General features: G+C 71.9%; 36 protein-coding genes (1 of these 36 cut by a window edge). 21 read left to right on the top strand and 15 right to left on the bottom strand.

From position 1 onward, the window contains the following. Positions 1-89 precede the first annotated feature (89 nt). Positions 90-872, bottom strand: coding sequence for a hypothetical protein (locus ODJ79_RS28600; RefSeq protein ID WP_263026692.1), 783 nt, complete (start codon positions 870-872; stop codon positions 90-92). 500 nt (positions 873-1,372) lie between these two features. Here ODJ79_RS28600 and ODJ79_RS28595 point away from each other — a divergent pair, with 500 nt between their 5' ends. From ODJ79_RS28595 to ODJ79_RS28585, 3 genes are all read left to right on the top strand, one after another. After that, entirely contained in the window at positions 1,373-4,204 is a 2,832-nt protein-coding gene (locus ODJ79_RS28595) for a S8 family serine peptidase (protein ID WP_263026691.1), read from the top strand. A 218-nt stretch (positions 4,205-4,422) separates the two neighbouring features. Continuing rightward, positions 4,423-5,586: a hypothetical protein gene (locus tag ODJ79_RS28590; RefSeq protein WP_263026690.1), complete on the top strand. Its 1,164-nt coding sequence runs from the start codon at positions 4,423-4,425 to the stop codon at positions 5,584-5,586. A gap of 83 nt (positions 5,587-5,669) precedes the next feature. Then, positions 5,670-6,020, top strand: a complete 351-nt coding sequence (locus ODJ79_RS28585) for a helix-turn-helix domain-containing protein (RefSeq protein WP_263026689.1) — start codon at positions 5,670-5,672, stop codon at positions 6,018-6,020. A 173-nt stretch (positions 6,021-6,193) separates the two neighbouring features. Here the strand turns inward: ODJ79_RS28585 and ODJ79_RS28580 are convergent, their stop codons facing one another. After that, a complete protein-coding gene (locus ODJ79_RS28580) occupies positions 6,194-6,958 on the bottom strand; it encodes a hypothetical protein (protein ID WP_263026688.1) in 765 nt (254 codons plus the stop codon). Between the two features lie 89 nt (positions 6,959-7,047). Further along, positions 7,048-7,950 (bottom strand): LysR family transcriptional regulator, encoded by a 903-nt coding sequence (locus tag ODJ79_RS28575; protein ID WP_263026687.1) that lies wholly within the window; start codon positions 7,948-7,950, stop codon positions 7,048-7,050. A gap of 99 nt (positions 7,951-8,049) precedes the next feature. On the opposite strand from ODJ79_RS28575, the gene ODJ79_RS28570 reads away from it, so the two are divergent. Continuing rightward, positions 8,050-11,436: a bifunctional proline dehydrogenase/L-glutamate gamma-semialdehyde dehydrogenase gene (locus ODJ79_RS28570; RefSeq protein WP_263026686.1), complete on the top strand. Its 3,387-nt coding sequence runs from the start codon at positions 8,050-8,052 to the stop codon at positions 11,434-11,436. 7 nt (positions 11,437-11,443) lie between these two features. On the opposite strand, the gene ODJ79_RS28565 is transcribed toward ODJ79_RS28570, so the two are convergent. From ODJ79_RS28565 to ODJ79_RS28555, 3 genes are read right to left on the bottom strand one after another with little or no spacing between them, the layout of a single operon-like run. Then, positions 11,444-12,385 carry a phosphoglycerate dehydrogenase gene (locus tag ODJ79_RS28565; protein WP_263026685.1) on the bottom strand — a complete coding sequence of 314 codons (942 nt, stop codon included), beginning with the start codon at positions 12,383-12,385 and terminating at the stop codon, positions 11,444-11,446. After that, positions 12,382-13,002 carry an RraA family protein gene (locus ODJ79_RS28560; protein WP_263026684.1) on the bottom strand — a complete coding sequence of 207 codons (621 nt, stop codon included), beginning with the start codon at positions 13,000-13,002 and terminating at the stop codon, positions 12,382-12,384. The genes ODJ79_RS28565 and ODJ79_RS28560 overlap by 4 nt, the downstream gene beginning before the upstream one ends. A 16-nt stretch (positions 13,003-13,018) precedes the next feature. After that, positions 13,019-13,462 carry a hypothetical protein gene (locus tag ODJ79_RS28555; RefSeq protein WP_263026683.1) on the bottom strand — a complete coding sequence of 148 codons (444 nt, stop codon included), beginning with the start codon at positions 13,460-13,462 and terminating at the stop codon, positions 13,019-13,021. Positions 13,463-13,549: 87 nt separating this feature from the next. Between ODJ79_RS28555 and ODJ79_RS28550 the strand changes: the two genes are divergently transcribed. Both ODJ79_RS28550 and ODJ79_RS28545 read left to right on the top strand, forming a co-directional pair. Then, a complete protein-coding gene (locus ODJ79_RS28550) occupies positions 13,550-14,875 on the top strand; it encodes a diacylglycerol/lipid kinase family protein (RefSeq protein ID WP_263026682.1) in 1,326 nt (441 codons plus the stop codon). Next, a complete protein-coding gene (locus ODJ79_RS28545) occupies positions 14,872-15,636 on the top strand; it encodes a metallophosphoesterase family protein (protein ID WP_263026681.1) in 765 nt (254 codons plus the stop codon). The genes ODJ79_RS28550 and ODJ79_RS28545 overlap by 4 nt, the downstream gene beginning before the upstream one ends. Here the strand turns inward: ODJ79_RS28545 and ODJ79_RS28540 are convergent. Continuing rightward, the gene (locus tag ODJ79_RS28540; RefSeq protein ID WP_263026680.1) at positions 15,624-16,940 is read right to left on the bottom strand and encodes a cytochrome P450; all 1,317 of its coding nucleotides are present in this window, start codon (positions 16,938-16,940) and stop codon (positions 15,624-15,626) included. The two genes, ODJ79_RS28545 and ODJ79_RS28540, sit on opposite strands and share 13 nt — an antisense overlap. Positions 16,941-17,035: 95 nt before the next feature. On the opposite strand from ODJ79_RS28540, the gene ODJ79_RS28535 reads away from it, so the two are divergent. After that, positions 17,036-17,638: a TetR/AcrR family transcriptional regulator gene (locus ODJ79_RS28535; protein ID WP_263026679.1), complete on the top strand. Its 603-nt coding sequence runs from the start codon at positions 17,036-17,038 to the stop codon at positions 17,636-17,638. 77 nt (positions 17,639-17,715) lie between these two features. Further along, a complete protein-coding gene (locus tag ODJ79_RS28530; RefSeq protein ID WP_263026678.1) occupies positions 17,716-18,183 on the top strand; it encodes a TspO/MBR family protein in 468 nt (155 codons plus the stop codon). 23 nt (positions 18,184-18,206) lie between these two features. Here the strand turns inward: ODJ79_RS28530 and ODJ79_RS28525 are convergent, their stop codons facing one another. From ODJ79_RS28525 to ODJ79_RS28515, 3 genes are read right to left on the bottom strand one after another with little or no spacing between them, the layout of a single operon-like run. Next, positions 18,207-18,761: a DinB family protein gene (locus ODJ79_RS28525; RefSeq protein WP_263026677.1), complete on the bottom strand. Its 555-nt coding sequence runs from the start codon at positions 18,759-18,761 to the stop codon at positions 18,207-18,209. Positions 18,762-18,784: 23 nt separating this feature from the next. Further along, positions 18,785-19,384, bottom strand: coding sequence for a GNAT family N-acetyltransferase (locus ODJ79_RS28520; RefSeq protein ID WP_263026676.1), 600 nt, complete (start codon positions 19,382-19,384; stop codon positions 18,785-18,787). A 10-nt stretch (positions 19,385-19,394) separates the two neighbouring features. After that, entirely contained in the window at positions 19,395-20,357 is a 963-nt protein-coding gene (locus ODJ79_RS28515) for a LacI family DNA-binding transcriptional regulator (RefSeq protein ID WP_263026675.1), read from the bottom strand. A 198-nt stretch (positions 20,358-20,555) separates the two neighbouring features. Here ODJ79_RS28515 and ODJ79_RS28510 point away from each other — a divergent pair, with 198 nt between their 5' ends. The 3 genes from ODJ79_RS28510 to ODJ79_RS28500 all read left to right on the top strand — a co-directional run bounded on the left by ODJ79_RS28510 (position 20,556) and on the right by ODJ79_RS28500 (position 23,711). Next, positions 20,556-22,427: an adenylyl cyclase gene (locus tag ODJ79_RS28510; RefSeq protein WP_263026674.1), complete on the top strand. Its 1,872-nt coding sequence runs from the start codon at positions 20,556-20,558 to the stop codon at positions 22,425-22,427. A 61-nt stretch (positions 22,428-22,488) separates the two neighbouring features. Then, entirely contained in the window at positions 22,489-22,986 is a 498-nt protein-coding gene (locus ODJ79_RS28505; RefSeq protein WP_263026673.1) for a MarR family winged helix-turn-helix transcriptional regulator, read from the top strand. Between the two features lie 68 nt (positions 22,987-23,054). Continuing rightward, entirely contained in the window at positions 23,055-23,711 is a 657-nt protein-coding gene (locus ODJ79_RS28500) for a putative glycolipid-binding domain-containing protein (RefSeq protein WP_263026672.1), read from the top strand. Between the two features lie 12 nt (positions 23,712-23,723). Here the strand turns inward: ODJ79_RS28500 and rho are convergent, their stop codons facing one another. After that, positions 23,724-24,875: a transcription termination factor Rho gene (rho, locus tag ODJ79_RS28495; protein WP_263026671.1), complete on the bottom strand. Its 1,152-nt coding sequence runs from the start codon at positions 24,873-24,875 to the stop codon at positions 23,724-23,726. 259 nt (positions 24,876-25,134) lie between these two features. Here rho and ODJ79_RS28490 point away from each other — a divergent pair, with 259 nt between their 5' ends. The 3 genes from ODJ79_RS28490 (at position 25,135) to ODJ79_RS28480 (ending at position 28,060) form a co-directional block, all read left to right on the top strand. After that, positions 25,135-25,995, top strand: coding sequence for a hypothetical protein (locus ODJ79_RS28490; protein WP_263026670.1), 861 nt, complete (start codon positions 25,135-25,137; stop codon positions 25,993-25,995). Further along, a complete protein-coding gene (locus tag ODJ79_RS28485) occupies positions 25,992-27,407 on the top strand; it encodes a hypothetical protein (RefSeq protein WP_263026669.1) in 1,416 nt (471 codons plus the stop codon). The genes ODJ79_RS28490 and ODJ79_RS28485 overlap by 4 nt, the downstream gene beginning before the upstream one ends. Before the next feature lie 74 nt (positions 27,408-27,481). Beyond that, positions 27,482-28,060 (top strand): DUF4190 domain-containing protein, encoded by a 579-nt coding sequence (locus ODJ79_RS28480; protein WP_263026668.1) that lies wholly within the window; start codon positions 27,482-27,484, stop codon positions 28,058-28,060. Here ODJ79_RS28480 and ODJ79_RS28475 read toward each other — a convergent pair. Together ODJ79_RS28475 and ODJ79_RS28470 are read right to left on the bottom strand one after the other, a co-directional pair. Continuing rightward, positions 28,047-29,174: a glycosyltransferase gene (locus tag ODJ79_RS28475; RefSeq protein ID WP_263026667.1), complete on the bottom strand. Its 1,128-nt coding sequence runs from the start codon at positions 29,172-29,174 to the stop codon at positions 28,047-28,049. The genes ODJ79_RS28480 and ODJ79_RS28475 overlap by 14 nt on opposite strands. Further along, positions 29,167-30,141 carry a glycosyltransferase family 2 protein gene (locus tag ODJ79_RS28470; protein ID WP_263026666.1) on the bottom strand — a complete coding sequence of 325 codons (975 nt, stop codon included), beginning with the start codon at positions 30,139-30,141 and terminating at the stop codon, positions 29,167-29,169. The genes ODJ79_RS28475 and ODJ79_RS28470 overlap by 8 nt, the downstream gene beginning before the upstream one ends. Before the next feature lie 217 nt (positions 30,142-30,358). Between ODJ79_RS28470 and ODJ79_RS28465 the strand changes: the two genes are divergently transcribed. Beyond that, positions 30,359-31,519 carry an LCP family protein gene (locus tag ODJ79_RS28465; RefSeq protein ID WP_263026665.1) on the top strand — a complete coding sequence of 387 codons (1,161 nt, stop codon included), beginning with the start codon at positions 30,359-30,361 and terminating at the stop codon, positions 31,517-31,519. A gap of 94 nt (positions 31,520-31,613) precedes the next feature. After that, on the top strand, positions 31,614-32,465 hold the full coding sequence (locus ODJ79_RS28460; protein ID WP_263026664.1) for an MEDS domain-containing protein: 852 nt from the start codon (positions 31,614-31,616) through the stop codon (positions 32,463-32,465). 341 nt (positions 32,466-32,806) lie between these two features. On the opposite strand, the gene ODJ79_RS28455 is transcribed toward ODJ79_RS28460, so the two are convergent. Further along, positions 32,807-33,352: a TetR/AcrR family transcriptional regulator gene (locus ODJ79_RS28455; protein ID WP_263026663.1), complete on the bottom strand. Its 546-nt coding sequence runs from the start codon at positions 33,350-33,352 to the stop codon at positions 32,807-32,809. A gap of 46 nt (positions 33,353-33,398) precedes the next feature. On the opposite strand from ODJ79_RS28455, the gene ODJ79_RS28450 reads away from it, so the two are divergent. The 5 genes from ODJ79_RS28450 (at position 33,399) to mmsB (ending at position 40,206) form a co-directional block, all read left to right on the top strand. Further along, positions 33,399-34,241 (top strand): ABC transporter ATP-binding protein, encoded by an 843-nt coding sequence (locus ODJ79_RS28450; protein WP_263026662.1) that lies wholly within the window; start codon positions 33,399-33,401, stop codon positions 34,239-34,241. A gap of 232 nt (positions 34,242-34,473) precedes the next feature. Next, a complete protein-coding gene (locus tag ODJ79_RS28445) occupies positions 34,474-35,892 on the top strand; it encodes a hypothetical protein (protein WP_263026697.1) in 1,419 nt (472 codons plus the stop codon). 404 nt (positions 35,893-36,296) lie between these two features. Further along, a complete protein-coding gene (chvE, locus tag ODJ79_RS28440) occupies positions 36,297-37,424 on the top strand; it encodes a multiple monosaccharide ABC transporter substrate-binding protein (protein WP_263026661.1) in 1,128 nt (375 codons plus the stop codon). Continuing rightward, positions 37,424-38,956: a multiple monosaccharide ABC transporter ATP-binding protein gene (gene mmsA, locus ODJ79_RS28435; RefSeq protein ID WP_263026660.1), complete on the top strand. Its 1,533-nt coding sequence runs from the start codon at positions 37,424-37,426 to the stop codon at positions 38,954-38,956. The genes chvE and mmsA overlap by 1 nt, the downstream gene beginning before the upstream one ends. Then, positions 38,953-40,206, top strand: a complete 1,254-nt coding sequence (mmsB, locus tag ODJ79_RS28430) for a multiple monosaccharide ABC transporter permease (RefSeq protein WP_263026659.1) — start codon at positions 38,953-38,955, stop codon at positions 40,204-40,206. The genes mmsA and mmsB overlap by 4 nt, the downstream gene beginning before the upstream one ends. A gap of 65 nt (positions 40,207-40,271) precedes the next feature. Here the strand turns inward: mmsB and ODJ79_RS28425 are convergent, their stop codons facing one another. Further along, positions 40,272-40,796, bottom strand: partial view of a MerR family transcriptional regulator gene (locus tag ODJ79_RS28425; RefSeq protein ID WP_263026658.1) — the 3' portion only. It continues 54 nt past the right edge of the window; the window shows 525 of its 579 coding nt (coding positions 55-579); the start codon falls outside the window, past its right edge — the gene reads right to left on this strand; its stop codon occupies positions 40,272-40,274.

Below are 40,796 nucleotides of genomic sequence, written 5' to 3'. Positions count from 1 at the left end.
GAGCGTCGTGAGCTGGGCTACGACCATGTCGCTCAACATCTTGCGGTTGGGGTTGCGGTCTCGGCGGGCCGGGCCGGGCCGAGACCACGTCAGGCTCGAAGATGGCGCCGAACGTTTGCTTGTTGGCCACTCTGAGTCAGCCGGCGCAACTCCTCCGGCGTGCCGATCGCGGCACGGCGGTCGGGATGGTCCGCGTACTCCTTGACGACCCACGCCAGGAAGGCCGGGTCGACGGTCGACGGGACGATCGAATCGGGTGGCCACCGCCCGTCGATCTGGGCCAGGTCGCCGTGGCGCAGGAGCAGCGCCACCCGGTCCCCGGGCTGGAAGAGCCGCTCCAGGGCCGTCGGTGGGGGATCTACCGGGGCGACCAACGGCTCGGCCTGCCACGTGATGGTCAGCGACCCGTCGATCCGGCGGACGGTTACGCCGTCACGGTGCACGGCGATGCCTTCGCGGCGCGATTCCGGCCTGCCCAACCCGGTCCCGAGCAGGCCCAGCATCGCCAGCGCCAACGGAATCTGCCGCCGGGGCTCGGTGGCGGGCTCCGCATCGAGGTGGTAGAACGCCACGGCGGCCCAGCCGCCGAGGGCAGCCATGACGGACAGGACGACCAGTATGGGCGGCACGTCGACGGGCGTCAGGAACGCGCCGCCCCGTGCCACCAGGAAGCGCGGACGCCTGCCGGCCACGACGGCGGGCAGGGCGAGCGCGCCGGCGGCCACGAACGTCACCGCCAACAGGGCGACCGCGGCCGGCCACAGCGGGCCGTCACCGGAGGCGACAGTGGCGAGCAGTACGACCACCGCGCCGGCGCCGATCGCGAAGGATCGCGGGCGACGGGCGATCATCGCGTAGAGCCTGATCAACACCGGCCGCATGCTACGGGTTGGTGGGCGGTGCCGCAGCCCGGCTCTGGGGAACGGCGGCATACCCGGGTGCAGGTCCGTGATCCGCTCCCGCACCCCCGACGCGCTGAGCCGGAGCGCTGTCTGGTCTGCAAGACCATTCACAGTGACCGTCGCAAGTGCTCCTTGGCAACCCGGCGAAGCGGTTTGTGCGGCATCCGCACGGCCCCTGAGGGCGAGTAACAAGCCCGCCATCAGCATCAACGAACCCCACCTGCGGATGTCTCCCCTTTGACATACCCCTGAAACGACGATGCAAGAACAGCAAGAACTTGCACTGCAAAAGGGCTCGTCGATACCTTCCGACCGTCCCGAGGGGCGACCGTTCCCGGGGCGACAGGGGGTATCGGATGAGATTCCGGTTTTGGGCGGCGACTATCGGTGTGGTCACCGCCCTGACAGCGGCACCGCCCGCGGCCGCCGCCGGCTTGACGGCAGCCCCGGCGGGGGCAGCGGTGGGACGCGTGGGCCAAGCCGCGCCGACGACCGACGACGGCGGGGCGGCGCAGCGCACGGTGGCGGTGGGCCCGGCGGCCGAGGGCGGGGCGGCGCAGGGCAGAGTGGCGGTGGGCCCGGCGGCCGATGCGGGCGGGGCGGCGCAAGGCAGGGTGGGCGCGGCGGCTGATGCGGGCGGGGCGGCGCAGCGCAAGGTGGCCGCGAAGGTCAGGAAGCAGCTGGCCGGCGGGCGTACCGGTTCGTTCTGGGTGATGCTTCGCCACAACGGTGACGACCTCGCGGCGGGCCGCCGGGCGACGGGCAAGGCCAAGGCGGCGACGGTCTACCGCGACGCCCGCGCCGCGGCCGCTCGGCACCAGGCCGGGCTGCGCACGCTGCTCACCGACCGCAAGGCGCGGTTCCAGGCGTACTGGATCGCCGACACGATGCGGGTCACCGGCGACGCCGGGCTGGTCGCGGTGATCGCCGCCCGGCCGGAGGTCAAACAGGTGCTGCCGGACGATCCGATCAAGCTGCCGGCCACGACCGGCGGCACGGCGCGGGCCGCGGTGGCCAGCGTCGAGTGGAACATCGACCGGATCGGCGCGCCGCGGGTCTGGAGCGAGCGCAACGACACCGGGGCGGGCATTGTCGTCGCCAACGTCGACACGGGGGTTCAGTTCGATCACCCGGCGCTGGCGGCGAACTACCGCGGCCGGAACGACGACGGCAGCCTCAGCCACGACTACAACTGGTACGACCCGTCGCACACGTGCGCCGGCAACCAGCCGTGCGACAACGTCGGCCACGGCAGCCACACGATGGGCACGATGGTCGGCGCGGACGGGATCGGGGTGGCGCCCGGGGCGAGATGGATCGCGGCGAAGGGCTGTGAGAGCAGTTCGTGCTCGGTCGCGTCGCTGCTCGCGGCCGGACAGTGGATCGTCGCCCCGACCGATCGGGACGGGAACAATCCGCTTCCCGAGCGGGCGCCGGACGTCGTGAACAACTCGTGGGGCGGCGCGTCCGGCTTCGACCCCTGGTACTCGCAGGTCGTGGACGCCTGGGTGGCGGCGGGCATCTTCCCCGCGTTCGCCAACGGCAACTCCGGACCGTCCTGCGCGACCGCCAACACGCCCGGCTCGTACACGACGACGTACTCGTCGGGCGCGTTCGACAGCACCAACACGATCGCTTCGTTCTCGAGCCGGGGCAGCGGCCAGGACGGCGCCGTCAAGCCGGACATCGCGGCGCCCGGCGTCGACGTCCGGTCCAGCGTGCCCGACGGTTACGCCGTCTACAGCGGTACCTCGATGGCCTCGCCGCACACTGCCGCCACGGTCGCGCTGATCTGGGCCGCGCAACCGGCCCTGCGGCACGACATCGCGGCCACCCGGGAGATCCTCGACGAGACGGCGATCGACACCGACGACACCAGCTGCGGCGGTACGGCCGCCGACAACAACGTGTACGGCCAGGGCCGGCTCGACGCCTACGCGGCGGTGACGATGGCGGTCAGCCCGAACGGCAGCCTCGCCGGGACGGTCAGCGGCGGAGGCTTTCCGATCGCCGGGGCGACCGTGACGGTGAGCGGCCCGGGGCAGCGGTCGCTGAGCACCGACGCGACCGGTTCGTATCGGTTCGGCCGGCTGATCGCCGGGACCTACCACGTCCGGGTGACGGCCTTCGGGTACGACCCGGTCGACCGGGACGTGACCGTCGACGGCGGCGGCGCGGCCCGGCTCGACGCCACGCTCACCACCAGCGCGTCGGCGGTGGTGACCGGCACGGTGACCAGCGGCGGGGCGGCCCTGCCCGGCACCACGGTCACGCTGTCCGGAACGCCGGTCTCGGTCACGAGCGATCAGAACGGTCACTATCGGCTGGCGGCGCCCCTCGGCGCGTACGAGATCAACGCCCACCCGGCCGGCGGCTGTGCCTCCGCCGCGACCAGGCACCTGGATCTGTCCGCCGACACGACGGTCGACCTGGCGCTTGCCCCGGCGACCGACCATTTCGGCTACACCTGTGGCGGGCCGGCCGACGACTACCGGCCGGGCGACCAGCGACTCTCGCTCGCCGGTGACGACACCGCGACCGCCGTGACGCTCCCGTTCTCCTTCCCGCTCTACGGCGTGGGGCACACGCAGGCGTGGGTGGGCAGCAACGGGCTGATCACTTTCGACGGCGCGTCCACCGCCTTCGTCAACACCGAGCTGCCGGCCGCGACCGATCCGAACGACGCGCTGTATCCGTTCTGGGACGACCTGTACCTCGACGATCAGGCGAGCGTGTGGACGACCGCGACCGCCGACACGTTCGTCGTGGAATGGCGGAACGCACAGTTCTTCGGCTCGTCCACCGAGCGCGTGTCGGTCAGCGCGGTTCTGCACGCCGACGGCGTGGTCACCTACCGCTATCGCGGGCTGAGCGGCGGGCGGGCCACCGGCACGAGCGCCACGATCGGCCTGGAGAATCCCGGCGGAACAGACGGTTTCGCGTACGCGTACCAGACCGCCGCCGTCACCGAGGGCAGCGGCGTCACCTTCCATCCGCCCGCCGACCGCATCGCCGCGACCTTCAACGTGACCTGTCAGACGGTCTGGGGCCAGAACGTCTTCGTCGTCGGCAACATCGCCGAACTGGGCGGGTGGGACCCGTCCCGGGCGATCGCGCTCTCCTCGGCGAACTATCCCGTCTGGACCGGCGGCATCAGCCTGCCGCCCGGCACCGCGGTCGAGTTCAAGTACCTCATCAAGACCGCCGACGGCGCGGTGACCTGGGAATCCGGCTCCAACCGCAGCACCACCACCCCACCGACCGGCCAGTACATCACCCACGACACGTTCGGCGACCACTGACCGGCAACCCTCCGGGGCGGGCACGACGGGCGCGGGCCTGCATCCCCGCGCCCGTTCGTGTCCGGGCCGCGCGCGTCCTGTTCCGGGCCGGCACCGGAGAATGCACAGCTCCGCCGCCCGTCCCGGCGCTGCTCCCGTCCGTAGTGATGAGGGAGGGCAGTTCCCGCGTGGGAGGGGTTGCGATGCCAGGCGATGAGGTCGGCGACACGGCGAGAGACATGGGCGTGCCGCCGGCGGAGGATGGGAGCGCTCGGCGCCCGGACGATGAGACGGCGCAGCGGGCGGTCGGCGGCGGGGGCGGTCCCGCCGCCGAGCGGCTGGCGCAGCGGTTGAGGGACGAGCCGACCGAGGAGATGGACGAACCCACCGGGGAGTGGCCTGCCCCGGGGCCCGATGACTGGGCGGAGGAGGACACCGATCCCACGGGCTTCGCGCCGATCTATGGGCCGCCGAGCGATCCGTTCGTGGACGATGCCGAGGACGTGGAGCCGGGGTGGGGGTCGCCGGGGGTGGACCGGCACGCGGCCACGGGCAGGCGGCGGATTCTCGTCGTGGCGGGAGTGTTCCTGGCGCTCGCCGGCGTGGTCGGGGTGATCTTTCTGGCCGGGCGGTCGGGTGGCGGGGTATCCGGTGCGGCCGGGAGCCGAAACGGCGCCGGCGTCGCGGCCGGCAACCAAGGCCCTGCGCAAGACGACCAGGGCGGCCAGGGCGCCCCGGGCGGTCAGGGCGCGCCGGGCGGTCAGGGCGCGCCGGGCGGTCAAGGTGCGCCGCCCGGCGGTCTCGTCAGTGCGCCGGTGGCCGGGCGGACCTCGGCGACCATCGAGCTGGTGGACGGGGCCGGCGCCGTGCAGGTGCGGGCGGGCGACCTGGGCGGCGACCTCTACCGGATCTCCACACCGCTCGCCGGCGGCGTCACGCCCAAGGTCGTCGACGAAGGCGGGGCGCTTCGGCTCTATCTGCCGTCGGGCGCGCACGGCGGCGCCACGGCCGTGGACATCCTCCTCAGCACGGCGGTGCGGTGGACGGTACGGCTGCACGGCGGCGCCAACAGCACGCGGATCGATCTGAACGGTGCCCAGGTGGATGCGGTCGATTTGGCGGGTGGCGCGAATCGCATCGATTTAGCTCTTCCGGCGCCGAAGGCGGTGACGGTCGTGCGGATGAGCGGTGGGGTCGATCAGTTCCAGGTGCGGCTGGCGAGCGGGACACCGGTGCGGGTGCGGGTGGAAGACGGCGCCGGCCGGGTCACTCTTGCGGGTGACACCCAGACCGGGATCGCGCCGGGGCGGGAGTTCACGGCATTTGGCTGGACCCCCGGTGGGAGCGGGGTTGACCTCACGGCGGCCGCCGGAATGTCGGGTTTGACCGTCAGCCTGGGGTGAACTTCTACGCACCTGCGTACTTGTTCGGGCCATGGGGCGGCAGAAAGATCGAGCTCAGTTGATCGCTGACGAGGGTGAGATCGATGAGCGTGATGACGACGTTGGCGGTGGTCCCGGCCGATCCGGCAGGTGCCGCCACGCCGGCTGAGTTCGCCCGGCGGCTGCGTGCGCTGATGATGGCCCGTCGCCGCTCGCTGGACAGTGTGGCACGGCGCAGCAAGGACGCGGGGACGCCCATTTCGCGTGCCACGGTCCACAATCTGATCACCGGCGGGAGCATGCCGCGGCGCGAGACGCTGCTCGGCTTCCTGCGCGGGTGCGGTGTGCCGCCCCGCGAGCAGATCCGGTGGCTGACCAAGCTGGACGAGGTATACCCCGAGTCCTGCCGCGGCATCGCGCCGCGGAGAGTGCCCGAGCGCCGGCTCAGCGCCTGAGGGAGAGGCGCCCGAGGAAAACGGGGCAAAGGCGCCTGAGGAAAGCGGAGCGAAAGGCGCCCGAGGAAACGAGGAAAGCAGAGAAAAGCGTCGCCCTGCACAGGCAACGGGGCGACGCTCACGAGTGACAAATCCGATCGGCCGCGCCTCGCGCGTACCCGGTCGGATTGGTCTTATTGCTTGGTGAGCGCGTCCACCTTGGCCGTGAGGATCGCGAGGTCCTCGAGGATTTGGGAGAAGGCGCCCTCGGACGGCATCGGATCGCCGCCCATCGTGTTGCCGCGCATGGTCATCGCCCAGACGTCCGCGGTCAGCTCCGACAGGTTTCGCTGATATGTGGAGCCGGCCGTGGTCGTCCCGCCGACGCGGTACGTGGCCATCACCTCCTTCGCGATCGCGCCGAGCTCCGCGGTGATGGCCGCCTTCGTCTGCGCCGCGATCGTGTTGGTGATCCAGGTCTTGTCCGCTGCGGTCAACGCCACGGGAATGTCCTCCAGGTGCCAGGAAGCCGTCGAGGCTTCGAGATTCGTTGCGTACGAGGCGGAGAAGTGCGCGTGCTCGGTGTGCGGCGACGCGCCGGTGTAGGTCTGCTGCACCCACCCGGACGAGGCCGACCAGATCCGTCGGTTGTAGATGATGTAGCGCAGCCGCTTCTCGGCGCCGGATCGGCAGCGAGCGAGCAGGAACTGCACGACCTTCTCCATGGTCAGGTCGCTCTCGCGCAAGTTGTTGTCGACGTCGATCGCGTGGACCTCGTTGATGTGGTCGGCGTCGTGGATCGGCACCCTTCCGGTCTCGTCGGGGTTGTGGTCCGAGACCTCGTTCTGGTGCGCGGTGTCGCCGATCGAGCCGTCCGAGGCGCGATCGCGGGACGGCGCTATCCGGTCGAACTCGGCGAAGAGCGCTTTCAGACAGGGTATGAGCACCCAGTCAGCCATCCGATTGCCTTCCTTCCGGAGGGGACGGGCTGATCGTCACCTCTCATCACGGAGAGCACAACTGCTCTAAAGAAGGTCTTAGGTGACTCTCAGGAGACCCCGGTCGCGGCGGCAGCCTCCAATGTGTCCCGGAACGCCCGCGCGGCCGGCGACGCCGCACCGGCGGTCCGCTGCGCCGTGAAGATCGTGCGCCGGGGGAGTCCGGGCAGGTCAAGGAGGCGGCACGAGGTGTCCCGGCCGGCCCACATGATGTCCGGGATGAGGGCCACCGCGTTGCCGGATTCGACCAGGCGGATGTGCGCCTGGAGGTCGGCGGTCTCGTAGCGGACGTCGGGCTCGAATCCCGCAGTTCGGCACATCTGCTCGGCGAAGTGCCGGGATGCGGCGCCGCGTGGCTCCATCACCCACGGTATCGACCGGGCCTCGTCCAGCGAGCCGACCGGGTGCAGGGCGACCGAGGCGGCGGGCAGGGCGAGCCGGATCGCGTCGGAGGTGAGCGGCCGCCGGTCGAGCCCGGGATGGTGTGGCGCGGCGTGGGCCGGGTACTGCTCGGCGATGACCATGTCGAAGTCGCGGGCCCAGGTCTCGCGCAGTGCCTCCTCGGGTTCCCGCTGCACCATCTCGACCCGTACGTCCGGATAGCGCTCGGCCATGGCGCGCAGCGTGGCCGGCATCAGGGCGAGGGCGGCCGACTGGAAAACGGCGATCCGGACCCGGCCGCTGACCCTGGTCAGCGACGCTTGGAGGGCGGCCTCGGCCCGTTCGAGCGTGTCCAGCACCGCGGCCGCCGACTCGACCAGCACCTCGGCCTGCGGGGTGAGCCGGACCCGGCGGCCGGCCTTGCGGAGCAGGGTCATACCGGTCTCCTTCTCCAGCAGGCTCAGCTGCTGGGAGACCGCGGAGGGAGAGAAGTTCAGCGCCTCGGCGACCGCGGCGAGCGTCCCTCGGATCGCCAACTCGCGCAGGAGCACCAAACGACGGATTTCGAGCATGACGTTCCCACTTCCTGAGCGAACCGTAAGCAGAACTGAAGAGTACTCGTCAAAAACCATCGCTTTTCCTTAACCAGACATGGACGGACACTGAGGCGCATGACCGATCTCGCGATGCCTGCCGACACCGACCTCGCCCAGGAGGCGGTCGCCCTCGTCCGCCGCTGGCTGCACGAGGCGTCTGCGGTGCAGGTGGAGGGCTCGGCCGCGCAGCTCGCCGGGCTGCTGCGCGATCCCAAGGGCCTGCAGTTCGCGGTCGGTTTCGTCGACGGCGTGGTCCGGCCGGAAGACCTCAAGGTCAGCGCCCGTACGCTGGCCGCGCTCGCCCCCGACGTGCCGCGGTTCCTGCCGGCGCCGCTGCGGGCGGCCGTGCGCGTGGGTGGCCGGATGGCCCCGATCATGCCGGGCGTGGTCGTCCCGATCGCCCGCCGCGTCCTGCGGCACATGGTCGGCCACCTGGTCGTGGACGCCACCGACGCCCGCCTGGGCAAGGCGATCGCCCGGATCCGCCGCCGCGACGTGCGGCTCAACGTGAACCTCCTGGGCGAGGCGGTGCTCGGCCGCGGCGAGGCAGGCCGCCGGCTGCGCGAGACCGAGCGCCTGCTCGCCCGCGACGACGTCGACTACGTGTCGATCAAGGTGTCGGCCGCGGTCGAGCCGCACAACCCGTGGGCCTTCGACGAGGCGGTCGACGACATCGTCGAGCGGTTGACGCCGCTGTTCCGGCTGGCCGCCGCCCAGGGCGGCAAGTTCGTCAACCTCGACATGGAGGAGTACAAGGACCTCGACCTCACCATCGCGGTCTTCACCCGCCTGCTCGACATGCCGGACCTGACCGGTCTCGAGGCCGGCATCGTGCTCCAGGCGTACCTGCCGGACGCGCTCGCCGCGATGATCCGCCTGCAGGAGTGGGCGGCCCGGCGTCGCGCCCGCGGCGGCGCCGGCATCAAGGTGCGCCTGGTCAAGGGCGCCAACCTGCCGATGGAGCGGGTCGAGTCGACCGTGCACGGCTGGCCGCTCGCCACCTGGGAGAGCAAACAGGCCACCGACACGAACTACAAGCGGGTCCTCGACTACGCGCTGCGCCCCGAGCACATCGGCAACGTCCGGCTCGGCGTCGCCGGGCACAACCTGTTCGACATCGCGTACGCGTGGCTCCTCGCCGGCCGCCGCGACGTCCGGCCCGGCATCGAGTTCGAGATGCTGCTCGGCATGGCCGAGGGCCAGGCCGAGGTGGTCCGCCGCGAGGTGGGCGGGTTGTTGCTCTACACCCCGGTGGTACGCCCGGAGCAGTTCGACGTGGCGATCGCGTACCTGATCCGCCGCCTCGAGGAGGGGGCCAGCCAGGACAACTTCATGTCGGCGGTCTTCGAGCTCGACTCCGACGAGGGCCTGTTCGCCCGCGAGCGGGAGCGTTTCCTGTCCTCGCTGAACGACCTGGACGACGCGGTCCCGGCGGCGCGCCGGGTGATCGACCGGTTCGCGGCGGTGCCCCAGTCGGTGCCCGGTCACTTCGAGAACACGCCGGACACCGACCCGTCCGTCGCCGCCAACCGCGCCTGGGTGCGGGACATGCTCACCCGCGCGCCCGGATCGAAGCTCGGCATCGCCACGATCGACGCCGCCCGGATCGACGACCCGGCCCGGCTCGACCAGCTCATGACGGAGACCGCTGAGGCGGCCGGCGACTGGCACAGGATGAGCGGTTCGGAGCGCGCCGCGATCCTGCACCGGGCCGGCGAGGCGATCGAGGCCCGGCGCGCCGAGCTGCTCGAGGTGATGGCCGCCGAGACCGGCAAGACCGCCGACCAGGCCGACCCCGAGGTGTCGGAGGCGGCCGACTTCGCGCACTACTACGCGGAGCTCGCCGCCCGGCTCGACGAGGTCGACGGCGCCACCCCGGCGCCGGTCCGGCTCACCCTGGTCACCCCGCCGTGGAACTTCCCCGTCGCGATCCCGGCCGGCTCGATGCTCGCCGCCCTCGCCGCCGGCTCGGCCGTCGTGGTCAAGCCGGCCGGGCAGGCCGAACGCTGCGGCGCGCTGCTCACCGACATCATCCGCCGGGTGCTGCCCGACCCGCGGCTGCTCACCCTCGTGCAGGTCGACGAGAAGGGCCTCGGCCAGGAGCTGATCAGCCACCCGAAGGTCGACCGGGTCATCCTGACCGGCGCGTACGAGACGGCCGAGCTGTTCCGGTCGTTCCGTCCCGACCTGCCGCTGCTCGCCGAGACCAGCGGCAAGAACGCGATCATCGTGACCCCGAGCGCCGACCTCGACCTGGCCGTGAAGGACGTGGTGGCGTCCGCGTTCGGGCACGCCGGTCAGAAGTGCTCGGCCGCGTCCCTGGTGGTCCTGGTCGGGTCGGTGGCGCGGTCCGAGCGGTTCCGCAACCAGCTGCTCGACGCCGCGTCGTCGCTGACCGTCGGCTACCCGGCCGACGCTCGTACCCAGGTCGGCCCGGTGATCGAGCCGGCCCGCGGGAAGCTGCTCAACGGGCTCACCTCGCTGTCGCCGGGGGAGAGCTGGCTGCTCGAGCCGCGGAAGCTGGACGACGAGGGGCGGCTGTGGTCGCCGGGCATCCGGGACGGGGTGCGGCGCGGTTCGGAATACCACCGGACCGAGTACTTCGGGCCGATCCTCGGCATCATGACCGCCGCCGACCTCGACGAGGCGATCGACCTGGTGAACGAGGTCGACTACGGGCTGACCTCGGGGCTGCACTCGCTCGACCCGGCCGAGGTGGGCCGCTGGATCGACCGGGTGCAGGCCGGCAACCTGTACGTGAACCGGGGGATCACCGGGGCGATCGTGCGCCGGCAGCCGTTCGGCGGCTGGAAGCGCTCGGCGGTCGGGCCGGGCACGAAGGCCGGCGGCCCGAACTACCTGGCCGGTCTGACCGGTTGGGAGCCGGCCCCGGCAACGGCGCTCGCGAAGGTCGAATCGGATCGGGTCCGGTCGCTGCTCGCCGCCGCGCGGTCGGTGCTGAGCGACGCGGAGATGGCCGTTGTCGACCGGGCGGCGGGCTCGGACGCCCTCGCCTGGTCCGAGCACTTCGGACAGTCGGACGTCTCGGGCCTGTGGGCCGAGCGGAACGTGCTGCGCTACGTGACCCAGCCGGTCGAGATCCGGCTCGCGGCCGGTGCGCCGGTCGCCGACCTGGTGCGGGTGCTCGCCGCCGGCGTCCTGGCCGGCTCGAAGATGCGGGTCTCGGTCGGAACGGCGCTGCCGGAGTCGCTGGCCGCGGCCATCCCGGCCGAGATCCGGGTGGAGAGTGACCAGGCCTGGGCGGCCGGGTTGAGGTCCGGCCGGGTGCGGCTGATCGGCGGGTCGAGCGCGATCCCGGCCACCCCTGACCTGGCCGTCTGGTCGGGTCCGGTCACCGAGGCCGGGCGGATCGAGCTGCTGCCGTTCCTGCACGAGCAGGCGATCAGCATCACCGCGCACCGCTTCGGCAACCCCGACCGGCTGGCCGCTTCGGTGCTCTGAAGCCGATCTAACCGACCACGTTGCGCAGCGGGCGGCCGGCCCGGAACGCCTCCAGGTTCGACCGGATCAGGTCGGGGGCGCCGAGCGGCCGCCCGCCCGCCGCGTGCGGCGAGACGATGATGTTCGGCTCGTCCCACAGCGGCGAGGACGGCGGCAGCGGCTCGGTCTCGGTGACGTCCAGCGCCGCCCCGCCCAACCGCCCGGACCGGACCGCGTCGAGCAGCGCCGCCTCGTCCAGCGTCGCGCCCCGGCCGACGTTGACCAGCCAGGCGTGCCGGGGGAGCAGCGCGGCGACCGACGCGTTGAACGCGTGCCTGGTCCGCGGGGTGGCCGGCAGGATCATCACCAGCGCGTCCGCCGTGGGCAGCAGCGAGGGGAAGTCAGCCTCGGTCCGCACCGGATAGCCGTGCCGCTCGCCGGCCGCCTGCGCGACGCCGGTGACCCGCGCGCCGAACGCCGTCAGCAGCGGGGCCGTGGCGGCGGCGATGCTGCCGAACCCCCAGACGACCACGTGCGCGTCCCGCAGCGTACGGAAATGGTCGGGGTCTTCGAGGGGTTGGTTTCCGCCGAGCTCACCGGCCCAGCGATGGCCGATCTGGGCCCGCACCATGAGATCGACCCGGCGCGCCGCGGCCAGCAGCAGCGCGAGAGTGTGCTCGGCGACGGTGCGGTCGTGCAGGCCGCGGCCCGAGGTCACCACCACCTCCGGCGCGAAACCGGCGGCGAGCACCGCGTCCGGACCGGCCGCCAGGGTCTGCACCCAGCGCAGCCGCTTCAGCCGGGCGGCGGAATCCCGCAGCTGCGACGACGGGTTGCTCCAGACGACCAGCGCCTCGGCGTCGGTGTGCTCGTCGGCGATCGGTTCGTCCACGGCGTACACCACGGCGGTGACATCCGCGGGCAGCGTGAGACCGGCGAGGTCAACGCTGTCCGGCAGCAGCACCTTCATGATTGCTCGCCCTGCCAGGCGGCGAGCAAACCGTCGATCTTGGTGCGGTGCGCGCGTTCCCAGTCGTCGAGCGTCAGCGCGGCGTCCGCCTGCAGCTTCGCCTCGGCGGCCGCGATCGCCTCCGGCAGGGACTCGGCCGGCACCACGACCACCCCGTCCTCGTCGGCCACCACCAGGTCGCCGGCCCGCACCGGGACGCCGCCGCAGCGGATCGGCACGTTCACCGGCAGCGCCGCGGCCTTCCCACCGGGGATCGGGATCACGCCCAGCCCCCACACCGGGAAGCCCATCTCGCGCACCTCGCCGATGTCCCGGACCAGGCCGTCCAGCACGAACCCGGCGATGCCGCGGCGCTGCGCCACCGCGCACACGTTGCCGCCGGCCAGCGCGTAGTCGACGTCGCCGGACTCCACGACGATCACCGAGCCCGGCTCGGCCCGGTAGATCGCCGCGTGCAGCATCAGGTTGTCGCCGGGCGGGCAGCGCACGGTGAAGGCCGGGCCGGCGATCAGCGGGACCGGTGACCACAGCGGCCGGATCGCGGCGTCCATCACCTGACGGCGATCGAGCACGTCGGCGAAGGTGGTCGTGGGGAGGCCCTGCGGTAGGTCAGCCATGCGGCCAACCTACCGGTCACTTCCGCACTTCGCGCCCGTGCACCAGGAGGGCGTAGATCACCAGGACGTCCAAAGCGATCAGGATGGCCGCCCAGAACGGGAGCGACTCGATGAAGAGCATGCTGGAGAACGCGCTGAGCATGGCGATCACCACGCCGACCAGGCGCGCCCAGAGCATGCCCAGGAAGATCCCGGTGGCCGCGGCGATCGCCGCCACGCCGATCCCGACGTGCAGCCATCCCCAGGCCTGGTAGGACATGTTCAGCGCGAGCGCGTCCGCGCGTACCCGGTAGAAGTGGTTGTCGACGAGGGCCACGATGCCCTCGATGAGGTGGAAGAGCCCGAGGACCATCAGAATGATCCCGCCGAACACGACGACGCCGACCCAGCCGGACATCGGTGGCGCGAAGCCGGTGTCCCGGCCGGCCCGTTCAGTGGCGTAACTGCTCTGCGTGGACATGAGCACATCGTGCGCCGGGCCGGGCGGCGGGCGCGCCATCCGCGGCGGATGATGCCCCCGTGCACCGGCCCGGGTCAGGCTGCGGTGATGGTTGACCTCCCCGCGCCCTCCGACCTCCCCGCGCCCACCGGCCGGCGTTGGCTGGCCCGCCTGGCCTTCCTGACCGCCGCGGCCGCAGTGATACTGATGCTGGCCGGAGCCGGGGTCCGGGCGAGTATCGGGCTTCTCCTGGTCGCCGCCGCCGGCATGGCGGTGATGCTGGCCGCGGCCTGGTGGTTCCTCACCCACCGCGGCTGGTTGCGCTGGGTGGCCGCGGTGGTCGCGGTCGCCGCGCCGGTCACCGTGCTGATCGTGTACGCGCGGGCCTCGCTGTTCTGGGTCGTGGTCGTCTTCGCCCTGCTGTGGGCCGGGATGGTGGTCGCCGCCCGGGCCGCCCTCCGGCACTCGCACCACGGCGGGCCGGTCGAGTACGCCACCCCGCCACCGGCCCGGCCTTTCCTGATCATGAATCCCAAGTCGGGCGGCGGGAAGGTCGTCCGGTTCGACCTGGAGCAGCGCGCCCGCAAGCTGGGCGCCCAGGTCTACCTGCTGGACGGCCCGAACGTGGACGTGGCCGAGGTCGCCCGCCAGGCCGTCCGGGACGGCGCCGACCTGCTCGGGGTGGCCGGCGGGGACGGCACCCAGGCCCTGGTCGCCGCGGTCGCCGCCGAGGCCGGGCTGCCGTTCCTGGTGATCTCGGCGGGCACCCGCAACCACTTCGCCCTCGACCTCGGCCTGGACCGGGAGGACCCGTCGACCTGCCTGGAGGCGCTCGGCAACGGCGTGGAGATCCGGGCCGATCTGGGCCGGGTCGGCGACCGGGTGTTCGTGAACAACGCCTCGTTCGGCGCGTACGCGGCGATCGTGCAGAGCCCCGCGTACCGCGACGACAAGGCCGGCGTCACCCTCGATCTGCTCCCCGATCTGCTGACCGGTCATCAAGGACCGGTGCTGCGCGTCCAGGTGGGCGATGATCTGGCCATGATGGGTCCGCAGGCCGTGCTGGTCAGCAACAACCCGTACGGCCTGGACGACGTCGCCGGTCTGGGCCGGCGCTACCGCCTGGACGGCGGCGACCTCGGCGTGCTGGCCGTGCACGTGCGCGGCGCCGCCGACGCCGCGAGCCTGGTCTTCGGCGGCCGGCCGGGCACCATCACCCGCACCGCCGCCAAGTTCGTCTCGATCGACGCCGACGTCGAGCGCCTGCCGGTCGGCGTGGACGGCGAGGCGCTGTTGCTGCCCACCCCGGTCCGCTGCTCGATCACGCCCGGCGCGTTGCGCGTCCGGGTACCCCGCGATCGTCCCGGCGTGCCGCCGCCGCCGCCCGAGCTCGACTGGTCCCGGCTGCGCCACCTCGCTCTGACCCGGCGGTGAGCGTGCCCCTGGTCATTGCCCACCTCTCCGACCTGCACCTGGGTGCGCACGTGCCGGCCGCCGTCGACGCGCTCGCCGACGACGTGGCCTCGTTCCATCCGGACCTGGTGGTGGTGACCGGCGACAACACCATGCGGGCCCGGCCGCACGAGTTCATGCGGGCCGTGGAGCTGCTGGAGAAGCTGCCCACGCCGCGCCTGGTCGTGCCGGGCAACCACGACCTGCCGCTGATCAGCCCGCTGCGGGTGGCCGCGCCGTACCACCGCTACCGCCGCTGGATCGGCCCGGACGAGTCGGTGGTCCGGGTCGAGGGCGTGACCGCTCTCGGGATCGACAGCATGCCCTGGTGGCGCTGGAAGAGCGGCCGGGTGAGCCATCGGCAGGCGGTCCGGGTGCGGCAGGTGCTGGGTTCCGCTTCCCCCTCGGACGTACGCCTGCTGGCGATGCACCACCCGCCGTTCGCCGGTGGCCTGGAACGGATCGTCGGGCGCGGTCACTTCGTCCGCGCCACGGGACAGGCCGAGGTGGACATCGTCCTCGCCGGTCACACCCACGTGCCGTCGGTCCGCACGTACGGCGAGATGCTGGTGAACGTGGCCGGCACGGCGACCAGTCACCGGGTCCGCGGCGTCCCCCGATCGTGGACCGTGCTGCGCGTCTCGCCCGACGCGATCGAGGTGCACGAGCGGTGCGAGGGCGACCCGGGCGCCTGGTACACCGGCCCGGTCACCCGCCACCCGCGCCGGACTCACACGTCCTGACGGGTCCCGCGGCGGTGGACTATCGCCGTGCCACCCTGGGCGGGCGCGACCGCGATGCCGCGGCTGTGCGGGCGCTCGGGCGCATCCGTGGTCGGCTCGAGGACGAAGTCGCGCAGGATCGTGCGCAGGACGATCCGCATCTCGAGGGAGGCGAACGCGGCGCCGATGCAGCGCCGCACCCCGCCGCCGAACGGGATCCAGCCGTACATGTCGGCCCGCGACCCGGCGAACCGCTCCGGGTCGAACCGCTCCGGATCGGGGAACAGCGCGGGGTCCTCGTGCAGGAGCGCGATGCAGGCGGTGACCACGGTGCCGCGCGGCAGGACCCAGCGGCCGATCGACAGCGATTCGGCGCGCACCTGCCGGGCGGTCAGCTCGACCACCGGCCGGACCCGCTGCACCTCCATCAGCGTCGCGTCGAGCAGGGCGTCGTCCGCGCCGGCCAGCCGCTCCGGCAGGCCCGGCTGGCGGCGCAGTCGCTCGATCGCCCAGGCCAGCGTGGTGGCCGTGGTCTCGTGCCCGGCGGTCAGCAGGGTCAGCAGCTGGTCGGCGATCTGGCTGCGGGTCATCGGCGAGCCGTCGTCGTAGCGGGACTGCACCAGCATCGCGAGGATGTCGTCCCGGTCGCCCAGCGCCGGGTCGCGCTGGGCCCGGTCGATGAGCCCGTCGACGATCTCGTCGTACCGCCGCCGGTAGCGGTCGAAGCGCGCGCCCGGCCCGAAGCCGCCCAGGTCACGCCGCACGATCGGGAGAACGGCCAGGATCGAGCCGATCTTCACGGCCTTGGGCAGCAGGTCGCGCAGCTCGTCCAACTCGGCCCCGTCGGCGCCGAAGACCGCCCGCAGGATGACGTTCAGCGTGATCCGCATGGTCGACGGCATCACCGGGAAGGCCTGGCCCTCCGGCCAGGACGCCGTCTCGCGCTCCGTCTCGCTTTCGATGATCTGCTCGTACGCCCGAAGCCGCCGGCCGTGGAACGGCGGGGTGAGCAGTTTGCGCTGCCGCCGGTGCTCGTCCCCGGTGATCGCGAAGAACGAGCCCGGTCCGAGCACCGAGCCGAGATTCGCATCCGCCGTGTCGGCCAGCTCGGGGCTGGTCTGGAACAGCTCGCGCACCTCGGCCGGGTCGGCCAGCATCACCATCCGGCCCATGGCGAGCGACTGGATGGTGAACGCCGACCCGTACCGCCGCCGCAGCCGGCGCATGGCCTTGCCGCGGGCGGTCGCGAACTGCACGGCCTGCACCAGGCGGGGACTCCTCGGGCCGTCCGGCAGGACCGCGCCGGCCAGGGCTGTCGCTGTCATCGCCAACCTCCTGCGTGGTACGTCCGCGTACCATCTCACGGTACGTTCGCGTACCACGTCGGCACAAGGCCCGGCCACGTATTAGCGTGTGCCAGGTGACGACCACGGACGCCCCGGCCGGCGCCGACACCGCCCACCGCCGCCGGCTGCTCGAGGGCCTGGCCGCGTGCATCCGCCTCCGCGGCTACGCCGACACGACGGTGGCCGACATCGTGCGCGAGGCGCGGACCTCCCGGCGCACGTTCTACGCGCACTTCGCCGACCGGCAGGAGTGCCTGGTCGCCCTGCTCTACGAGAGCAACCAGCGCACGATCACGCACATCTCGGCGGCGGTCGACCCGGGCGCGTCCTGGGAGACGCAGGCCCGCCAGGCGATCGAGGGCTGGATCGCCGCCGTCCAGGCCGATCCGCCGATCTCACTCAGCTGGATCCGCGACGTCCCCGCGCTGGGCGAGGGCCGCGCCCGGCAGTTCCAGCGGGCCACGATGCGCCGCTTCGTCGAGCTGATCCAGCAGCTCACCGACACGCCGCACCTGCGCGCCGCCGGGGTGCGGCCGCCGTCCGAGCAGACCGCGATCATCCTGCTCGGCGGCCTGCGCGAGCTGATCGCCACCGCCGTCGAGGACGACCACGACGTGGCCACGATCGTCGGCGCCGCGGTCGAGGCGACCCAGCTGCTGCTCGGCCCGCGCCCCTGACGCGTCAGGCTTCCGGTCAGGGGTCCGAGGATCATGGCGAAGGGTGTCGACCCCGGCCGTGCGGGTATCGCACCCGTATGCGACTGCCCACGCTGCTCAAGACCTCGGCCGCGGTCACCGCCACCGCGCTCACCGGTTCGCTGGCCACCCGGCCCGACTCGCGCTGGTACCGGAAGCTGGACAAGCCGCCGTGGCAACCACCGCCGGCCGCCTTCCCGGTCGTCTGGACCGCGCTGTACGGACTGCTGGCGGTCGCCGGCGCGCGCGTCCTGGACCGCGCCCAGGGACCGGCCCGCGCCAGGTTCGTGCGCGGCTACGCCACGAACCTGGCCCTCAACGCCGGCTGGACGGTCGTCTTCTTCGGCGCGCGTGCGCCCCGGGCCGCGCTGGCCGAGATCGCGCTGCTCAACGTGTCGAACCTGGCGCTGCTGAACCGGGCCCGCTCGGTCGACCGCGCCGCCGCGGCCGCGATCGCGCCCTACGTCGTGTGGACGGCGTTCGCCACCGCGCTCAACTCCTCGATCGCGGCACGCAACCGCAAGTGACCCACGCTCGGCGTGGGGGAGCGCTATGCGGCCTGCCGGTGCCGGTGCCGGTAGAGGTCGCGGAGGACGCCGATCTCGCCGCCGTGGTGCATGACCTCGCGGTTGATGTGCACGATCAGCGCGGCCATCGGCTCCTTCGCGAAGAAGCCGCCCTTGGGCCCGAGCGGCCGCTCGAGCTCGGCCGGCGACAGCGCGGCGATGTGGTCGTGCCAGTCCCGGTAGCAGGTCTGGAGGAAGGCGATCCCGTCGGCCGCGTTGCCCGGGATCGACGCCGGCCAGTGTCGCAGGTCGAACATGTCCGCGTCGCCGGAGTCGGTGAAGAACGTGCTCGTCCGGATGGACATCGCGGTCGCCACGTGCACGATCCGCCAGGCGAGGGTGGTGAACGGCGCCGGCTGCGGATGCTGCTGGTAGCCGTCGTACGCGAAGCCGCCCCGGCCGTCCGGCCGCACGGTCCAGCAGTCCGGCACCGGCTCCCACAGGTATTCCTCGTCGGTGAGCCCGTCGAGGCGCGGGCGCAGGTGCGCGTCCCAGTAGAACTCCAGCTGCGAGACCAGCAGCGCACCGTAGTCGACCATCGCCCCAGTCTCGCGCACCTGGGTCAGAGGCGGAGCCCGAGGTAGGTGATCGGGCCGGGGTCGGGCACCGGCAGCTGCTCGAAGCCGAGCCGGTCGTAGAAGGCGCGCGCCTGGACGTTCGCCGTCGACATTCCCAGGTGTACGCCGGGCGCGTCCACCGTGCCGGCGAAGCGCTCGATCAGCCGCCGCCCATACCCGCGGCCCTGGTACGGCGGCAGCAGGTCGATGTGCAGGTGGGCCGGGAAGCCGGCCAGGTCGAGCCCGGGTACGAGCATCCGCTCGGGGTGGTAGTGCAGGGCGACCATGTCCTGCTCGGCGGTGCGCGGCGGGGGCGGCGGCACCGGGTACTTGTCGCCGAGGAACGGGATCCACTCGGCGGCGTACCGCTTCACGAAGGTGGCCGTGTCCGCGGTGCCGACGACGTAGCCGACCGCGGCGCCGCCGTCGTCGACCACGAACGCCAGGTCCGGCTCGAGGCGCACGTACGGGGCGGCGAAGATGTCGCCCATCAAGTCGTCGGTCGAGTAGTGGCCGCGTGCGTCCTGGCCGGCGTCGGCGGTGCGCACGCAGATGTCGTAGACGGCCGCGAGGTCGCTGGGCCGGTAGGGACGTATCTCTGGCACGGTTACGAGCCTAGGCGGTGGAATCGGTTCCACCGCAAGACGCACGCAGCTTCGGCCGGCTCGGGAACAGGCGCCGGGCTTCGCCGCCGCGCAGGGCCGCGTCGGCCGCGTACGCCGCGATGCGCTCCACCGGATGGGTGGCGGACGTCAGTCGCGCGGCCGCGGCCAGGGGGCTGTCGTCGAAACCGGTCACCGCGACGTCGCCGGGCACCCGGACGCCGAGCGCCGACAGCGCGTCCAGCACGCCCAGAGCGGTGGCGTCGCTGACCGCGACGATCGCATCGGTGTCCGGCCAGGTACGCAGGATGCGCCGGGCCGCCACCCGGCCGCGGGCGGTGGTGAAATCGCCGGCGACGGTGCGGACCGGCAGACCGGCGTCGGCCACGAAGGTCGCGTACGCGTCCAGCGGTGTCCGCGCGGCCGCGACCCACCTCGGACCCGCCACCATCGCGATCCGCCGGCGCCCGGTGGCATGCAGGTGCCGCAGCAGCGCGCCGATCCCGGCCCCGCTGTCGACGTCGGCCCCGGCCGCCCCGATCGTCGCGGACCGCCCGTGCAGCGCCCGCGGGAGCCGGGCCGGCAGCCGGTGATCGTGTCCGGCCAGCAGCACCGCCGCGACGCTCCGATCGGCGGCCAACTCCGCCAGGTCGGTTTCGCAGTCGAGCGGCAGCCGGCGCAGCGCGACGCCGAGTCCCGCCGTGTCGGCCACCTCCGCGACGGCCGCGGCGGCCCGGGACACGAACGGGTCGCTCAGGATCGATCGGTTCGCGTCACGAATCGCCAGGACGATCCGCGTACCGCGGCCCCGGGCGAACATGCGCGCGACCGGATGGGTGCGGTAGCCGAGCGCGTCGGCCGCCGACCGCACCCGGGCGCGCGCATCGGCCGACGCCGGGCCGGAGCCGGAGAGGACCCGCGACGCGGTGGCGGGGGAAACCCCGGCGCGGCGGGCGACATCGGTGAGCGCGGTCATCGGCCCAGTACACACGAGGGGCCGCGCCCGCCGGTACCGGTTCCGGCGGCCTTTCGGGCAGACCCTGTTCCGGAACCGGGGTGAGATGTCCGATCCCTACGCGATTGCCGAACTCGGTCGCCTTGACATGCGCCGAGGTCTATTGCCATCTGTGCACATCAAATGTTTCCAGCACATGACGGGAAGGACCCCTCCAGCATGACGACACGCGCCGGGCGGCGGGTCCGCCGGCAGTTCGGGCGGCTCTTCGCGATAGGACTGGCGGTGGTCACCGTCGCTACCCTCGGTGGCACGGCCGCACAGGCCGGTACCAGCAACAAGCCGGCCACGCCGGCGTTCGGCAGCAACGTGACGATCTTCGATCCGAGCATGCCGACGGAGCAGATCCAGGCGGCGCTCGACGCGGCCGCCACCAAGCAGACCGACGCCGAGATGAGCACCGATCGGTACGCGTTCTTCTTCAAGCCGGGCACCTACGGCACGGACGCCAAGCCGCTGCAGTTCAAGGTCGGCTACTACACCGAGGTCGCCGGCCTGGGCGCGAGCCCGGACGACGTGGTGATCAACGGCAAGATCGAGGTCTACAACCGGTGCCTGAACGACAACGGCACCAGCAACTGCCTCGCGCTGGTCAACTTCTGGCGCACGCTGTCCAACCTGTCGCTGCACATCAACGGCGCCGGGCAGGACGGCTGCCGCGGTTCGGCCAACTTCTGGGCGGTGTCGCAGGCCGTCTCGCTGCGCCGGCTGGACGTCACCGGCGGCACGTTCTCGCTGATGGACTACTGCACCGCCGGCCCGCAGTACGCCAGCGGCGGCTTCATCGCCGACTCCCGCTTCCCGACCGTGCTCAACGGCTCCCAGCAGCAGTGGCTCACCCGGAACAGCAAGGTGGACAGCTGGACCAACGCGGTCTGGAACCAGGTGTTCGCCGGCGTCCAGGGCGCGCCCGACGACTCGGCGTTCCCGAACCCGCCGTACACCACCCTGCCGACCACGCCGGTCAGCCGGGAGAAGCCGTACCTCTACGTGGACGACAAGGGCAAGTGGAACGTCCGCGTCCCGTCGGCGCAGAAGAACACCAGTGGCGTCTCCTGGGCGAACGGGATCACTCCCGGCCGGTCGGTGTCGCTGAGCGACTTCTTCATCGCGAAGCCGTCCGACCCGGTCTGGCTGATCAACGCACAGCTGCTGCTGGGTAAGAACTTGCTGCTCACGCCCGGCGTCTACAACATCGGGCAGAGCATCAACGTGTTCTGGCCGAACCAGGTCGTGCTCGGCATCGGTCACGCCACGCTCACCGCGGTCAACGGCGCCACCCCGATCAAGGTGGCGGACGTCCCGGGCGCGATCGTCGCGGGCGTCACCATCGACGCCGGCACCACCGAGTCGAAGACCCTGCTGCAGGTCGGCGTCAAGGGCGGCTTCGGCCTCAACTCGGCGAGCAACCCGACCACCCTGTCCGACGTGTACTTCCGGGTCGGCGGCCCGCACGTCGGCAAGACCGACACCGCGCTCGAGATCAACAGCGACAACGTGCTCGTCGACCACACCTGGGTGTGGCGGGCCGACCACGGCGTCGAGGGCTTCACCGGTGGCGACACCGAGCGGTGGAACACCAACACCGGCCGCTACGGCGCCGTGATCAACGGCGACAACGTGACCGCGACCGGCCTGTTCGTCGAGCACTTCCAGAAGTTCAACACGCTCTGGAACGGCGACAACGGCACGACCGTCCTCTACCAGAACGAGCTGCCGTACGACCCGCCGACGCAGGCCGACTGGATGAACGGCACGGAGAACGGCTACCCGGGCTACAAGGTCGGCAACAAGGTCAAGACCCACCATCTGTACGGCGCGGGCGTGTACGTGTTCAACCAGAACAACCCGTCGATCCACACCGAGAACGGCTTCGAGGCACCGAACCGTCCCGGCGTGAAGCTGCACCACATCATGACCGTCAACCTGTCGGCCGGCACCATCGACCACGTCGTCAACGGCGTGGGCGCGGCGGCCGACACGTCCAAGGTGGGCGTTCCGGTCTTCGTGACGGACTACCCGCTGCCCTGATCGTCCGATTGCCACGCCGGAGCCGGTTTGCCGGCTCCGGCGTGGCTGCGATGATGACCTGATGCACGCGATCCGGCCGACCGATCACGAGCCCGCCGTCCAGGCTTTGATGCTGGCGAGCCGGGCCTTTGTCGGCCTGACCGTGCGGGCGCTCGACGCGGTCGAGGCCGAGGTGACCCTCCCGCAGTTCCGCGCGCTCGTGGTGCTGGCCGTTCGCGGCACCCTGCGCAGCGCCGACATCGCCGAGGAACTGCAGGTCAATCCGTCCACCGGCACCCGGATGACCGACCGTCTCGCGGCCAAGGGCCTGGTCGGGCGGGTCCGGTCGACCGACGACCGGCGGGTGGTGCGTTTACGGCTGACCCGGGCCGGGCACGACATCGTCGAGAAGGTGATGGCCCACCGCCGGGCCGAGCTCGAGCGGATCGTCGCCGAGACGGCCGGCGTCTGGCAGCCCGCGGTGACCGAGGCGCTCACGGCGTTCGCCGCCGCGGCCGGCGAGATGCCCGAGCAGGAGTGGTGGCTGGGCTGGCGGCAGCACGAGAACGATCCGGACTAGCAAGCGCCCCGGCAACTTCGTCCCGCCGCAACCTGGCGGCAAAGGTTGCATGGTGCAATGGTTATGAGATGCGCCCCGACATCAAGGCGGTCGAGAAGATGACCACCCGAACGGCTCCCACCCAGCGCCGGGTGGAGGCTCGCACGCACGGCCCACTCGTCTGGCAGCGGACCGCGACGGTCGGCACCGAGCTCGTCCTGCGCGACGGCACGGCGCCCGGCGTAGTCACCGGCTCCGTCGTCGTGGGCGGCCAGCAGCCGTACACGTCGCGCTGGCATGCCGACCTGGACGGCGCGTGGCGGGTGCGCGCGCTGACCATCACCACCGAGGGCAGCGGCTGGCGGCGAAACCTGGCCCTGTCCCGCGCCGGGCACGGGCCCTGGACCTGCGGCGCCGAGGAGTCCGGCGGGATCGACGCGCCCGCGGCCGGCATCGACGACCCGTCCCGGCTGGACGGCGGCGCGGTTCTGCTGCTCGCCGATTCGCCGATCTTCCTGACCTGGGCGATGCGCACGCTGCGGCTCGGTGCCGAGTCGGGCCCAGCGCGGGTGCCGGTGATCCGGGTGCTGATGCCGTGGCTGACCGTGGTCACCGGCGACGCGTCGTTCCACCGGGTCAGCGACACCAAGCTGCGGGTGGCCGGCGACGGTCCGGCGGTCGCCTACGACCTGGACGCCGAGGGCATCGTCACCTACCAGCCCGGCCGCCTGCGGATCGCGCACTGAGCGCGGACGCTCCTACTGGCTCAGGGTGAGGGCCACGCGCCGCAGGAAGTCCGCGTTGCTCGACGTGGTGCGCAACTGATCGAGCAGCTGGCGCATCGCGTCCCGCCGGTCCTGACCGGTCAGCGCGCGCCGCAACTGGGCGACCACGGCCAGCTCGGACCGGCCGACCACGTTCTCGTCGTGCCGGGTGCCGGTGGCGGCGATGTCGATGGCCGGGAAGATGCGCGCCTCGGCGAGCGACCGGTCGAGCTTGAGCTCGGCGTTCCCGGTGCTCTTGAACTCCTCGAAGATCAGCGTGTCCATCGCCGAGCCGTTCTCGACGAGCGCGGTGGCGATGATGGTCAGCGATCCGCCGCCCTCGATGTTGCGGGCCGCGCCGAGGAACCGCTTGGGCGGATGCAGGGCGGAAACATCCAAACCGCCCGACAGCGTACGCCCGCGGCCGGGCGCGACGAGGTTGTAGGCGCGGCCGAGTCGCGTGATCGAGTCGAGCAGGACGACCACGTCCTCGCCCAGCTCCACGCGGCGCTTGGCCTGCTCGATCGCCAGCTCGGCGAGCGCGGTGTGCTCCTGCGGCGGCCGGTCGAAGGTCGCCGCGATCACCTCACCCTTGACCGAGCGCTGCATGTCGGTGACCTCCTCGGGCCGCTCGTCGATCAGCACGACCATGAGGTGGACCTCCGGGTTGTTGCGCTCGATCGCGTTGGCGACCCGCTGCAGCACGGTGGTCTTGCCGGCCATCGGCGGCGCGACGATCAGCGCCCGCTGGCCCTTGCCGACCGGCATGACCAGGTCGATCACCCGGGTCTCGAGCAGTTTCGGGTCGGTCTCCAGGCGCAGCCGCTCCTGCGGGTAGAGCGGGGTCATCTCGTAGAAGTCGGGCCGGTGCCGCTGCGGCGGCCGCCCGTTGACGGCCTCGACCTGCAGGGTGACCGGCTTCCGCGGGTCGCCGTGGGTGCGGGCGAAACCGGTGACCCGGTCGCCGCGGCGCAGCCCGAGCTGGCGGACCTGCTGGCGGCCGACCGGGATGTCGCCGGGGCCCGGCAGATAGCCGTCGGCGCGCAGCCAGGCCCGGTCGTCGACGATGTCGAGGAGCGCGTCGACGGCGACGTCGGCAGCCTCGGTGGTGGGGTTTTTGGGTGTACGGGTAGCAACAGTTGTCATCGAGGGACTCCTCAGAAACCGTGCGTAGCCGAATCGGGCATACGCATGCGGCGTGTGAAATGAGATGTGGCCGGAATCAGATCCTTCGGCCAGGACCAGCGGGGGCTTTCGCCGACATCCGCGGTCCGATGCCGCTAAGATAGCACACCGCTCACCGGCGGCAGCGTTCAACTTCGTGACACGCGGTGTTCCCCGGCGCGTCGCCTCGCCGGTGTGAGATGGGGCCTCGTCGAACTGGGCAGGGAGTCTGAGCCGGGTCGTGCATCACGCCAACCACTACTACGGGCATTCCCACGTCCTGGCCCGGTACTGCGGGCTCGACGACGCCGACCCGCCCCGGCTGCACGGTTACCTCCAGCACGGGTGGAACATCGGCGACGGCCTCGCCCCCGACCACGAGTACGTGCCCGGCGTGCCGAGCTTCCTGTGGTCCGAGCGCACCCGCCGGCGGGCCTGGTCGCTGGGCCGCCGCCGGCTGTACGTGACCGGCGCGCCGTTCGCGTACCTGCTCGCGATGGAACCCATCGATCCTTCGGCGCCGCGTGAGGGCACGATCTGGTACCCCTTCCACGGCTGGGAGGGCCAGCACGTCGAGGGCGACCACGCCGCGCTGACGGCCGAGATCCGGGCGACCGAGACCGGCCCGGTCACGGTCTGCCTGTACTGGCAGGAGTACCGCTCGGCCCGGCTGCGCCGGCAGTACGAGCAGGCCGGCTTCCGGGTCATCTGCCACGGCTACCGCGGTGGCCAGTGGAAGGATCTCGATCCCGCCTTCCTCTACCGGCTGCTCGCCGAGCAGCGCAGACACGCCCGGGTCGCGTCGAACCGGCTGTGCAGCGCGATCTTCTACGGCACGCTCGCCGGCTGCGAGCCCGCCGTCTACGGCGACCCGATGCACCTGCGGAACGAGACGCCGGTGTTCGGCGGCCAGGAGCGCATCCGGCGGGAATGGCCCGGCCTGCACGGCGCCCGGATCGACCCGGCCCTGGCCCGCGCGATCGCGGTCGACGAGCTCGGCGCCGACCGGCTGCTCTCCCCGCCCGAGCTGCGCCGGCTGCTCGGCTGGCCGATGCCCCGCAGCGTCGAGGACGCCGAACTGACCGGAGTGCTGACCCGATGACTCGGCTGATCGGCGGCGAGATGCTGCACTGGTCCGACCTGTCCGGCGCACACGGCCCGGCGCCGCTCGCCGCCGCGCTGGCCGCGCCCCTGCTGCCGGGCGAGCCGGGCCGCACGCTGGTGGCCGGCCCGCACGACCCCGCGCTGCTCCCGGCCGGCGCCACGGTGCTGGTCCGCGGCGTGGCCGACGCCGAGGCCCTCGACGGACCGGGCCGCACCGTGCTGTGCGGGAGCCTGGAGAAGCTCGCCGCCGAGCCGGCCTTCGACACCGTCGTCGCGCTCGACGGGCTCGGCCGGCTCCTCACCCCCGAGGCGCCCGACCTGAGCTGGGAGGAGACGCTCGGGCTGCTGCTCGCCGTGCTCCAGCCCGGTGGGCGGCTGCTGCTCGGCGTGCCGAACGAGTTCGGCCTGGACCGGCTCCTCGCCCTGCCCGCCGAGGCCGCCGACACCGACTGGGTGGCCGCCGACGGCCCGGTCACCCCGGCCGGCCTGCACTCGCGGCTGGCCGCGGCCGGGTGCCCGGTGGTTCGCGAGTACGCCGCCTACCCGGGCGCCCTGCTCGGCGCGGAGGTGCTGGCCGACCCGGGCCTGCGGGGCTTCCTCGGCGCCACGCTGAGCGCCGCCTGGCCGGCCGGCGAGCGGCTCGCCGACCCCGACCGGCTGGTCACCGGGGCCCTCCGGCACGGCCTCGCCGCGCAGCTCGCGCCCGGCTGGATCCTGCTGGCCGGGGACATTCCCGCCGGGCCGGCCGCCGTGCTGCCGTCGGGCCCGATGCGGCTGGACCGCGGCGGGTGGCTGCGGGGCGACGGCACGCCGGTCCCGGCCGGTCGCACCCTGGCGGATCTGGTGCTGGCGGCCTGCGGCCGGCGCTCCCTTCCGGCCGTCCGCGAGTTGCTGACCGCCTGGCAGGGCGGCCCGGCCGCCGGGGTGCCGGCCGGTCAGGTGGTGGTCGACGCCGCCGGGGCATGCCACGGCCTGGCCGCGCCGTCGACCCCGGTGGCGGCGCTGCGCTCGCTGGCCGCCGAGCTGATCGGCGGTGGATACGCCGGCCTGTGGCCGGGCCCGGCCGACGAGGCCGAGCTGACCGCGCTGCTGGCCGGGATGACCGGCCGGGAGCTCGACCCGCGCACCGTGCCGGCGGCCGGCGAGCCGCGCCCGGACGCCGGGTCGATCCGCGAGCTGCGGGTCGAGCGGGACCGGCTGGTGCGGGACCTGGCCGACGCGCGGGCCAAGCACGAGTTCTACGAGCGGACGATCGCGAGCCGGGACGCGGAGCTCAAACGGGTCCGTCAGATGAACGCCCTGCTGTCCGCGACTGTTCCCGGCCGGGCGGCGAACACACTGGTCGGCGGTCTGAAGGCCGGCCGGCGCGCGGTGCGGGCGGTCGTGCAGCGGACCGGCCGATCTTCGTAGCCGTTCGGAGACTGGCCCGGAACGATCACACCCGGCAGCATTGTCCGGTCACCCGGCCCGAGTCTCGGAGAGTCATGTCCCACCCAGCAACACCGCCGTCCCCGGACGATCCCACCGCGAGCCTCGGAGCCAACCAGGACGGTCACACCAACAGCGTCGATCCTCCGCCGGCCGATCCCACCGCGGCGCCCCCGCCGCTCCCACCGGCGATCCCGGCTTACCAGCCGCCCCCGGCTTACCAGCCGCCCCCGGCCTATCAGCCGCCCCCGGCTTACCAGCCGCCCCCGGCTTACCAGCCGCCCCCGATCTATCAGACGCCGCCGGCCTACCCGCCTCAGTTTCCCGGCTATCCGCCGCCGTACATGCCGTTCGGCATGCCCGCCGCGCGGCCGACCTCCAACTGGTCGGTGGCCTCGCTGGTGCTGGGCATCTTCGGACTGCTGATCGGCTGGTGCGTCCTCGGCATCCCGTGCATCCTCGCGGTCGTCTTCGGCCACCTGGGCCTGAACGAGACCAAGGACGGCGCCAAGGCCGGCCGGGGCATGGGGATCGCCGGCCTGGTCCTGGGCTACGTCGGCCTGGCCCTGGCCGTCCTGTGGTTCCTGGATTCCGTCTTCAGCCAGGCGGCCTTCGAGTTCCTCAACGGCCGGTAGAGCGCTGCGCCCCGGCGAGCACCTCGTCGTAGATGTCCTCCAGGCGGGCGGTCTGCTTCATCAGGTCGAACCGCGCCGTCATCAGGGCGCGGGCCTGCTGCCCCAGACGGTCGCGCAGGCTCTCGTCGCCGAGCAGGCGGGACAGGTTGGCGGCCAGGCCCACCCGGTCGCCCTCGGCCGAGAGCAGCCCGGTCTCGCCGTCCACCACCGCCTCCGGGATGCCGCTGTGCTGGGTGGACACCACCGGGAGGCCCAGCGCCGCCGCCTCCATCACCGTGGTGGGCAGGCCCTCGGTGTCGCCGTCCCTGGCCGTGCGGCTCGGTGCGGCCAGCAGCCGGGACGCCAGCAGCACCCGGCGCACCTCGTCCGGGGGCTGCATGCCGAGGAAGGTGGCGTCGACGCCGAGTTCCCGGGCGTACGCACGCATGCCGGGAAGCAACGGCCCGGCGCCGATGAACACCGCCCTCGGGCGCGCGGGCGCCAGGCCGGCGAGGGCGGCCAGCAGGTCGTCGACGCCCTTCTTCTCGACGAAGCGGCCGATGAAGACCACGTCCCACTGCTTCGCGACCGGGTCGGGGGCCGGCGGGATCCGCACACCGGTGTAGTGCACGCGGACCTTGGCGGGGTCGGCGCCCCAGCCGATCGCCTTCGAGCGGATCACCTCGGAGACGGCCAGGACGAGCGCGGCCCGGCCGAAGACCGTGCGCAGGTTGCGGCGGTAGCGGACGCCGTGCGCGCCGGTGCCGGCCGGCTGTCGGGTCACGTCGTGGCCGTGCACGGTGACGATCAGCGGCAGGCGCAGTCGCTTCGCCTCGCCGCTGACCAGCCAGCCGTCGCCGCCGAAGTGGGCGTGCACGAGAGCGGGGGAGACCTCGTCGAGCAGCCGGCGCAGGCGCGGCGAGCCGCCGGTCAGGCGCAGCCGGAGGAAGGCGTTGCGGTCGGCCGGCGACGGGTACGCGATGAGGTCGCTGTCCCGGGAGACCGCCGAGTCGACCTTGGTGGCCCCGACGTAGACCGGCCGCCAGCGGCCGAGCGCGTCGCCCTGGTTGCGCACGAACGTCTCGGAGCCGCCGAGCATGGCGCTGCGCCAGATGGCGACCCGCGGCTCAGGCATCGACCTTTTCCGAATTCTCCGATTTGTCGGCCTTGGCCGAGCGCCCGACGATCAGGTCGCGTACGCGCGCCCGCACGGCCGGCGGCAACGTCCAGATCTGCAGGAACGTCACGTAGTCGAGCGGACCGGGCCGCCCGTGGGTGCGCGCCTCGGCGAGCAGGGACCGGAACACCTTCCCGCTGCGGGTCGGCGCGGCCATCGAGCTGAGCACACTCATCGTGAACGCAGCATAGGCGCGCGGCGTGAACAGCTCCCGGTTGGCCCGCAACCAGGCCAGCTGCTCCTCCCACGGGTTCTGCAGGCTGATCCGGTCCCGGTCCTCGTCCTGATGCCAGACCACGAGCGGCTCGTCGGCGTAGAGCAGCTCGACATCGGGCTCCCGGACCGCCCGCAGCGCCCAGTCCAGCTCCTGCTGGCGGCGCAGCCCCACGGTGAACGGCACCCGGCGCAGCAGCTCGGTCGGCGCCATGATCGTCGAGGTCTGGATGAAGCCGTCGCCGTAGAACAGGCCACGGCGGACGGTGAAGTACTCGCTGAGCGGCTCGCCGGGGGCCGGCAGCCGGCGCGGCATCACGTTGTCGGCACGCGGCGAGCGGCTGATCATCCGGGTGGCGACCACCGGGGACGCCTTCCCGGCGGTGGCGGCCAGCTCGAGCTGCGTTTCGATCTTGTGGGGCAGCCACTCGTCGTCGTCGTCGAGCAGGGCGGTCCAGCGGCCGGTGGCGGCCAGCGCGCCCTGGTTCCGCGCGTTCGGCGCCTTGCCGCGCTCGGCCAGCACCAGCACGCGCAGCCGCGGGTCGGGAACCCGGGCCAGTGCCGCCTCGGTGGCCGGGTCGGGCCCGTCCACCACGACGATCACCTCGAGCGCCCGGTGGGTCTGCGCGAGAGCACTGTGGACGGCGCGGACGGCCAGGTCCGGGCGGTTGAGCGTCGGGATGACGACGCTGACGTCCGGCGGTGTCGACATGGGTGACCTGCTAACGCGAAAGGGGACAGCGAGCCGGTCGGACGATAGGTGCGGCAGGCGGACGGCGGGTTAACGGCGGGCTGCGGTGGGACGAAGTGGGCGGAATCCTCAGGACCTTGCCAGAGATTTCTCACGAAACTCCCATCCCGGTAACCGATCTCCGGGGCCCCGACGTCCGTAGCTAACGAGGAAGGATGTCGCGCAGAAGGAGATGACCTTGAGACGGACCGCCCGCGCACGACGCCGCCGCAGTCCCCGCTGGGCCCTCTGGTGCATCAGTCTCGGCGCCCTGCTGGCGATAGTCGGCGGCGGTTCGGCGGTGGCCATCCAGGCGACGTTGGGTGCGGCGACCCGGACGGTGGCCCAGCAGGACCTGCTCGGTGCCGGTGCCGCCAAGAAGGTCAAGCACGCGACGATCACCGGGGCGAAGAACATCCTGCTGGTCGGCATCGACGCGCGGAAGAACGCGCTGCCCACCGCGGGCACCCGGTCCGACTCGATCATCCTGCTGCACATCCCGGCCGGCCACGAGTCGGGCTACATGATCTCGTTGCCCCGGGACAGCTACGTGCCGATCCCGGCGTACGACAACGGGGTGCAGAAGTTCGCCGGTGGGAAAAACAAGATCAATTCGGCGTTCTTCTTCGGCAGCCGGGGCCTGACCGGACCGGCCGCGCTGTCCCACGGCTTCGAGCTGCTCACCCTCACGGTCAAGGAGTTGACCGGGATCGCCCCGGACGCCGGCGCGATCATCGACTTCGAGGGCTTCAAGAACGTGGTCAACGTGCTCGGCAAGGTCTGCATGTACGTGGACGAGGACACCACCTCGATCCACGCCGGGATCAACGACAAGACCGGCAAGCCGGCCGCGCCGTACAAGATCAACCCGGACGGCACGCTCAAGGCCAAGATCCGCGGGGTGACCGCGAAGTTCTACGCCAAGGGCAACCACTGCTTCACCCCGGCCGAGGCGCTCGACTTCGTCCGCCAGCGCGACCTGCTCGCGAACAAGGACTTCGACTACGGCCGGCAGCGTCACCAGCAGCAGTTCTTCAAGGCGATCATCAACCAGGCGGTGAAGGACGGACTCTCCTCGCCGACCAAGCTGCCCGGCCTGATCAAGGCGATCGGCTCGACCATGACGGTCGACTCCGGCGGCATCTCGCTGGAGGACTGGGCGTTCGCGATGAAGGGGATCCGGCCGACCGACCTGGTCACGATCAAGACGAACGAGGGGAAGTTCAACCCGAAGTCGGTGCCCGGCATCGGCGAGGTCGAGATCCTCAGCCCGGACAGCCTGCAGCTGCTGGAGGCGGCCAAGGACGACACGGTCGGTCAGTTCGCCGCCGCACACCCGACCTGGGTGTCCGCCACCTGATCTCGATTGTCACCCTCGCGGGGTAGCGCCGTCGCCCTGCGTTGTGGGTACCGTGGTTCAGCACCCCGCCACCCGCCATCGATTGGGGAGAGTTGTGGGCGGGTCACCGCTGCTTGGCCAGGTCGCCCCCGGCGATCATGTGTGCTGGACCGTCGACGACGACGCCACCCGGATCGAGGCGATCGCGGGTTTCGTGCGCGCCGGCCTGAGCGCCCGGCATCGCGTGGTCTACTGCGGCGACGACCCCGAGGCCCTGCTGGACGGGCTGGAACGCCACGGCGTCGACGGCCGCGCCGCCGTCGAGGAGCACCTGCTGCAGGCGATCCCCGCCGAGGCCGTCTACCTGCCCGGTGGCGTCTTCGACCCGGAGGCCACGCTGGAGCTGTGGCGCGGCGAGATCGCCCGCATCCGGGCGGCCGGCTACCCCGGCATCCGGATGGTCGCCGACATGACCTGGGCCAGCCGCCGGGTGCCCGGGGCCGAGCGGCTGCCGTGGTACGAGGCCCAGGTCAACGCGTTCTTCCTGGACGAGTACGTGGCCGCGGTCTGCGCGTACGACCGGCGCCGGTTCGACCCGCTCGCCCTGCGCCGGCTCGGCTGGGCGCACCCGGGCGCGGTCGCCGCCCGCGTCCCGTTCGAGCCGCGGTCCTCGCTTCGGGCCCGGCGCACCCACGACCCGTACGGCCTGCGGCTGGCCGGCGAGGTCGACCGGTCCAACCGGGAGGCGCTGCGGACGATGATCGAGCACCTGTTCGACGACGGGCCGGCGGCGACCGTGGACGTGTCCGGGCTGGCCTTCGCGGACACCGCGGGCTCCCGGATCCTGATCGAGGCGGCCGCCCGCGGGCCGCTGCGGCTGGTCGGGGTCTCGCCGCCGCTGCGCCGGTTGCTCGACTTCCACGGCGCCGGCGGGGTAGCCGGCCTCACGGTGGCGCCGCCTGACTGAGGGGTTCCCGCCGGACCGCCGGATTCCCGCCGGACCGCCGGATTCCCGCCGGACCGCCGGATTCCCGCCGGACCGCCGGATTCCCGCCGGACCGACGGGTTGCCGGTGCCGAGACGCCTCACCCGGCCGCGCGGCCGGCGGATGCGGACGCGGACGCGGTCGGTCACGGGTGTGCTGCTGATTCGCCGGCCCGGCAAGGCCGGTCCTGGGTGGGCTGATTCGGCGGGCGGCACGGTCGGTCCTGGGTGGGCTGATTCGGCGGGCTGCGTTCGGCACCACGCCCGGGCGGTACATGTCGTCCCGCGAGGACGCCGGCGATCAGGGCTGGCGCGGGCGTGCACTTATGTGAGGAGGCCGGCGATCAGGGCCAGCGCCCGGCGTACGCGATCGGCCGGCTCTTCCTCGGCATCGGTGGCCAGGACGGCGCCGACCAGCGCGCCCACGACGGCGCCGGCCGCCGCCCCGGCCAGCGTCGCGTCCATCCGGTCCGGATACGTGCGGCGCAGCCAGCCGGCGATCAGGCGCTGGGCGGCGATCAGGCGCTGCATCCCCTGCGCGCGCAGCTCGGGGCGCTCGAAGAGGACGGCGAGCCGGTCGGGGCCGGCCAGGTCGTCCGAGGCGGCCAGCACCCGCTCGACGATGACCTGCATGTCGGCGGTGCCCTCGCCGAACGCCTCGGCCAGCGCGGCCAGCCGCTCGTCGGCGCCGGCGAACAGCACATCCTCCTTCGCGCGGAAGTAGCCGAAGAACGTCCGCGTGGAGACCCCCGCCGCCGCGGCGATGTCGGCGACCGTGGTCCCGTCGTAGCCCTTCTCGGCGAACAGGCGCTCGGCCGCGCCGACCAGCGCGGCCCGGGTGCGCGCCTTCTTCTCCTCCCGCAGACCCATGGCTTGATCTTACACTCCGATGTAATGTTGCATCGTGATGCAAAAAATGGCTCTGGAGGTCGCGGAGCTCCGGGTGCGATATCCGGGGAGTGCGCGCGACGCGGTGGCCGGCATCGGCTTCGCCGTCCCGGCGGGGGAGGTGTTCGGCCTGCTCGGGCCCAACGGGGCCGGCAAGTCCACCACCCAGCGGGTGCTCACCGGGCAGCATCGCGACTTCGCCGGCTCGGTGTCGGTGCTCGGGGCGCCGGTCTCGTCCTGGGGCCGGCGGCTGTATGAGCGGATCGGGGTCGGGTTCGAGCTGCCGGCGTCCTTCCCGAAGCTCACCGTGCGGGAAAATCTGGCGGCCTTCGCGGCGCTGTACCGGTGTCCGATGCCACCCGCGGAGGCGATCGAGGCGGTCGGGCTGCAGGACGCGGCCGATCGGCGGGCGGCCACGCTGTCCAAGGGCATGAAGATGCGGCTCAACCTGGCGCGGGCCCTGCTGCACCGGCCGGACGTGCTGTTCCTGGACGAGCCGACCTCGGGGCTCGACCCGGCGAACGCGGCGGCGGTACGCGCGGTGATCCGCGCCCAGGCCGACCAGGGGCGGACGGTCTTTCTCACCACCCATGACATGCCGGCGGTCGAGGAGCTGTGCACCAGGGTCGCCTTCATGCGCGCGGGGCGGATCGTCGCGATCGACACGCCCCGGAACCTGCGACTGGCCTACGGCCGCCCGTCGGTGGTGGCCGAGTCGCTTGTGGACGGTGTGCTCCGGCGGACGGAGTTCCCGGCCACCGACGATCCGGGGCTGCTGGCGCTGCTGGCCACCGGGCGGGTGCAGACGGTGCACACCCGGGAGGCCGCCCTCGGCGACGTCTTCATCGCCGTGACGGCGGCAGCGGGATGACCACGCGTCCTTTCGCCGGCGGCGCGGTCCCTCGGCGCGGCGTCGCTCGGCGCGGTTTCGCTCGGCGCGGTGTCGCTCGGCGCGGTGTCGCTCGGCGCGGTGTCGCTCCGCGCGGCGCGGCATTGCCGTGCGGCGGGGCATTGCCGTGCGGCGGGGCACTTCCGTGCGACGTCGCCCTTCTGCGTGGCGTGGCCCGCGTGCGTGACTCGGTGTGGCGGGCGGTCGGGCCGTGATGCGGCGGTGGGGTGGCGTGCTGGCCTGGGAGTGGCGGGTGCAGTGGCGGCAGCGGGTGCCGTTGGCCGTGCTCGGGCTTGCGGTCTGCTGGGCAGGCGTGCTGGCGGCAGCGCCGGCCGGTGTCGCCCGGGTCGCCTCGCCGTACCTGGTGTTCGTGGAGGTGATGACGGTCGGCACGTTGTTCGCGGGCGCGCTCACCGTCACCGATCGCGCCACCGGGGCGGCGGCCGCGCTCGGCGTCAGCCCTGCGAGCCCCGGCGCCCGCCTGGCCGCCCGGCTCGGCCCGCTGGCCGCGGTGACCGCCCTGAGCGCGGTGCCGGTGCTGCTCGCCGGGCGGCGTGCCGCGCAGCTGGGTGTCGGGATGGTCGCGGTTCTCCTGTGCGGCCTGCTGCTCCTCGCGGTCGCCACGGGCCTGGCCGCGCGGCGGGACGAGTTCGTCGGGTTCGTGGTCGCGCTCGCGGGGCCGATGGCGGTGTTGTTCGCCGTGCCGCTCGCGGTGTCGATCGGGCTGCTGACCGGCCCGGTGTGGTTCGTCGCCCCGACCACCGGGGTGCTGGCCCTGCTGCGCGGGGACTCGCCGTACCCCGCCGTGGCGATCCTCGCCTACCTGGCACTGTGGACGGTCGCCGCGCTCCGCTTCGCCGATCGGCGCACGCGGTCCGGCGCTGGCGCGGCGCCCGGCCGGGTCACGACGCATGTCCGGCCGCTGCCCGGCCGGCCCCGGTGGCTGGTCTTTCCCCGCGCCGACCTGCGCAATGTCACCCGCGACTCGATGCTCGCCGGGGTGGCGCTGAGCCCGCTGCTGCTGGCGTCGGCGCTGCGGTTCGGCTACCCGCCGCTGGCCGACTGGCTGCTGCGCACCCGGGGTGTCGACCTCGCGCCCTACTCGACGGCGCTGGCGATCCTGGCGGTGGCCGTTCATCTGCCGGTCTCGTTCGGGATGACCGCCGCGCTGATCGTGCTGGACGACCTCGAGGGCGGCGCGCTCTCGGTGGTGCGGGTGTCGCCGCTGGGCGTGACCCGCTATCTCGCCTACCGCCTGGCGCTGGTGACCACGCTCAGCGCCGCCGGGCTGGCCGTGGCCGCGCCGCTGTCCGGCCTGGTGCCCCGGTCGGCGGCGGGCGCCCTGGCCCTTGCGGCGCTGCTCGGCCCGCTGGTCACCGTCGGCACGCTCGCGGTGGCCCGGACCCGGGTGCAGGGCGCCACCGCCGACAAGGCCCTGGCGTTGCCCATCTACCTGCCGGTCGCCGCATGCCTGCTGACCGGCCCGGCGGTGTGGCTCCTCGCGCCGCTGCCGACGTTCTGGATAGTCCGCGCCTGGCCGGGCGACGATCCGGCCCGCCGGGTGGCCGGTCTCGCCTGCCTGGCCGCCTGGCTGATCCCACTCACCCGGGTCGCGATCCGGCGGCTTCGGTAACCCGGGTCGCGATCTCGGAGCCAGCGGCAGGCGGTCGCGAGGCACCGGGGAACTGGTTACCCACGGTCCAGCGGTAGGCGGTCGCGACGCACCGGGGAACTTGGTTACCCACGGTCCAGCGGCAGACGGTCGCGACGCACCGGGGAACCCGGTTACCCACGGTCCAGCGCGGGGCGCCGGCGGCCGTACGCGTATGCAGCTCATTTCGCCATCGCGCGTCTCGCTTGGCGAAGCGTTTGACCACCGTCTGTTATCGATAACAATTCGGCCTCTGTCCGCCTTGGCGCGGTTGGCGGATCAAGTTTCTTCAACATGTCGCGGACGTTGCAAGAACTGTTGACACGCTGATTGTTAGCGTTCACACTCGACCCACGCCGCTGCCCCCGATGAAGGAGTTAAGCGCCATGAGATTCTCCCGGATGGGGGCTATTGCCTCCGCCGTTGTCCTTACCGCCGCGCTGACCGCCTGTGGCTCCAGCGAGAAGACTGCCGACAAGCAGGCTTCCGCGGGCGACACCAAGGGCGCACTGATCGGTGTCACCATGCCCACGAAGTCCTCCGAGCGGTGGATCTCCGACGGCGACAACCTGAAGAAGCAGCTCGAGGCTCTCGGCTACCAGGTCGACCTCCAGTACGCCGAGAACGACATCCCGACCCAGACCCAGCAGCTGGACAACCAGATCACCAAGGGCGCCAAGCTGCTGATCATCGCCTCGATCGACGGCACCGCGATCACCACCCAGCTGGAGAACGCGAAGGCCAACAAGATCCCGGTGATCGCCTATGACCGCCTGATCCGTAACAGCCCGAACGTGGACTACTACGCGACGTTCGACAACTTCAAGGTGGGTGTGCAGCAGGCGACCTCGCTGCTGACCGGTCTGAAGGTGCTCAACGCGGACGGTTCGAAGGGCAGCGCGAAGGGCCCGTTCAACATCGAGCTGTTCGCCGGCTCGCCGGATGACAACAACGCGACGTTCTTCTTCAACGGCGCGATGAGCATCCTCAAGCCGTACATCGACAACAAGACGCTGACCGTCAAGAGCGGCCAGACCGACTTCAAGACCGTCGCGATCCTGCGGTGGGACCCGGCGACCGCACAGAAGCGCATGGAGGATCTGCTGACCTCCACGTACAAGGGTGGCGCGAAGGTCGACGGCGTGCTCTCGCCGTATGACGGCCTGTCGATCGGCATCCTCTCCGCGCTGAAGAGCAACGGCTACGGCACGTCGGCGCAGAAGTACCCGGTCGTGACCGGTCAGGACGCCGAGCTCGCATCGGTCAAGTCGATCATCGCGGGTGAGCAGTACTCCACGATCTACAAGGACACCCGCGAGCTGGCCAAGACCACCGTGACGATGGCGGACGCCGTCCTCAAGGGACAGACGCCCCAGGTCAACAACACCACCGACTACGACAACGGCAACAAGGTCGTCCCGTCGATGCTGCTCCAGTCGGTGATCGTCGACAAGACCAACTACCAGAAGGTGCTGGTCGACGGCGGCTACTACACCCAGGCTCAGCTCGGGTAATGAGCGACACCATCCTCTCGATGCGGAGCATCACCAAGACGTTCCCCGGGGTCAAGGCCCTGTCGGACGTGAACTTGGAGGTGCTCCGCGGCGAGATCCACGCAATCTGCGGGGAGAACGGCGCCGGAAAGTCCACCCTCATGAAGGTGCTTTCCGGCGTCTACCCGTACGGCGACTACGAAGGTGAGATCACCTTCGACGGCGAGCCCTGCCGGTTCGGCGGTATCCGCGACAGCGAGCACCGCGGGATCGTGATCATCCATCAGGAGCTCGCGCTCGCGTCGAACCTCTCGATCGCCGAGAACATCTTCCTCGGCAACGAGCAGGCGACCCGCGGCTTCATCGACTGGAACAAGACCAACGCCGCGGCCGGCGAGCTGCTGCGGCGCGTCGGCCTGCGGGAGAACCCGGTCACCCAGGTGCTCGATCTGGGTGTCGGCAAGCAGCAGCTGGTGGAGATCGCGAAGGCGCTCTCCAAGGAGGTGCGCCTGCTGATCCTCGACGAGCCGACCGCGGCCCTCAACGACGAGGACTCGGCGCACCTGCTCGACCTGCTGCGCGGGCTGCGCGAATCCGGAATAACTTGTGTGATCATCTCCCACAAGCTCAACGAGGTCCTGGCGATTGCGGACACCGTGACGATCTTGCGGGACGGTAAAACGATCAGCACCACGCCGGTCGCCGACCTCACCGAGAACAGGATCATCTCTGGGATGGTCGGCCGGGACCTCGATCACCGGTTCCCGCCGCACGATCCGTCGATCGGTGACGAGATCTTCCGCGTCGAGGACTGGACCGTGCACAGCCCCACCCAGCACGGTCGTCTGCTGGTCGATCGCGCTTCGCTGTCGCTGCGCCGGGGGGAGATCGTCGGGCTCGCCGGCCTCATGGGCGCCGGTCGCACCGAGCTGGCGATGAGCATCTTCGGCCGCGCCTACGGCGCGAACATCAGCGGGCGCATCTTCAAGGACGGCAAGGAGATCCGCTTGCGGTCCGTGCGTGACGCGATCAAAAACGGCATTGCGTACGCCACGGAAGATCGCAAACGCTATGGGTTGAATCTGATCGAAGACATCAAGCGGAACATCTCGGCGGCGGCCCTCGGCCGGTTGGCCCGGGGCGGGTGGGTCGACGACAACGAGGAGTACCGGATCGCCGACGGATACCGCGCGTCGATGAACATCAAGGCGCCCAGCGTCTCGAGCATCACCGGCAAGCTCTCCGGCGGCAACCAGCAGAAGGTCGTCCTGTCCAAGTGGATCTTCACGGATCCGGACGTGCTGATCCTCGACGAGCCGACCCGCGGCATCGACGTCGGCGCCAAGTACGAGATCTACACGATCATCAATCGCCTTGCCGACCAGGGCAAGGCCGTGCTGGTCATCTCCAGCGAACTGCCCGAGCTGCTCGGGATCTGCGACCGCATCTACACGCTGTCGGCCGGGCGGATCACCGGTGAGGTGCCGCGCGCCGAGGCCACCCAGGAGGGCCTGATGACCCTCATGACCGCCGGACAGGAGGCAGGCAAGTGAGCCTCGCACCCACCAATGCCGACCTCGCCGTCGACGCCTCCGCGGAGGCGTCGACCCCGTCCTCCGGCCGCGGGCGTTTCTCCGTCAATTTGCGGCAGAGCGGCATCTACATCGCGTTCGCGCTGATCGTGTTGCTGTTCACGATCCTCACCGGCGGCGACTTGCTCGCGCCGCAGAACATCAGCAACATCATCGTGCAGAACTCGTACATCCTGATTCTCGCGATCGGCATGATCCTGGTGATCATCGCGGGCCACATCGACCTCTCGGTCGGATCGGTGGTGGCCGCCTGCGGCGCGGTCTCCGCCGTCCTGATGGTCAACCACCACATGGCCTGGCCGCTGGCGCTCGTGATCACGCTGGCGTTCGGCGCGGTGATCGGGATGTGGCAGGGCTACTGGGTCGCGTACTTCGGCATCCCGGCCTTCATCGTCACCCTCGCAGGCATGCTGCTGTTCCGGGCAATCACCCTGTGGATCCTGGGCAACCAGGGCATCGGCCCGTTCCCGGAAGCAGTCCGCACCCTGTCCAACGGCTTCACCAACGGCTATCTCGGTAACGTCGGGCTCGGCTCGTACCTGGGCGGCGCCGACCTGTTCAGTTTGCTGATCGGCGCGATCGCGGTGGCCGGGCTGATCGTGACCCAGTGGCGATCACGCGCCGGGCGGGCCCGCTACGGCCAGGCGGTCGACCCGGTCTGGCTGTTCGTCGCCAAGATCGTGGTATCCGCGGTCGTCATCATGTTCGTGATCGTGCAGCTGGCTCGCTTCCGCAACCTGCCGTGGGTGCTCGTGCTGCTGGCCGGCCTGGTGCTCGGTTACTCGCTGCTCGCGAACCGGTCCGTCTTCGGCCGCCAGATCTATGCGGTCGGCGGCAACCTGCAGGCGGCGACGCTGTCCGGCGTGAAGGTCAAGTCGATCATCTTCTGGATCTTCGTGAACATGGGCGTGCTGTCGGCCCTGGCCGGCATCATCTTCGCCGGCCGGCTCAACCAGGCCGGTCCGACCGCCGGCAACCAGTTCGAGCTGGACGCGATCGCGGCGGCCTTCATCGGCGGCGCGGCGGTGCAGGGCGGCGTGGGCAAGGTGGTCGGCGCGATCACCGGTGGCCTCATCATGGGTGTCATCAACAACGGCATGAGCCTGATCGGCGCGCCGTCCGAGCGGGTCATGCTCGTCAAGGGCGCCGTGCTGCTGGCGGCGGTCGCCTTCGACGTGTGGACGAAGCGGCGGGCCGGCGCGTCGCGCTGACCCGCTGCGGTGCCCTTTCCTGGGCCCGGCCGGTTCTCCGGCCGGGCCCTCTTCTACTCGGTCTCTTACTCGGTGGCGCCCATCAGCCGGGCTCGAGTCCGCTGCATGTCGGCGAGCTGCTCGTCCGTCATGGCGGCCCTGGCCTCGGCCCGTTTCCGGCTCATCTCGGCGAGCTCCTCCTCGCTGAGCTGACTCGCCCACTCGCGGCGGGTCCGGTTCATCTCCTCGATCTGCTCGGGGGTCAGGGGCTGGCTCATCGTGACCATCTCCTCGATCAACGTGACGAATTGCGACGGCTCCGGACGGTCCAACCTGGACAGCAACCCCAGCAGGCTGATCCGCACCTGCTGCGCCTGCCGGATGCGCTCCTCGGTCTCGGCCAGCTGACGTCGCAGGATCTCCCGGGGATCCTCGCCGCCGGCCGCCAGCGCCGCCGCGATGTCCCGCAACGGAAGGCCGAAGCCGCGCAGCGCGAGAATCGTGTGCAGCCGGCGCACGTCGTCGCCGGTGTAGCAGCGATGCCCGCCGGCCGTCCGCGACGACGGCACCAGCAGACCCAAACGGTCGTAGTGATGCAGCGCGCGTACGGT

Origin of the sequence: Actinoplanes sp. KI2 (assembly GCF_025630775.1) — a bacterium.
GTDB lineage: Bacteria > Actinomycetota > Actinomycetes > Mycobacteriales > Micromonosporaceae > Actinoplanes.
Note: the sequence above shows the minus strand (reverse complement) of the source record. Positions and strands in the feature narration are given on the sequence as shown.

What these genes read in the sequence shown, in the direction of transcription:
- ODJ79_RS28590 (WP_263026690.1), top strand. Translation starts at nt 4,423, where the DNA reads ATGGGCGTGCCGCCGGCGGAGGATGGGAGCGCTCGGCGCCCGGACGAT.
- ODJ79_RS28585 (WP_263026689.1), top strand. Translation starts at nt 5,670, where the DNA reads ATGAGCGTGATGACGACGTTGGCGGTGGTCCCGGCCGATCCGGCAGGT.
- ODJ79_RS28580 (WP_263026688.1), bottom strand. Translation starts at nt 6,958, where the DNA reads ATGGCTGACTGGGTGCTCATACCCTGTCTGAAAGCGCTCTTCGCCGAG.
- ODJ79_RS28575 (WP_263026687.1), bottom strand. Translation starts at nt 7,950, where the DNA reads ATGCTCGAAATCCGTCGTTTGGTGCTCCTGCGCGAGTTGGCGATCCGA.
- ODJ79_RS28570 (WP_263026686.1), top strand. Translation starts at nt 8,050, where the DNA reads ATGACCGATCTCGCGATGCCTGCCGACACCGACCTCGCCCAGGAGGCG.
- ODJ79_RS28565 (WP_263026685.1), bottom strand. Translation starts at nt 12,385, where the DNA reads ATGAAGGTGCTGCTGCCGGACAGCGTTGACCTCGCCGGTCTCACGCTG.
- ODJ79_RS28560 (WP_263026684.1), bottom strand. Translation starts at nt 13,002, where the DNA reads ATGGCTGACCTACCGCAGGGCCTCCCCACGACCACCTTCGCCGACGTG.
- ODJ79_RS28555 (WP_263026683.1), bottom strand. Translation starts at nt 13,462, where the DNA reads ATGTCCACGCAGAGCAGTTACGCCACTGAACGGGCCGGCCGGGACACC.
- ODJ79_RS28550 (WP_263026682.1), top strand. Translation starts at nt 13,550, where the DNA reads ATGGTTGACCTCCCCGCGCCCTCCGACCTCCCCGCGCCCACCGGCCGG.
- ODJ79_RS28540 (WP_263026680.1), bottom strand. Translation starts at nt 16,940, where the DNA reads ATGACAGCGACAGCCCTGGCCGGCGCGGTCCTGCCGGACGGCCCGAGG.
- ODJ79_RS28530 (WP_263026678.1), top strand. Translation starts at nt 17,716, where the DNA reads ATGCGACTGCCCACGCTGCTCAAGACCTCGGCCGCGGTCACCGCCACC.
- ODJ79_RS28525 (WP_263026677.1), bottom strand. Translation starts at nt 18,761, where the DNA reads ATGGTCGACTACGGTGCGCTGCTGGTCTCGCAGCTGGAGTTCTACTGG.
- ODJ79_RS28515 (WP_263026675.1), bottom strand. Translation starts at nt 20,357, where the DNA reads ATGACCGCGCTCACCGATGTCGCCCGCCGCGCCGGGGTTTCCCCCGCC.
- ODJ79_RS28510 (WP_263026674.1), top strand. Translation starts at nt 20,556, where the DNA reads ATGACGACACGCGCCGGGCGGCGGGTCCGCCGGCAGTTCGGGCGGCTC.
- ODJ79_RS28505 (WP_263026673.1), top strand. Translation starts at nt 22,489, where the DNA reads ATGCACGCGATCCGGCCGACCGATCACGAGCCCGCCGTCCAGGCTTTG.
- ODJ79_RS28500 (WP_263026672.1), top strand. Translation starts at nt 23,055, where the DNA reads ATGCGCCCCGACATCAAGGCGGTCGAGAAGATGACCACCCGAACGGCT.
- rho (WP_263026671.1), bottom strand. Translation starts at nt 24,875, where the DNA reads ATGACAACTGTTGCTACCCGTACACCCAAAAACCCCACCACCGAGGCT.
- ODJ79_RS28485 (WP_263026669.1), top strand. Translation starts at nt 25,992, where the DNA reads ATGACTCGGCTGATCGGCGGCGAGATGCTGCACTGGTCCGACCTGTCC.
- ODJ79_RS28480 (WP_263026668.1), top strand. Translation starts at nt 27,482, where the DNA reads ATGTCCCACCCAGCAACACCGCCGTCCCCGGACGATCCCACCGCGAGC.
- ODJ79_RS28475 (WP_263026667.1), bottom strand. Translation starts at nt 29,174, where the DNA reads ATGCCTGAGCCGCGGGTCGCCATCTGGCGCAGCGCCATGCTCGGCGGC.
- ODJ79_RS28470 (WP_263026666.1), bottom strand. Translation starts at nt 30,141, where the DNA reads ATGTCGACACCGCCGGACGTCAGCGTCGTCATCCCGACGCTCAACCGC.
- ODJ79_RS28455 (WP_263026663.1), bottom strand. Translation starts at nt 33,352, where the DNA reads ATGGGTCTGCGGGAGGAGAAGAAGGCGCGCACCCGGGCCGCGCTGGTC.
- ODJ79_RS28450 (WP_263026662.1), top strand. Translation starts at nt 33,399, where the DNA reads ATGGCTCTGGAGGTCGCGGAGCTCCGGGTGCGATATCCGGGGAGTGCG.
- ODJ79_RS28445 (WP_263026697.1), top strand. Translation starts at nt 34,474, where the DNA reads ATGCGGCGGTGGGGTGGCGTGCTGGCCTGGGAGTGGCGGGTGCAGTGG.
- chvE (WP_263026661.1), top strand. Translation starts at nt 36,297, where the DNA reads ATGAGATTCTCCCGGATGGGGGCTATTGCCTCCGCCGTTGTCCTTACC.
- mmsA (WP_263026660.1), top strand. Translation starts at nt 37,424, where the DNA reads ATGAGCGACACCATCCTCTCGATGCGGAGCATCACCAAGACGTTCCCC.